Genomic DNA, 52,349 nt, shown 5'->3' with positions numbered 1-52,349 from the left:
CCCCCGGGCGGGGCGAGCATGGTCGGCGCGTGCTCCACCGGCGCACCGGGCGCGGCAGCCGGGGCGCCGGGCAGACCGGCGAGGCCGGGCACTCCCCCGGGCGGGGCGAGCATGGTCGGCGCGTGCTCCACCGGCGCACCGGGCGCGGCGGCCGGGGCACCCGGCAGGCCCATCAGCCCGGGCACGGCGTCCGGCGGCGCGAGCAGCGTCGGCGCCGGCTCGACGGCCGGGGTGGGAGCGGGTGCCTGGGCCGACGGGGCGGCCGGGGGCTGGACGGCGGACGGCGGGACCGGGGGCACGCCGTAGCCGCCGCTCGCCGGCGGCATCAGCATGGTCGCGGCCTCGGCGCCGGCCGGCGCGGGCGCGTCGGGCCGGTCCGACCCGGTGGTCCGCAGCCCGTCGGGCATCAGGACGGTCGCCGCCTCGGCGCCGGCCGACGGCCCTGCGAGCGGCCCGGCGGGCGGCCCGGCGGGCGGTGCGAACGGCGGTGCGAACGGCGCGACCGGCTCGACGGGCGGCGGCAGGGGGACGGCGGTGCCCGGCTGCGGCGGCGCGATGACCGGCGGCACGATGACCGGCGGCGCGACGTCGGGCGGCGGGGCCAGCATGGTCGGTGCGTCCCCGGCCGGACGGTCGGAGACCGGCGGCTCGGTCAGCACGGCGGGCGCGGGCGGCACCGGCAGGGCGAACGGGTCCTCGGCGGGCCCGGGAACCGGCGCGGGCGCCGACGCGGCAGCAGGCACGGGCGCAGCGGGCGTCGGCGCGGCAGGCGTCGGCGCGGCAGCAGGCAAGGGCGCAGGCGCACCGGCGCCCAGTCGCTCCGCCTCCGCCGCGATCGCCGCGGCCCCCGCCTCCTGCAGCCACTGCGGCGGGCTGAGCAGGAAGGACGTCGCCTCCACCGGCCCGGGCGCGGGCTTCGCCGCCCCGGCCGGGTTGGCCGCGACCGGCCGCCCGTAGACCTCCTCGAACTGCCGGACGACCTCGTTGACGGGCAGCGCGGGCCAGAGCGTGCTGGCGCCCGAGTCCCGCGCGATCACCAGCCGCGCCTCACCCGAGCCGGACCCGCCCGAACCCGGGCCACCGCCCGGGCCGTCCGGGCCCGCGGCCCCGTCCCCGGCGCCGTCCCCGGGCGGCATCGCCCAGCAGACGAAGCCCAGGTCGAACTCCCGGACCCGCACCTCGCGCTGCTGCGAGCGCGGCACCCCGCCGTTGATCCACTCCTCGGCGAGCTCCTGCGCCTGCGCGTACGTCACCACGCCCGGTTCACCCCTGTCCGCATCCTCGTCGTCCCCCGTTCCACCAGCACCACCGCCATCGCCGCGTCCCCGTGCATCAGCCCACCGGGACGGCCCGGGCGAACCCGCCGTCCACCATCAGTTCCGCGACCGTCTCCAGCTCCGGCGGGCTGCCGGCCAGCCGCAGCAGGAAGTCGTCGAAGTTCTCGCCACAGGGCAGCAGCAGCCGGGCGCAGCGGTCCTCCGGGGCCTCCGGGGCACCGGAGTCGCGGGCATCGTCGTACAGGTGGAACCAGACCGAACCGGTCCGCTCGCCGCGCACCTTGAGCGCGACCAGGCCGCCCTGCGCGTAGGCGACGGCCAGGAAGTCCTTGGTGAGGTGGTCGCGCAGGCACTTGTTGGCGTACACGACGTCCTCGGTGCCGTACTCCTCGGTGAGGGTCAGGAACGGCTGGTCGAGCAGCAGACCGAGGTCGGTGTCCAGCGCCACTCCGACGGGGCCGCGGCCGCCGCCGAGCTTGAGGAAGGTGCGGTAGGCACCGGGCAGCCGGTAGCCGAGGCGTTCCTCGGCGCGCTGGACCAGGTCCTCGGCGACGCCGATCGGGTCGCCGCCGTCCTTGGCCAGCGAGAAGTGGACGGGCCGGCGCTCCTGCAGCGGGCGGGTGCCGCGGCGGGTGTGGTCGGCGGCGGAGGTGGCCAGGCCGCCGTGGTGCCGCAGCAGTGCCTTGACCTCGACCGGGACGAGTTCCATCCGGCGCCAGCCGGGGGCCGCGCCGCCGACCGCGTGGTGCCAGGTCCAGCCGGGCGGGGTGGCCACGGCGGTGTCCAGGTCGGCCCAGAGCGGGTGGCCCTGGGTGTAGAGCGCGGCGTTGGCCGAGACGTAGTCGGTCAGTCGCAGCTCGTCCACGCCGAAGCCGTCCGGCGGGTCGGCGACCTCGGCCGCGGCGGCCGCGTACGGGCCGAAGTCCGGGTAGCCGTACTCGTCCACGCTGACCCCGGCGGGGTGCCGCTCGGCACGGACCGGATCCGGGAACTGCACCACCTGACCTGCGTACGCCGCGTTCGGTGCGGCGGCGACGCCGGGCCGACCTGTCGTCATCTGGGAGCCCCCACTGGCTGCTGCAAATACTCGGTGCTTGCTGGCACCAGCCTAGGGGGTCCCCTCGAGGCCCGGACCCCCGGCTTTGTGGAGAAGCCGCGCGGGAACGGACCGGCCCGCCACGGTCCGCCCGGCGCCCGCGCCACCCGCTCCCGCCGCGCCCCGACGAGGCGCGGGTGCGGGGCGGCCGAGTGGTTCGTGGACGGCCGGTCCGGCGGCCGGGAACGGCCCGGCACGGCGCCCCGGCTGACGGGACGCGGGCTGCGGGCGGGCCGCACGGGCGGCACCGGGAGGCCTCAACGTCCGCCGCGGGCACCGGAGTCGGCCCGGCCGACGACCCCGGGGTGGCGGCCGCGCCGCCCTCGCTCCCCCGGCCCGCCGCCGGAACGGTACCGGCCGCCGTCCGGGCCGGAGGGGGTTTCGGTACATCAGCGGACAAGTCAGGACGCGGCGGAGCGCGTTCCGCCAGCATCGGGCGGGTGCCCGTCCGATCCGCCCGGTATCCGTCGCCGCCGCACCCCGGTTGTACGGATGTCGGTGTCGTTTGACAGGCTTGGCCAGGACCGGCCGGGCCATTCCGGCCGACACCGGGCAACGAGGAGGAGGACGACGGATGACCAGCGGTGAGCCGGCGGACCCGCCCGTGCTGCGCCACCACCGCGACAGCCTGCTGCCCGCCGTCGCCGCCGCGCTGTCGCTCAAGGGCGGCGAGGTGCACACCCTGGCGGGCGGCAAGGACGAGCGGCGCCCGGTCCTGCACCACCTGGTCACCGGCTTCCTGGACACCGTGCCGCTGGAGGCCCGCGAGCGGTTCACCGGCCGCTGCCCGGAGGCCGTCCTGCTCTCCCAGTACCTGACCGCGGTCGACGGCCGACGCTCCAAGCGCGCCGCCCGCAAGCCGATGAGCCTGCACGAGGCGCGCAAGGCACTCAAGGGCGCCCGGATGACGACCGTCCGGATCCGCGAGGAGGGTGATCCGGCGCACGGCACCCACGCCCCGCCGTGCCGCTCCTGCGCCCCGATGCTGGAGCACTTCACCGTGCAGAGCGTGGCCATCGGGCCCCCCTCGCGCTGACCGGCCGAGTGCCGGCCCGGTCCGTCCCCCGTCCCCGAGCCCAGGAGTCCGCCCTGAACCCGCCCAGCCCGCCCCCACCCCCGCCGGCCACCCTGACCGCCGCCGGCGACCAGGCCACCGGCGCCGCCGGGCGGACCCGCCCGCGCTTCCCCGCCGACGTCGCCGCCGAACTCAAGTCGGCGGGCTGGCACCCCGGCCGCTGGGAGATGCAGCAGGCCGAGGAGTGGGCCGACACCCTGGTCGGGCACGGCGAGCCCACCGGCGCGCGGCACGCGGTGTTCCCGGCGGCGGTGGAGGCCTGGGCCGAGTTCGGCGGCCTCGCCTTCGACCTGTCCGGTCCTGGCCGCCAGCTGGCCCGCACCCCGTTCCTGATCGACCCGCTGTGCGGCCTGCACCAGCCCCGGACCCTGCTCGACCTCGGCCGGGCGCTGGGCGTCCAGGTCGCCCCGCTCGGCGAGGAGGCGTACGGGCAGGCGCTGCTGGCCGTCGACGAGGAGGGCCGGGTCTACAGCCTGGACCACACCGGCGAGTGGTTCCTCGGCCACGGCATCGACCAGGCGATCACCGCCCTGGTGCTGGGCACCGCTCCGGAACGGCTGCGCACGGCCGACGGCTACTGAGAGGCCGGCGGGCACCGGGGCTTCGGGCACCGGGCTTCGGGCACCGGGCACCGGAAGACCGGCCGGAGGAAGACCGACCGGAGAACACCGGCCGGGGGTGCCCCGCCAGAACGGCCGCCGGCCGCCGGGGCACCCGTCGGCACGAACGGCACCGGGAACGGCCGACGGCTACCGCAGCCGCTCGGCCCGTACCGCCAGCCGGGACGGCAGCACCGCCTCGACCCGGAACCCGCCGTCCGCCTCCGGCCCGGACGAGAAGGTGCCGCCCAGGGCGATCACCCGCTCGCGCATCCCGACCAGCCCGTTGCCCCCGCTGGGCAGTTGGGCCGCGCCCCGCTCCCCGCCGGGGCAGGCGTTCACCACGCTGACCCGTACCCCGTTCGGCGCGTACGCCAGCAGGACCGACACCTGTGCGCCGCCCGCGTGCTTGTGCGCGTTGGTCAGCCCTTCCTGGACGACCCGGTAGGCGGTCTGCTCGGCCTCGCCGGTGAACTCCTGCCGGCTGCCGCTGACCGTCAGCGTCACGGCCATCCCGGCCGCCCGGGACTGGTCCACCAGCCGCGGCAGCCCGGCCAGCGAGTCCGGCTCCGGCGGCCGCTCGTCGTCCATCCGCAGGACGCCGAGGATCTCGCGCAGCTCGTTCAGCGCCTGCCGGCCCACCTCGCCCATCAGTTTGGCGCTCTGTGCGGCCTTCTCCGGGTCCTTGCCGGCGATCCGCTCCAGCGCCCCGGCGTGCACCACCATCAGCGACACCCGGTGCGCCACCACGTCGTGCATCTCCCGGGCGATCCGGGTGCGTTCCTCCAGCCGGGCCCGGCGGGCCCGCTCCTGGGCCTGTTCGGCCAGCAGGTCCAGCTCGGTCTCCAGGCCGTGCGCGCGGTCCTTGAGCGACTCGATCAGCCGGCGCCGCGCGCCCACGTACAGACCGGTCACCACCGGCGGGACGGTCAGCCCGACCGCGACCAGCACGGCTATCAGCACCTGGCCCCAGAGCGGCGGCGGCTCCGCCCCGGAGTCGCCGGGGGTCAGCATCGACACCATCATCACGGCGACCGCCTCGGCGAAGGCCAGCGCGGACAGCGCCACCACCCGCCAGCGCCGCGAGGGCCACTCCCAGGTCTCCGCCAGCGTGTACAGCGCCACCACCAGCAGCAGCACGCCGAGCATCCCGGGCATCGCGACCAGGGTGACCAGCACCGGGACGGCCGGCCAGCGCCGGCGCAGCACCAGCGATCCGCCGGCCAGCGTGGCGAGCACCGCGATCCCGACCTTGCCCGCGGTGGTCAGGTCCACCCGGGCGGACAGGAAGGCGATCGTGCTGACCGCGCACTCCAGCGCGGCGAGCAGGGCCAGCCCGATGTCCAGGAAGGCGCTGCGCGGCCGCTTCCACCACCAGAACGACCGGTCCGGCGCGCGCTCCCCAGGCGACTTGCTCATGTCCGACAGACTATGCGGCAACCCCCACCCCTCCCCACCGGGATTGTCCGGCACACCTCCCGGGTCCGCCAAGTGGTCCAGACCACAGGCGCCCCTCGGCGGCGCTGTCCGCCATCCGGCCACCTCGCGGACAGGGCACGCCCCGACACCTATGCTGGTCGCGTCGGACAGCGCGGTCCGCACGCGTCACACCCGCCACACGCCTGTGGACCTGTGACGATGAGCCGTTGCCGAACCCCACCACCACAGGGAGCCAGCCGTGACCGCTCCGGTCCCCAACCCGGCGGACAGCCCCACGCCCGTCGTCGCTGACAACGCAGCCCTGCGGGCGGACATCCGCCGCCTCGGCGACCTGCTCGGCGAGACGCTGGTCCGCCAGGAAGGCCCCCAGTTGCTGGGCCTGGTCGAACAGGTCCGCCTGCTCAGCCGCACCGACGGCGAGGCCACCGCCGAACTGCTGTCCGGCATCGACCTGGACACCGCCGCCAAGCTGGTCCGGGCGTTCTCCACCTACTTCCACCTCGCCAACGTCACCGAGCAGGTGCACCGCGGCCGCGAGTTCGCCACCCGCCGCGCCCGGGAGGGCTCGCTCCTCGCGCAGACCGCCGACCAGCTCGCCGAGGCCGACCCCAAGCACCTCCAGGACACCCTCGCCCACCTCGCGGTCCGCCCCGTCTTCACCGCGCACCCCACCGAGGCCGCCCGCCGCAGCGTCCTCAACAAGCTGCGCCGGATCGGCGAACTCCTCGACCGCATCCACCGCGAGGAGCTCGCCTCCGGCCTCGTCGCCGCCGACCCGGCCCGCACGAGCAGCGCCAAGCGCTCCGCCGACCGCCGCCTCGCCGAGGTCATCGACCTGCTCTGGCAGACCGACGAGCTGCGCATCGCCCGCCCCGAGCCCACCGACGAGGCCCGCAACGCCGTCTACTACCTGGACGAGCTCTACCGCGAGGCCGTCCCCGAGGTCCTGGAGGAACTCCAGGAGGAACTCGCCCGGGTCGGCCTCACCCTGCCCGACGGCGTCCGCCCGCTCACCTTCGGCACCTGGATCGGCGGCGACCGCGACGGCAACCCCAACGTCACCCCGCAGGTCACCTGGGACGTCCTCAACCTCCAGCACGAGTACGGCATCAAGGACGCGCTGGACGCCATCGACGACCTGCGCAACACCCTCTCCACCTCCGAGCGGCTGGCCGGCGCCTCCGTCGAACTGCTCGCCTCGCTCAACACCGACCTGCACGTGCTCCCCGAACTCAGCCCGCGCTACAAGCGGATGAACGCCGAGGAGCCCTACCGCCTCAAGGCCACCTGCATCCGGCTCAAGCTGGAGAACACCCGCGAGCGCCTGGCCGGCGGCACCCCGCACGTCGAGGGCCGCGACTACCTCGGCACCCGCGAGCTCGTCGCCGACCTGCGGCTGATCCAGGAGTCGCTGCGCTCCCACCGCGGCGAGCTCATCGCCGACGGCCGCCTCGCCCGCGCCATCCGCACCATCGAGGCCTTCGGCCTCCAACTCGCCACCATGGACGTGCGCGAGCACGCCGAGGCCCACCACCACGCCCTCGGCCAGCTCTTCGACCGCCTCGGCGAGGAGGCCTGGCGCTACGCCGACATGCCGCGCGAGTACCGGCAGAAGCTGCTCGCCAAGGAGCTCCGCTCGCGCCGCCCGCTCGCCCCCACCCCGGCCCCGCTGGACGAGGCCGGCACCAAGACCCTCGGCGTCTTCAACACCATCCGCGAGGGCTTCGAGCGCTTCGGCGACGAGATCGTCGAGAGCTACATCATCTCGATGTGCCAGGGCGCCGACGACGTCTTCGCCGCCACCGTCCTGGCCCGCGAGGCCGGCCTGATCGACCTGCACGCCGGCATCGCCAAGATCGGCATCGTGCCGCTGCTGGAAACCACCGACGAACTCCAGCAGGCCGACCGCATCCTCGACGAGATGCTCTCCGACCCCTCCTACCGCCTGCTCGTCTCGCTGCGCGGGGACATCCAGGAGGTCATGCTCGGCTACTCGGACTCCTCCAAGTTCGGCGGCATCACCACCTCCCAGTGGGAGATCCACCGCGCCCAGCGCCGGCTGCGCGACGTCGCCCACCGCTACGGCATCCGGCTGCGCCTCTTCCACGGCCGCGGCGGCACCGTCGGCCGCGGCGGCGGCCCCTCGCACGAGGCCATCCTGGCCCAGCCCTGGGGCACCCTGGAGGGCGAGATCAAGGTCACCGAGCAGGGCGAGGTCATCTCCGACAAGTACCTGCTCCCCTCCCTCGCCCGGGAGAACCTGGAGCTGACCATCTCCGCCACCCTCTCGGCCTCGGCGCTGCACACCGCCCCGCGCCAGGCCCCCGAGTCGCTGGCCCGCTGGGACGCCGCGATGGACCAGGTCTCCGAGGCCGCCCACACCGCCTACCGCGGCCTGGTCGAGCAGGAGGACCTGCCGAAGTACTTCTTCGCCGCCACCCCGGTCGACCAGCTCGCCTCGCTGCACCTGGGCTCCCGCCCGTCCCGCCGCCCCGACTCCGGCGCGGGCCTGGACGGCCTGCGGGCCATCCCGTGGGTCTTCGGCTGGACCCAGTCCCGCCAGATCGTCCCCGGCTGGTACGGCGTCGGCTCCGGCCTCGCCGCCGCCCGCGCGGCGGGCCTGGGCGACGTGCTGGACGAGATGTACGGCGAGTGGCACTTCTTCCGCAACTTCCTGTCCAACGTCGCGATGACGCTGGCCAAGACCGACCTGCGGATCGCCAGCCACTACGTCGAGCAGCTGGTGCCCGGCGAACTGCGCCACGTCTTCGACCAGATCAAGGACGAGCACGCCCTCACCCTGCGCCAGGTGCTCCGGCTCACCGGCGAGAGCGAACTCCTGGAGCACAACCCGGTGCTGAAGCAGACCTTCGCCGTCCGCGACGCCTACCTCGACCCGATCTCCTACCTCCAGGTCGCGCTGCTGCGCCGCCAGCGCGAGGAGGTCGAGGCCGGCCGCCACGACGACCCGCTGCGCGCCCGCGCGCTGCTGCTGACCGTCAACGGCATCGCCGCCGGTCTGCGCAACACCGGCTGACCCGGGGCACGCCGACAGGGGCCGACGGCGCGTGCCGTCGGCCCCTGCACGTTCCGCGGGGTCCGCGGGGTCCGCTAGCGCACCTCGACCACCAGCGGGCCGTACCTCGCCTTGATCCGTGCCCCGGCCGACTCCCACTGGGGGGTGCCGACCACCACTCCGGCACCGTCGCCGCCGACCACCACGGACCCGATCTCCACGCCCTCGGACTGCCAGTACGCGCGGTCCCCGTCGATCCTGCCCACCAGGACCTCCTGCTCGTCGCGCGAGGCCGCGGCATCGGTGAACTGCAGCTTCACCGAGGGCCAGTCGGCCGCCGCGCCGGCCACCGCGGCGTCCAGAGCGCTGCCCGGAACGCGCATCACGTAGAGCGTGCCGGTCTCCGCGTCCCGGCAGCTGCCGAAGTAGTGGTCCCGGTAGCCCGTGTTCGCCACCCTGTCGACGGCCTCACCCGCCCGCGCCAGATCGAGCCGGATCAGCTGCGCGGACGACAACGGGGACGACGGGCCCGAGGACGTCGGCCGGGCCGCCGGGAACCCGGTCGACGGCGAGACGCCCGACGAGAACCCGGTCGAGGGGACACCACCCGACGGGAACCCCGTCGACGGACCACCGCTCGACGGCGAGCCGGTCGACGGGAAACCCGACGAGGACCGGCCCCCGGTCGGACCTCCCGACGACGACGGGCCCGACGACGACAGGCCCGACGACGACAGGCCCGACGACGGCGAGACGGAGCGATCGTGCCAGCCCGGGGTCCGCAGCGACGTCGGCCCCTCGCAGGCCACGACCGGGCCCACCTCGTTCCAGGCCGACACCCCGGGCGTCGGACTGGCCGCGCCCGCGGGCGGGCGGTGCTCCACGCCTCCCGGGCCCCCGCCGTCGCCCAGCCGGCTCAGCATCCCCACCCCGGCTGCCAGCACCACCACCGCGGCCGTCCCCCGCAGCACGGTCAGCCACCGCGCCCGCCGCCGCCCGGCGTCCCGCAGCGCCGCCAGCGGCGCACTGCCGGCCACCGACCCCGCCCGTGTGCCGAGCCGGACGGCGAGCTCCTCCTCGAACCCGTCCGGCTGTTCCGGCCGTTCAGCCGCCATGACCCACCATCTCCTTCGCCGGTGCCAGCTCCTGCCGGAGCGTCTTCATCGCCCGCGCCAGATGCGTCTTCGCCGTGGCCACCGAGCAGCCGAGCTCCTGCGCGACCTGCGCCACCGGCAGGTCGACGTAGTAGCGGAGCACGACCACCGCCCGCTGCCGGGGCGGCAGCGTCCGCATCGCCGCCGCCAGCTGCTCGTCGTGCTCGGCCACCGGCGCCCCCGGCGAGTCCGGCAGCACGGCCGTGAGGACCTCGCGCCGGGTCCGTCGCCACCGCGAGACGTGGGTGCGGACCATCGTCGTCCGCACGTACGCCTCGGCCGCCCGCGCGTCCCGGATCGCCGTCCGCTTCGGGTAGACCCGCGCCAACGCGTCGTGCAGCAGGTCCCGGGCGTCATGGACGTCCCCGGTGATCAGGTACGCCCCCCGTAGGAGGGCCTGGTACCGAGCCGCGACGAACTCGTCGAACGGATCGGACCCGGAGCCCCCCGGGCGCATCGATTCGCGCTTCATACCCTCACGACGCCCGGCACGCCGGAAACGGATGACACCCGGGCGGGCACGACGAAGGGCGGGCACGACGAAGGGCCGGCGCCCACCACCGTGGACACCGGCCCCTGAGGACTCGTCACTACTCCGCGGGCTCGCCCGCGCGCCTGCGCTTCAGCCACAGCGCCGCGCCGCCGGCCGCCACCACCAGGCCGCCGCCGACGGCCAGCAGGCCCGCGTCGGGGCCCATCGACTCACCGAGCACCGGCTGCGCCGCCGCCGGCTCCGGGGCGATCAGCGGATCCGGCTCCGCCACCGGGTCGGCGTGCGCCACCGCGGCACCGGACAGCAGCACCCCTGCCGCTCCCAGCGCACCAGCCGTACCGACCTTCCGTCCGAGCTGTTTCAGCCGGACCCCCCGGGTCCGCCGCAGTGGGCGGACCGGACCCAAACTCCGCATCGAGAACTCCCCAGGACTCGTTCGCGTACCGGGCCGACGCTATCCGATCCCGCACAGGCTTCTCACACGGATTCAGGTTTGGCCGGTCAAGCGTTGTACGACTGTTGCGTACCCGGCGCACCGTGTTGACGGACGTTCAGGAGTTGTACGTGCCCTGGGCGCGCTCCAGCCCCTCGGACAGCAGCGCCTCCACCGCGTCGGCCGAGCGGTCCACGAACCACTCCAGCTCCTTGCGCTCGGTCGAGGAGAAGTCCTTCAGCACGAAGTCCGCGACCTCCATCCGGCCCGGCGGGCGGCCGATCCCGCAGCGCACCCGGTGGTACTCGGGGCCGAGCGACTTGGTGATCGACTTCAGCCCGTTGTGGCCGTTGTCCCCGCCGCCCAGCTTCAGCCGCAGCGCCGCGTAGTCGACGTCCAGCTCGTCGTGGACCGCGACCAGCGCGGCGGCCGGCACCTTGTAGAAGTCGCGCAGCGCCGTCACCGGGCCGCCGGAGAGGTTCATGAAGGACATCGGCTTGGCCAGCACCACCCGCTTGCCCGCCAGCCGCCCCTCGGCCACCTGCGCCCGGCTCTTGTGCGCCTTGAACTTGGCGCCCATCCGCTGCGCCAGCAGGTCCACCACCATGAACCCGATGTTGTGCCGGTTCCGGGCGTACTGCTCGCCCGGGTTGCCCAGGCCCACCACCAGCCAGGGGCCCTCGTACTCGTCCGCCATAGCGCCCTCACTCCTCGCCTTCACGCTCGACGTCATCATCCCGGACACACCGCTGCCCCGGCCGCTCCAGCGGGAGCGACCGGGGCAGCGGTCTCAGCTCTTCAGGGGCGAGGCTCAGGCCTCGGCGCCCTCGGCCTCGGCGGCCTCGTCCTCGACCGGGGCGGCCTGGGCGCCGATGACCTGCAGCACGACGGCGTCGGCCTCGACGGCCAGGGTGACGCCGGCCGGCAGGGCGATGTCCTTGGCGTGGATGGAGGCACCGGCCTCCAGGCCCTCGACCGAGACGGTGACGGACTCGGGCAGGTGGGTGGCCTCGGCCTCGATCGGCAGGGCGTTCAGCACGTGCTCGAGCAGGTTGCCGCCGGGGGCCAGCTCGCCCTCGGTGAGGACCGGGATCTCGACGGTGACCTTCTCGCCGCGCTTGACCAGGAGCAGGTCGACGTGCTCGATGCTGCGCTTGATGGCCTCGCGCTGGACGGCCTTCGGCAGCACGTACTCGTCCTTGCCCTCGATCGGGACGACCAGCAGGGCGTTCGGGGTCTTCAGGGCCATCATCAGGTCGTGGCCGGGCAGGTTCAGGTGAACCGGGGCGTGGCCGTGGCCGTAGACGACACCCGGGACGAAGCCGGCGCGGCGGGCGCGACGGGCGGCACCCTTGCCGAACTCGGTGCGGGTCTCAGCGGCAATACGGATCTCGGACACGACTGCACTCCTCGTGAAAATGGCGCGGGGGTGCAGGCAACGCGAAAAACCGCCGGGACCACACCCTCAGTACGTTCGGGGGTCACTCGGCGGCAACGGCCTGCCGGCGGACGGGAATCCGGCACCGGCAGCGCGTCGATCACGGAGCGGGCGCCCGTCGAGCAGGCGCACGGCATCCCTCGCCGAGCAGTTTCACGAGTCTAACCGCTCCTGCCGCCCGGCGCGAAATCGGCGGCGGCCCCGGCCCTTCCGGGACCGGGGCCGCCTGCGCGGGCTTCGTCAGTGCACGCCCTCGAAGAGGCTCGTGACCGAGCCCTCCTCGAACACCTCGCGGATCGCGGCCGCGATCGACGGGGCGATGGACAGCGTGGTGATCTTGTCCAGCTGGAGCTGCGCCGGGGTGGGCAGCGTGTTGGTGAACACGAACTCGCTGACCCGCGAGTTCTTCAGCCGGTCCGCGGCCGGGCCGGAGAGCACGCCGTGGGTGGCGGCCACCAGGACGTCCGCGGCGCCGTTCTCGAACAGCGCGTCGGCCGCGGCGCAGATCGTGCCGGCGGTGTCGATCATGTCGTCGACCAGGACGCAGACCCGGCCCTCGACGTCACCGACCACGTCGGCCGACAGGATGGTGTTGGCCTGGGTGATGTCGCGGCGCTTGTGGATGATCGCCAGCGGGGCGTCCAGGCGGTCGCACCACTGGTCGGCCACCTTGACCCGGCCGGCGTCCGGCGAGACGACGGTCAGCTTGGACCGGTCCACCTTCTCGCCGATGTAGTCGGCCAGCAACGGCAGCGCGAACAGGTGGTCGACCGGGCCCTCGAAGAAGCCCTGGATCTGCGCGGTGTGCAGGTCCACGGCCATCAGGCGGTCGGCGCCGGCCTGGCGCAGCAGGTCGGCGACCAGCCGGGCCGAGATGGGCTCGCGGCCGAGGTGCTTCTTGTCCTGGCGGGCGTACCCGTAGAACGGCAGGATCGCGGTGATGCTCTTGGCGGAGGCCCGCTTCAGAGCATCGATCATGATCAGCTGTTCCATGATCCACTGGTTGATGGGAGCCGTGTGGCTCTGCATCACGAAGCAGTCCGCGCCGCGGGCCGACTCCAGGAAGCGGACGTAGATCTCCCCGTTGGCGAAGTCCAGGGCCTTGGTGGGGACCAGCTCGGTCCCGAGCGCCTCGGCCACCTCCCTCGCCAGTTCCGGGTGGGCACGGCCGGAGAAGAGCTTGAGCTTCTTCTCACCCGACGTCGTGATCCCGCTCACTGCACCGTCTCCTCGCGTTGCGGACGCTGAATCCTCGACCCGATGCGGGCAGGCGAGGCCCACGCGCAGTACGGGGTCGGGGAATTGTCGGTACGCCTGGACACGGGCGGTAAGCCCAGTGGCGCACGTATGTCCCCAAGGTTACGCGCCCGCGCAGAAAGCGTCCGCCCCGGGACCGGACCCCGGACTCCCGCCCGGTGCGTCAGGCCTCCGGGGCGCCGTCCGTCGCGGCCTTCGCGGCCTGCGCCGACGAGGTCCCCGGGCGCTTGCGCTCGACCCAGCCCTCGATGTTGCGCTGGTTCGCGCGGCTCACGCCGAGCGCGCCCGCCGGTACGTCGGCAGTGATCACCGAGCCGGCGCCGGTGTAGGCGCCGTCACCGATGGTCACCGGGGCGATGAACATGTTGTCCGAGCCGGTGCGGCAGTGCGCGCCGATGACGGTGCGGTGCTTGTTCACGCCGTCGTAGTTGACGGTGACCGAGGCCGCGCCGACGTTGGTGCCCTCGCCGATCGTCGCGTCGCCGATGTACGACAGGTGCGGCACCTTGGCGCCCTCGCCGAGCTCGGAGTTCTTGATCTCGACGTAGGTGCCGACCTTCGCCTTGCGGGCCAGCTTCGCGCCCGGACGCAGGTAGGCGTACGGGCCGGCGGTGGCCAGCTCGCCGACCTCGGCGCGGTCGGCCGTGGTGTTGCTCACACGGGCGCCGGCGCCGATCAGGGTGTCCTTCAGGGTCGAGTTCGGGCCGACCTCGCAGCCCTCGGCCAGGTGGGTGCCGCCCTGCAGCTGGGTGTTGGGCAGCACCACGGCGTCCGGCTCGTAGGTCACCTGCACGTCGATCCAGGTGGTCGCCGGGTCCACCACGGTGACGCCCGCGCGCATCGCCCGCTCCAGCAGGCGGTCGTTCAGCAGCCGGCGGGCCTGCGCCAGCTGGACCCGGTCGTTGATGCCCAGGATGTCCCGGTGGTCCTCGGCGACCACGGCGCCCACCCGGTGACCGGCCTTGCGCAGGATCTCCAGGGTGTCGGTCAGGTACTCCTCGCCCTGCGAGTTGTCCGTGGTGAGCTCGGCCAGCGCCTCGACCAGCAGCTCGGCGTCGAAGGCGAAGACGCCCGAGTTGATCTCGGCGATCGCGCGCTGGGTGGCGCTGGCGTCCCGCTCCTCGACGATCGAGGCGACCGTGCCGTCCTCGTCGCGCAGGATCCGGCCGTAGCCGTAGGGCTCCGGCACCACGGCGGTCAGCACGGTGACGCCGTTCTGCTGGGCCGTGTGGGCGTCGGCCAGCCGGCGCAGCGTCGACCCGGTCAGCAGCGGCGAGTCGCCGGCGGTGACGATGACGGTGCCGTTCAGCACCGCGCCGTCGGCGGCCAGGGCCTCCAGCGCCGTCCGCACCGCGTGACCGGTGCCGTTCTGCTGCTCCTGCACGGCGGTCCGCGCCGCGGGGTAGTGCTCCGTCAGGTGCTCCTGGACCTGCTCGCGCTGGTGCCCGACGACCACCACGAGCTGCTCCGGCGTCAGCTCCCCGGCCGCCGCGACCGCGTGACCCACCAGCGACCGCCCGCACACCTCGTGCAGGACCTTGGGCAGCTTGTTCGACTTCATCCGGGTCCCGCCACCGGCGGCGAGCACGACAACGGCGGCAAGCGAATTGGCACCCATGCGGGGAGGCTCCTCGGTAGGTTCACAGAGAGGGCAGAGCAGGCCCGGCCGGGACCCAGGCCGGTCGCCATACGCACAGTCCGCCGAGCAGCACCGACAATACCGGCGCGGTGGAAGACGCCCGAACCAGAGGCGTGCAAAGGCTCCGCCGCTAGGATTCGAACCCAGACAAAGGCCTCCAAAGGGCCCTGTGCTGCCATTACACCACGGCGGACAGTCGTGTCAGACCCTACCCGAGCGGACCCCGCCGTGGGTATCGACTTGCACCGATCCGCAGGGCCCGGATCCGTGCTCCCCGGGCGAACTCGCGGGGCCCCGGGTTCAGCCATCCAGTCGGGTGAATTCACTCAAGCGCCGCGCGGCGGTGTGTTCCCCAGGACGCGGCGCACAACCTACGATGCCGTAGGTTACGCCGACGTAGGCTCCGCTCCTCTCCCGTTCCGGGACGCCGCAAAGGGACGCCCATGACCATCCAGGCCGGCGAGGCGCGCGCGGGGACCGCCGCGCCCCGCACTCCGTCTCCCGATCCCGACACCGCCGCCACGCAGCTGTCCGCCACCCGTGGCGGGGAGAAGCAGGGCCTGGCCGAGCGGGCCGCGCTCGGGCTGTTCATCCTCGTGCCGTTCGCCGCCCTGCTGGCCGCCGTACCGGTGGCCTGGGGCTGGGGGCTGGGCTGGACGGACGTCGCGATCACCGTCTCCCTGTACTTCCTGACCTGCCACGGCATCACCGTCGGCTACCACCGCTACTTCACCCACAGCGCCTTCAAGGCCGGCCGCCCGATGCGCCTCGCCCTGGCGATCGCCGGCAGCCTCGCCGTCGAGGGCCCGCTGGTGCGCTGGGTCGCCGACCACCGCAAGCACCACCGCTTCAGCGACAAGGACGGCGACCCGCACTCGCCCTGGCGCTACGGGGAGAGCGTCCCGGCGCTGATGAAGGGCCTCTGGTGGGCGCACATGGGTTGGATGTTCGACGAGGAGCAGACCTCGCAGATCAAGTACGCCCCGGACCTCGTCCGCGACCCGGCCATAAGGCGGATCTCCCGGCTGTTCTGGCTCTGGACCACCATCTCGCTGCTGATCCCCCCGCTGGTCGGCGGCCTGGTGACGCTGTCCTGGCAGGGCGCGCTGTCCGCCTTCTTCTGGGGTTCGCTGGTCCGGGTGGCACTGCTGCACCACGTCACCTGGTCGATCAACTCGATCTGCCACGCCGTCGGCCGGCGCCCCTTCCGCTCCCGGGACCGCTCCGGCAACGTCTGGTGGCTCGCGGTCCTCTCCTGCGGCGAGTCCTGGCACAACCTGCACCACGCCGACCCGACCGCGGCCCGGCACGGGGTGCTGCGCGGGCAGATCGACTCCTCGGCCCGGCTGATCCGCTGGTTCGAGCTGGCCGGCTGGGTCCGGGACGTCCGCTGGCCGGACGCGCAGCGGATCGCCGCCCGCCGCGCCGCATGAGGCGGCGCTTCCAGCATGATGTAGGGGTGAACGGGAGCAGCGCAGACACCACAGGCGGTCACCACAGCACGCGGACGGACGCGGCGCCCGCTACGGCGCCGGCCCGTCCGCGGTCCGCTGCACCGAAGGGCGGCACCGCCGACGGGGCCGCGGACCGGAGCACCGGCGGCCCGGCCCCGCGCCGCCGGGGCGGCCGGGTCAGGATGACCGGCAAGCAGCGCCGCGAGCAGCTGCTGGAGATCGGCCGGACGGTCTTCGCGGAGCGCGGCTACGACGGCACCTCGGTGGAGGAGATCGCCGAGCGCGCCGGGGTGTCGAAGCCCGTCGTGTACGAGCACTTCGGCGGCAAGGAGGGCCTCTACGCGGTGGTGGTGGACCGCGAGATGCAGCTGCTGCTGGACATGGTGACGGGGGCACTGACCGGCGGACACTCGCGCGAGCTGCTGGAACAGGCCGCCTTCGCGCTGATGGACTACATCGACACCTCGACGGACGGCTTCCGGATCCTGGTCCGGGACTCGCCGGTGGCCCAGTCGACCGGCACCTTCGCCTCGCTGATCAGCGACATCGCCACACAGGTGGAGGACATCCTGGGCCTGGAGTTCAAGTCGCGCGGCTTCGACGCGCGGCTGGCCCCGATGTACTCGCAGATGCTGGTCGGCATGGTCGCGCTGACCGGGCAGTGGTGGCTGGAGGTCCGCAAGCCGGACAAGGCGACGGTGGCGGCCCACCTGGTGAACCTCGCCTGGCACGGGCTGGAGGGCCTGGAGCGGCACCCGAGGCTGGTCGGCGACCGCAGGGGCTGAGCCCCGCCGCGTACTCCCGCGGCCGTCCGGCCCCCACCGCTTGGTCCCCACCGCTTGATCCTCACCCCTTGACCCCCACCGCTTGATCCCTACCGCTTGATCCCTACCGCTTGGTCCCCACCGCGAAGATCCGCCGGAACGGGAAGACCGTCCCGGACGGCCCGGACGGGTAGGCCTCGCGCAGCAGCCGCCCGTACTCGGCGAGGAAGGCGGCCCGGTCGGCCGGATCGGCGAGCAGGGTCAGGACGGGGCGCAGCGCGGTGCCCTTGACCCACTCCAGGACCGGGTCCGGCCCGGGGAGCACGGTGAGGTAGGTGGTCTCCCAGACGTCCGGGTGGCAGCCGGCGCCCACGAGGGCGTCGAGGTAGTGCTCGGGCGGGTGGACGCCGGCGCGGACGGCGTCCTCGCCGAGCGTGCCCCGCCAGCGGGCGCTGCGGCGCAGGTCGGCGAGCAGGGTGTGACTGGGGGCGTCGAAGTTGCCGGGGACCTGGAGGGCGACGGCTCCGCCGGGGCGCACGGCGGCGGCCCAGCGCCGGACGATGCCGAGGTGGCCGCCGGCCTGCCCCTCCTCGCCCGCCGTGGGCGAGGGGTGCCCCCGTCGGGGCTCGGGCTCGGACGGGTTCATCCACTGCAGGGCCGCGTTGGAGACGACGAGGTCGGGGCGGACCGGGGCCGGGTCGTAGTCGCGGGCGTCGGCGAGCACGTAGTCGGCGGTGGGTTCGCCCTCGGTGCGAGCGGTGGCGAGCATCGGCGCGGAGTTGTCGACGCCGGTGAGGCGGGCGTGCGGCCAGCGTTCGCGCAGGACGGCGGTGGAGTTTCCGGGGCCGCAGCCGATGTCGAGGATCGTCTCCTCGCCGGGGTGCGGAAGGACGGGGACGCGGGCGAGCAGGTCGCGCAGCGGGCGGGTGCGTTCGTCGACGAAGCGCACGTACTGCGCCGGGTCCCAGACGGGGGTGGTCATGGTCAACCTCGCAAGTATCTCGATATCAAGATATCTCGGTGCAGCCTCGTCGGCATATTTCTCGATGTCAAGAGACTTCACATCGACACATCCACCGATACACTGATCGTCATGGAGGACGAGGTCGACAGGCTGGTCGCAGCATGGCGCCGAGAGCGCCCCGACCTCGACGTGGAGCCGCTGGAGGTGCTCAGCCGGGTCAGCCGGCTCGCCCGGCACCTGGACCGCGCCCGCCGCACCGCCTTCGCCGAGCACGGCCTGGAGCCCTGGGAGTTCGACGTCCTCACCGCCCTGCGGCGGGCCGGCTCCCCCTACCAGCTCTCCCCCGGCCAGCTGCTCACCCAGACCCTGGTCACCTCGGGCACCATGACCAACCGGATCGACCGGCTCACCGGCAAGGGCCTGGTCAAGCGGCTGCCCGACCCGGACGACCGGCGCGGCGTGCTGGTCCGGCTCACCGACGACGGCCGCGACCGCGCCGACCAGGCACTCGCCGGACTCCTCGCGCACGAACGCGAACTGCTCGCCCAGCTCAGCTCCGGCCAGCAGACCGAACTCGCCACACTGCTGCGGCTGCTGATCGCCCCGTTCGACAACATCCCGGGCTGACCCGCGGCCGACCGGCCGTCACCTTCGACCCGCTGCCGGCTCCCCGGCCGACGTCACCCTCGACCCGGCGTCACGAACGCTCGACGGTGGCCGCCACCGACGGCGGCGGCACGGCCTGATGATCGGCGGGGCTGACCCCGGCCCGGCGGGCGACCGCGACGGCGGCCAGTGTGGAGTGCACCCCGAGCTTGCCGAGCACGTTCTGCATGTGCGTCCGGACGGTGTGCGGTGACAGGTAGAGCCGCTCCGCGACGGCCTGCCGGCCCAGACCCGCGACCATGCAGCGCAGGATCTGCTTCTCCCGCGGGGTCAGGGTGTCCACCAGCCGCTCGCTCTCGGTGCGGTCCCGCCGGGCGGTGGTGAGCTCGCGGATCACCCCGGTGAGCAGTGCGGGCGGCAGGTGCGTCTCGTCCCGCAGTACGCCCCGGACCACGGCGAGCAGCCGGGCCAGTGAACTCTCCTTGGCCACCCACCCGGTGGCACCGGCGTGCAGGGCGCGGGCGGCGCGGTGCGGGTCGTCGGCGGTGGCCAGCACGACGGCGCGCAGCCCGGGGTGGGCGCGGCGGAGGCGGGCCAGCAGGGTGATGCCGTCGGGCGGCGGGGCGGCAGGTCTGAGGTGGTCGGGCCGGAGCGGATCCGCCCCCGGGCGGGTGCCGCCGGGCGGTGCGCCCGGCACCGCGGCCGACAGCGGGGAGGGCGCCCCGGGCGGTACTGCCGGCCGTCGCGGCGGCGGTACGGGCGGGGACGCCCGGCGCCTGGCGTCCTCGGCGGGCTCCGGTCCGGGCCGTCTGCGGGCCGTCGGCGGAGCCGCCCCCGGCGGTCCGACCGCTCCCGCCCCGCCCGCCCCGAGGTCGGCGTCGATCAGTGCCACGTCGTAGGGCCGGCCCTCGGCGGCGGCGCGTTCCAGCGCCCGCTCTGCGGCGGCCGCGCTGCCGGCCGCGCCCACCTCCACGTCGGGCTCGGCGGCGAGCGCCGCGGCGAGTGCTTCGGCGAAGATCCGGTGGTCGTCGACCACCAGGACGCGAATCCGCCCCATCGTCCCTCCCCCTGCTCAGACCGCCCGAGCCCGGGAGCGGGGAACGGCCCGGCGTCCGCGTTCCGGACCCACCGCTCCGCCCGCCCACCGGTGGCCGGTGGAAAGGGCGCCGGCCCCCACCGGTACCGAACTCAGCGTACGGGGTCGGGAATCGCCCTCGTGGCGATTTGGTGAAGTTTCGTCAGAAGGTGCGTGAGAGGACGGACTTGTGCGCCCGACCGTCGTCGGGCAGCCACCGGGCCGCGCTGGGCGGCCGGTGCGCCGGTGCGCCGGTGCGCCGGGCCGGACTACCGGCCGTTCTTCTCCAGGGTGAACTTCCAGGCGTCGGCGACGATGTCGTCCAGGTTCGGGCGGCGCGGGGTCCAGCCCAGCGCCTCGTGGGCGCGGGCGGCCGAGGCCACCAGCACCGCCGGGTCACCGGCACGACGCCCCGCGACCTGCACCGGGATCTCCCGGCCGGTGACGCGCTTGACCGACTCGATCACCTCGCGCACCGAGAAGCCGCTGCCGTTGCCCAGGTTGCAGATCAGGTGCTCGCCCGGCTTGGCGGCGCCCAGCGCCAGCAGGTGGGCGTCGGCCAGGTCCGCGACGTGGATGTAGTCGCGGATGCAGGTGCCGTCCGGGGTCGGGTAGTCGTCGCCGTACACCGCGATGTGCGGGCGCTGCCCGAGCGCGGCCTGGAAGACCAGCGGGATCAGGTGCGACTCGGGGTCGTGCCGCTCGCCGTACACGCCGTACGCGCCGGCCACGTTGAAGTAGCGCAGCGAGACGGCGGCCAGGCCGTGCGCGACGGCCTCGCTGGTGATCAGGTGGTCCACGGCGAGCTTGGTGGCGCCGTAGGTGTTGGTCGGCGCGGTACGGGCGGTCTCCGCGATCGGCACGGCCTCCGGCTCGCCGTAGGTGGCGGCGGTGGAGGAGAACACCAGCTTGCGCACGCCGGCCGCGCGCATCGCGCTGATCAGCTCCAGCGAACCGGCCACGTTGTTGCGCCAGTACTTCTCCGGGTCCACGACCGACTCGCCGACCTGCGAGGAGGCGGCGAAGTGCAGCACGCCGTCGAAGGAGCCGTCGAGCACCTCGCCGGCCTCCTGGATCCGGCCCTCGACGAACTCGGCACCGGCCGGGACGCCCTCGCGGAAGCCGGTCGAGAGGTCGTCCAGGACGGTCACCTGGTGCCCCGCCTCCAGCAGGTGGGCGGCCACCACGCTGCCGACGTAGCCGGCGCCACCCGTGACCAGGTACTTACTCATGTTGAGACCTCCAGCGGGCGATGGTCCGCCCGATCCGGGGGCCATCGACGGAATGCGTACGACTGCGGCCATTCTCCCAACCCGCCGGAGTGCTCAGGACCATGCGGGTGGCCGCTCGCACGCTCTTCACCAAGTCCTCAGCCGCCGGTCATCCCGCCCGCGTCCGGCCGCCGCCCCGACGCCCTCCGCGACGGGCGCGGCGACGGGCTCAGCGACGGGCTCGCCGGCCCCTCCGCGGCCGCCCTCCCCGACGCCCTCAGCCTCCGGACATCCGCTCCAGCAGGCCGGTGCGCGCCGCCACCGCGGCCGCCTCCAGGCGGGTCCGCGCGCCGAGCTTCATCAGCACCCGCTGGACGTGCGTCCGGGCGGTACTGGCGGCGATCCGCATCCCGGCGGCGATCGCCGCGGTGTCCTCGCCGTCCGCGATCCGGGCCAGCACCTGCACCTCACGCCGGGTCAGCAGCCGCAGCAGCCGGACGGCCTCGTCGTCCGGTTCGGCGGCCGGGCGCAGCAGTTGGTCGAAGGCTCCGCGCAGGATGTCCACCGCGACCGCGGCCTCGCCCGCCCGGGCCCGCCCGATGGCCCGCTCGACCACTTCGATCCGCTCGTCGCTGGGCACGTACCCCGCCGCGCCGGCCGCGAACGCCGCGGCCACACCGCGCAGTTCACCCACCGGTCCGAGCACGATCACGGCCACCTCGGGCCGCTCCCGGCGGATCCGGCGCAGCCCCTCGAAGGCGCCCGGCTCCCCCGGCGCGGCCACTCCCAGCAGGCACACCTCGGGCCGCCGCCCGGTCACCAGGTCGGCGGCGACACCGGCCGGGGACCCGACCGCGAGCACCCGGTGGCCACGGAGTTGGAGTGCGGTGGCCAGCGCCTCGGCCAACAGCCGGTGGTCGTCGACCACCACGAGTCGAACGCCCATGACACCCTCCCGGTCGGGGTCCGGCTCGCGTCCGCACCCCTCGGGCGGACGGCCGATGACGCACCATCACAGCGCATTCCGTACCCGACCCGCCAGCCCGTCGCGGCAGGCCATCGCGGCAGGCCGTCAGCGGAAACGCGAAAGACCCCCGCCGTGAGGCAGGGGTCCTTCAGTTGAGCCCCCATGCGGAATCGAACCGCAGACCTTCTCCTTACCATGGAGACGCTCTACCGACTGAGCTATAGGGGCTTGCCGGGTTTTCACCGGGCCGGTCGAACAAGGAAGACATTACACGGCCGTGCGCCCGGAAGGGAAATCGATCCCGCCCGGGCAGCCGCACGCCCGCCCGGGAGACCTCACCCCCGGGCGTGCGCCGCGTCGAACTCCTCGCGGGCCGCCATCATCCGGCCGGCCCGGTGCTCCGTCCACCGGCCGAGCGGGGCGACCAGCTCGGCCAGCTCCCGGCCGAGCGGCAGCAGGTCGTAGACCACGCGCGGCGGCGTCTCCGGGAAGACCGTGCGGAGCACCAGGCCGCTGCGCTCCAGGTTGCGCAGCGACTGGGTGAGCATCTTGCGGCTGACCCCGCCGACCCCGCGCTGGAGTTCGGAGAAGCGCTGCGGCCCGCAGAGGGCGAGGCTCATCAGGATCAGCAACGACCACTTGTCGGCCAGCTCGGCGAACACTTCACGACTGGGGCAGAGCTGGGCGAACACGTCGTAGCCCTGCTCCGCCGCCCCCTCCCCCGTCCGCTCCGCCGACTCCTCGCGCGCCTGCGGCTCCTCGCACTGCCCCGCCCGGGCCCGGGTCGCTTCCTCCGTCGTCATGCCCTCCAGGGTAGCCCCGCGGTCTCCGATCCACCCTTGGTAACTAATAGAGACCTGGTCTATATTGGAGACCTAGACGGATCGGGGCCGCCTCACCGCGTCCTGCCCCCGGTCCGTCCCCACGCCACCGTTCCGGCCCCGCCGGCCCGCGCCCGCCCCTCCCAGGAGAGCCCGCATGAGCGTCATCCGTCCGACCGTCGCCCTCGCCTACCACTCCGGCTACGGCCACACCGCCGTGATCGCCGAAGCCGTCGCCCGCGGCGCCGCCGCAGCGGGCGCCGAGGTCGTCACCATCGCCGTCGACACCATCACCGACGAGCAGTGGGCCCAGCTGGACGCCGCCGACGCCATCGTCTTCGGCTCCCCCACCTACATGGGCACCGCCTCCGGCGCCTTCCACGTCTTCGCCGAGGCCACCAGCAAGCGCTGGTTCACCGACGCCTGGAAGGACAAGGTCGCCGCCGGCTTCACCAACTCCGCCTCCAAGAGCGGCGACAAGGGCAGCACCCTCGGTTACTTCCAGACCCTCGCCGCCCAGCACGGCATGAACTGGGTCAACCTCGGCCTCAAGCCCGGCTGGAACGCCACCACCGCCTCCGAGAACGACCTCAACCGCCTCGGCTTCTTCGGCGGCGCCGCCGCCTCCTCCCCGTCCGACGCCGGCCCGGAAGCCGTCCACAAGGCCGACATCGCGACCGCCGAGCACCTCGGCGAGCGCGTCGCCCGGCACACCGCCGTGGTGCTGGCCGGCCGCGCCGCCCTGGCCGGCTGAACCGGCCCTCCCCGGGCAGCCCCGGGTGGACCCGGAACCCCGGGGCCCCGGACACCCGCCCCCGCCGTTCGCGCGCCTACGCCGCCGGATCCGTCCCCAGCAGGGGCGCCCGGCGGCGTCCGCCGTCCACCGGCCCGTCCACCGACCCGAGCTCGGCACCCACCGTCTCCGGCAGCAGTCGCAGACACCCCAGGGCCAGCACGCCCAGCCCCGCCAGGTACCAGCCCGCCGGCTGCGCCGTCCCGTACGCCTCGGTCAACCGCGTCGCCACCAACGGCGTCGTCGCACCACCGATCACACCGCCCAGGTTGTACGTCAACGCGGCACCCGTGTAGCGCACCCGGGTCGGGAACAACTCCGGCAGGAACGCCGCCACCGGCCCGAACATGCAGCCCAACCCCACCATCGCGCCCGCCAGCGCCACGAACATCAGCGGCCGGCTCACCGTCTCCACCAGCGGGAACAGCACCAGCGACCAGCCCGCGGCGAAACCCGTCGCCCACCGCAGCGTCCGCAGCCGCCCCCACCGGTCGCTGTGCGACGCGCTCAGCCACACCATCACCGCCATGCCCACCGCGCCGACCAGCAGCATCGTCAGCACCAGCGTGCTCGCCACTCCCAGCCCCGAGGTCGCGTACGCCAGCACGTACGTCGTCGTCAGGTAGAACAACGCGTACCCCACCGTGATCGCCCCGCCGCCCGCCAGCACCGGACGCCAGTGCTCCCGCAACACCTCCAGCACCGGGGCCCGCTCCCCGCGACCGGCCGACCGGAACAACGGCGACTCCTCGATCCCCAGCCGCACGAACAACCCCACCGCGACCAGCACGAACGAGGCCAGGAACGGCACCCGCCAACCCCACTCGCGGAACGCCCGCTCGTCCAAACCGAGTTGGAGCGCCAGGAACACCCCGTTCGCCAGCACGAAACCGCTCGTCGGCCCCAACTGCAGAAACCCGCCGTACCGCCCCCGCCGCCCGGCCGGCGCGTTCTCCGCGATCAACAACGCCGCCCCGCCCCACTCCCCGCCCAACCCGACGCCCTGGCACACCCGCAACGCCACCAGCACCACCGGCGCCCACCACCCCCAGGCCCCGAACCCCGGCAGCAGCCCCACCGCCGCTGTCGCCAACCCCATCAGCAGCAGCGACACCACCAACGTCGCCTTCCGCCCCACCCGGTCCCCGAAGTGCCCGAACACCACCGCCCCCAACGGCCGGGCCAGGAACGCCACCGCGTACACCGAGAACGCCGCCAACAACGCCCCCACCGAACCCAGCCCGGGAAAGAACACCGGCCCGAACACCAACGCGGCCGCCGTCCCGTAAATGAAGAAGTCGTAGAACTCGATCGCCGTACCGATCAGCGCCGCAGCCGCCGCCCGCCGCAACTGCCCTGCCCGCCAAGCACCCTCCGCATCCATACCACCACCCTCACCACCACGCCCCCACCCCCACCAGCCGCCACCCGAGTGACCCCCGCGCGCAGCCACACCCCCACGCCCGCCCCGCACTCCGCGCGAGCCCCGGGGCCCGGGACACACCGCCCGCCGCCCCGCCGACCGCGGCTCCGGGCTCCGGGCTCCGGGCTCCGGCAGTGCCGCCCGGACACCGCCGCCGTCACGGCCCACCGGCTCCCACCCGAACGGCTACTCCTCCGGCCGCGCCGGAGGCCGGTACACCTGCAAGGACTCGGGCGTCGCCCAGGGCGGGAGCGGCAGCATCGGCACGTGAACCGGCGGCTCAACGACCGCCGGCCGCCGCCGCCTCAACACGGCGAACACCACCCCGGCCACCAGCACCAGCCCCGCCACCACACCACCGACGACCGGCAACACGCCGACCGACCCCGACGACGCGCCGGCCTTCGGCTGCACCGGCGGTGCACCGACGGCACCGGCGGTCGGACTCGCAGCGGGACCCGACGCCGACGACGCGGAGGACGGCAGACCCGCGGCGGGGGACAGCACCGAAGACGGCAGGACCACGTCGGACGCGAGCGGCGACCGGTCCGCCGGACCCGGGTCGCCGGGAGACGTCAAGGCGATCCGCGGCCGGACCACGCCGTATCCGATGTCATCCCTGCGGTTGGATCCGTCGTTCGGCTTCCCGGCCGTATCGATCAGCACCCGCAGGACCTGATTCGCCGTCCAGTCCTTGTGCACCGCCCAGACGAGCGCTGCCGAGGCCGACACCAGAGCGGCAGCAGCGGACGTTCCATGACGCTTGCAATAGCCGGTGGAGCTGGTGCAGGCGTCGATCACCTCCGCACCGGGGGCCGTGAGCGTGACGTGCGGCCCCGTCTGGGACTCATCCGTCACCGTGCCGTTTCGGTCAAGGGCTCCGATGCCGACGACATTGGGCAGCGCGGCCGGATACATGAGGAGATTGCCGTCCTTCGCGGAGTTCCCGACGCTCGCGACCACGAGCACCCCCTTCGCCCTGGCCGCCGCAAGAATGCGGTTCAACTTGGCGACGTTCTCCGGCGTGGCCGTGACCGCCGCGCTCTCCTCCGAAACGTTGATGACCTTCGCACCCTGCTCGACCGCGTAGTTCACGGCCTGACCGACCTCATCGAGGAAGTCGGACGAGATGGAAGCCCCCAGCGACCGGTCCGATCCGTCATTCATCTTCAGCGGAAGAATCTTGGCCCCCGGCGCCAATCCATAGGCGCCCGTCCCGCCACCGCTCCTGCCGGTTCCGGCGATCAGACTGGCCATCTCGGTGCCGTGGCCGTCCACGAAGGACCCCACACCGCCGGGGCTACCACTGAAGTCCCTCCCCGGAAGGAACTGCCCGACCAGATCCGGATGGTCGAGCTTGAAGCCCCCGTCGATCACCGCAACGGTGATCCCCTCCCCGGTGGAGGTCTTCCACATCTCCGGGGCATGCATGGCATCCAGATGCCACTGATCAGCCCGGATCGACCCGGCCCCAAATGCAGGCGAAGCCGCCCCCACCACGCACGCACTCGCGAGCCCCACGACCACGAGTCGCCGAGCCCACGACCAACGGATCCCCATCCGACTCCCCCACCACACCGGACACCTTCAACTACTTGGCGTACGGATTCTCCCCCGGAGCCACTGGCGGCTCGTACGACGGCGGAGGCGGCGACGCCGCACCGATCGACTGCTGGGCCGGCACCGGCGGCACCTGAGCCGACGGCTGTACGACCGCCCCCTTCCGCCGCCTCACCACCACGAACACCAACCCGGCCAGCAGCACCAACCCGGCCACCACGCCACCCACGATCGGCAACGCGCCACCCGACCCGGACGACACGCCGGCCTTCGGCTGCGCCGTCGGCGCACCTACCGCTTTGCCGCCCGGGCTCCCAGTGGAACTCGGCGCCAACGACGGGTGAGCCGGAGAACTGACAGTCGGGGACGGGGCTGTCGACGGAGGGGCCGCATCAGCCGGCAGCGGCGACTGGTCCGCAGGACCCGGGTCGCCGGGAGACGTCAGAGCGATCCGCGGCCGGACCGCGCCGTACCCACCGTCATCAGTGTGATTGGATCCGTCCTTCGGCTTACTCGCCGTATTGATGAGCACCCGCAGAATCTGATTTGCCGTCCAATCCTTGTGCACCGCCCAAACCAGCGCGGCCGAAGCAGAAGCCAGAGCTGTCGCATCGGACGTCCCATGGCCCTTGCAGTATCCGGAGGGAGCCGTGCAGGCCGAGATCGTGTCGGCACCAGGGGCAACAAGGGCAACCTGCGGTCCCACCTCGGACTCATCCGTCACGGTTCCGTTCCGGTCGACGGCCCCGATCCCGACGACGTTAGGAAGGGCGCCTGGATAGTCCACCGGATTTCCCGACTTCGCCTCATTCCCCGCAGCTGCGAAAACCAATACCCCCTTCGCTCTCGCGGCCGCCAGAATTTGGTTCAGCTTGACCACGTCCTCTGGGAATGTGGTAACCGAATTTATCCCCTGGGAAATATTGACCACCTTGGCCCCCTGGTCGACAGCATATGCGACAGCCTGTCCGACCTGGTCGAGAAAATCCCTCGAGACCAGTGTTCCCACAGAGCCATTGTTGATCTTCAGCGGCAGGACCTTGACTCCCGGCGCCAACCCATAAGCCCCGTTACCCCCATTGGCCTTCCCTGTCCCTGCGATGAGTCCGGCCATCTGCGTCCCATGTGGATCGCCATAGGAGCCGACCCCACCCGGGCTTTCGCTGAAGTCTTTTCCGGGCAGAAACTGCCCCTCCAAGTCAGGATGATCCAGCTTGAAACCGCCGTCGATCACTGCAACCGTGATGCCCTCCCCCCGCGAGGTCTTCCACATCTCCGGGGCGTGCATGGCATCCAGATGCCACTGATCGGCGCGAATCGAGCCAGCGGCAGCTGCCGGCACCGTGACCGGGCCAACCACGATTCCCGTAGCAAGGAGCACTGCAGCAATCCCCCGCCCACGCGCTCGTGTGTACGTCCGCCCCATCTCAGCTCCTCGTCAGTGTCCCCATAAGGAAGACCGGCACCCAGAACAGCGCTGCCCGGCCTCTGGGAAGGCCCAGCGGCCGGGCAGTCATGTCGTCCTACTCAACCACGTCCGGGTTGCTGTGCGGCGTATCGCTGGTCCAGGTCTCCTCGTCCTCGTGGAGATAGTCGGCCCGCTTACGCTTGTCGCGCCCGTTCCGGCCGCCGTGGCCCGCCACTCCGGGTGCCATCATGCCGTTCTGGCCCGACCTGGTCCCGCCCTCAGCGGGGCCCGCCGCACCGGCCCGGTTGCGCAGGCCCGTACCGCCCGGGGTGAATTCCCCACCAGCGGCCGGTCCTTTGCGACCTCCTACTGTGCCACCCGGAGTCGACGTCAGGCCCCGGCCCCCGCGTACGCCACCGCCTCCCGAGCCGCCGACACCATGGCCCCCCATGCCGGGATTCATACCGCCCACACCGCCAGGCATTCCAGCCCGGCCGGGCTCGGCCTCACGGGCGCCGAAGACCGTTCCGGTGGGCAGGCCCGAGGCGCCGGACCTGCCCGGCGATGTGCCGCCGCCGAACGGAACCGTACGGGGCGGAATCGAGCCGCCGCCCTTGCTGGACAGGTAGCCGTTGCCGTTGCTCTTGGCCGGGATCGAGCCGGCGCCCCCGACCGGAAAGCCGATGGGTCCGCCCCCAGGGAGGCCAGGGAGCCCCGGAGTCCCGCCCGGTCCACCGGGCAAGCCGGGGATAACCGGGTTCCCACCGGGGCCGCTCGCTGGGAGGTCTCCACCGGGACCAGCAGGTCCGGTCTGGCCCGGTAGGGTCGGCACGGTCGGCAGGCTGGTGAGGTCGGTGCCGGGACGGTTGGTCGGGCCGGTCGGCGGGATCACGGAGCCCGGGTCCTGCGGTGCGGGTGGCAGCTGACCGCCACCATAAGGAGGAGTTGGGCTGGCGTGCGTCGGGGTCGAGGGGCCCTGACCACTTCCCGGATCACGCGGCGGGCTCGGGCCTTCGCCGTAACTGCCGCCGACGGGGCTGTAGCTGGCTTCAGTGCTACCGCCGTTCGTGCGAGGGCTGCGGAGAGAGCCTCCATACCCTCCGCCCGGGACACCGCCCCCTGTGTACTCCGAGGCACCGCCCCTGTTGCTATCGTCCCCAGGCGTCCCCGGCAGCACGACGTTGTCGCCGAGCCCGTTCAGTGTCGTCGTCGCCGCCGTGTACGCCTGCCCCAGCTTCTCCATCTGGTGGATGGCTTCCTGGTGCGCCATGTAGAGCTCGCGCGTGCCAGCCATCGCCTCCGTTTCGGAGACCCACGTGTCGGGGTTGGCACGCTTCATGGCCGTGTCGATCTCGGCGCTGGTGGGCCCGCTGCCATCCGGCTTGATGGAGACGAGCTGCAGCCGCTGGACCACCTGAGGGTCGGGCTTCTGGGTCTTGCGATCGTTCACCCACCTGAGCGCGTCCGGCGGCACGGGCGGCATGCCGGACTTGACGCTGCTGAGCACCTCACCGGCTTGATGCATGGCGTCGCCGGCGCCCGAGGAGTACTTTCCCAGCAACTCGGCCGACTGCTGCAGGTTTCCGGCCCACGTCTTGAAGCTCTCGGCCGCCGGTCCTTCCCAGACAATGTTGCCGAGGTGCGACTTGAGTGCCGCACTCAGCTCGTTCAGGACCCGACCGGCCTGCCCGAGCTGGTTGCCACGGCTCAGCACCAATGTGGGATTGGTGTCCTTGACCATGTCGTAGAGCTTCTGATGTTCGATAGCGTCGAACTTCGTTTCGCCTGCCACTGCCTACTCCCCGTCTCCCCGTACGTCTCTCCCCCGCGCCACCATCAGAGATCGAAGTTGGTGGGCTTCGGTGCGGGCCTGCTCGACGCTCCCGCTGGCGGGGTGGCGCCGACACCCTTCGCAACGGCGTTCTGCGCGGCCGTCGTGTTGTCCTCGTTGGTCTGGTAGTTGCTCGCCGTCTTCGAGACCGCGTCCTTCATCGCCGTGATCTGGGCCAGGAAATCCTTGTGGAGCTGGACTAGCTGGCTGTGCACCTTGCCGTAGGCGGTCGTGAGGTCCGTGGCCTCGACGAACGTCGCGCTCGCGAAGTCCTTGCCCTGGAGCTTCTGCTCCTGCAGGTTGTACGGCGCAGCCGCCGATCCGTCCATCGCCAGGAGCAGCGCCTCGACCTTCTTCGCGAAGACGGTGAGCGTGTCGATCTCGACCTGGACGTTCTGGTTGCCGAAGGCGGCGACCAGGGCGTTGGCGTCGCCGTACGTCTGCGACTCACTGATCGTGGGGCCGTACATCTTCGGGTTGGAGGGCAATGTGTACGTCTCGCCGGCAGCCGGTGGGCTGGCTCCAGCGGGGCTCGTCCCTCCTGGGTTCGTCCCCGAGCCCGGTACATCCTTGTCGGACACAGCAGTTCACCTCTCCCCCGTACGGCCGGTTGCCGCCCAGGGTCCCCCGGGGTGGTTCGGTGTCGCAACACACCGTCAACTTCTCGGCCGTACCGCCCTGGTCGGCGAACCGTCCGGCCTGTGGGCGGTTTTCGCCTCCGTCGGGCGGGCAGGGCCCTTGGCCCGCCCGTACGCGATCGGCACGAACTCGGCACGTACGGCCGGCCGCGCGGGGCCGCTGGGTAGACTGACCCGGTACGCCCCATCTGCCGCGCAATGTCGCACAGCAGCGACCCCAGGCCGCAGAACGGACGTGTCCGCATGAGTTTCCCGAAGGCCACTCCTTGGTGGGCCCGTGCCGTGCGGCCCGAGCGGCCGCCGGTGCCGTGGGCATTGATGGTTCGGGCGGCGGTGGGCATGGCGGTGCCGTTGGCGGCGGGTCTGTGGGTGGGCCGGTTGGACCTGGGGGTGTTCGCCGGGCTGGGGGCGATGCACGCGACGATGAACGACCGGGTCGAGCCGGCGCGGTTGCGGGTGGTGCGGATCGGGAGCGCGGTGTCGGCTTCCGCGGTCGGCATGTCGGTGGGCGCCGTTCTGCAGTTCGTCGGTGTCGGCGGTGTCGTTCTGGGTGCTGTGTTGACGGTGGCGGCGTTCGTTTCGGGTGCGTTGAGTGCAACGGGTCCGCGTGGTTCGGCGGCCGGGATGCTGTTGCTGGTGTCGGCGGCGTTGGGGAGTGGGATGCCGTTGCCGGGGCCGTGGTGGGCGGGGGCGCCGATGATGGTGGCCGGTGCCGGGTTGGTGGTGGTGTTGGGGCTGCCGGCGGGGGTGCCGGACCGTCCTGCGGCGGATCCGCGGTACCGGGCGTTGGCGGCCGCGTACGACGCGCTGGGCCGGACGTTGGCCGATCTGGGGACGGCGCGGGCGGCTGCTTCGCGCCGGGTGTTGACGGCCCGTCTGAATCTGGTCCAGGACGTCCTGCCCGGGAGTGGGCCGACGAGGCGGGTGTACGAGGCCGCGCTTGCCGCGACCGAGGCGGCGACCGGTCTGTTGTGGGCCCGGCGGCCGGTGCCGCCGGAGGTCGCGGAGGTGCCGCGCTTGCTGGCGGAGGCGGTGCGGCGGGGTGGTGGTGAGGTCGCCGTGCCGGGGTGGCGGCCGGACACGCCGTCCCGGCAGGCCTTGGACGTGGCCCTGCGGGCCGCCGCCGAGACGGTGGCGGGTCGTGAGGTGCGGCTCGGCACCGCCGTGGCGCCTCCGCCCGATCCGTGGCGGCTGCGGGTGCGGCTGTTGTCCCGGTTGTCGGTGCGGTACGGGTTGCGGGTGGCGCTGTGTGTGGCGGTCGGTTCGGCGGTGACGGCCAACTTCCCGCTCAGCAAGAGCTACTGGGTGCCGATGACGATCGCGTTCGTGCTGAAGCCGGATCTCGGCTCGGTGTTCCTGCGTGCGGTGAGCCGTTCGGTGGGCACGGTGCTGGGGGTGGCGGTGACGGCGGCGCTGGTGGTGCTGACCACCGAGGAGTGGGCGCTGACGGCGATGGCGGCGCTCTGTGTGGCGCTGTTGCCGTACGCGTCGGCGGCGCACTACGGGCTGAACACCATGGTGATGACGCCGATGGCGCTGGTCCTGCTCCAACTGGGCGGCCAGAGCAGTGCGGCGGAGTTCTGGCCGCGGGTGCTGGACACCGTTCTGGCCAGTTCGGTGGTCCTGCTGTTCGGTTACCTGTTGTGGCCGGAGCGTCCGCGTCACCGGATCGAGCCGCGGCTGGTCGACGCGGCGACGGCGTTGCGGGCCTATCTCGACGCGGTGACCGCGGGACGGGCCGACCGGGCCGAGGTGTGGTTGCGCCGTTCGGCGTACCGGTCGTTGGCGGATGCCCGCCAGGAGGTGCGGCAGGGGTTGTCCGAGCCGCCGCCCACCGGGCGGCTGGCCGAGCGCTGGCTGCCGGCGACGGCGGCGCTGGAGCGGTTGGGCGGCGCGGTGGCGGCGTTCGCGGCGCAGATCCGGTTCGGCGGCCGGGTGCCGGACCCGGACGAGGTGGACCGGGTCCGGCGGGCGTTGGACGAACTGACGGCGGCCGCCCGTGCGCACCGCCTGCCGACGACTGCGGCGGTCCGTCCGACCGCGCCGCACGATCCGACACGCAGTGCGTTGGGTCGTGCGGCGGACGAGCTCGAAACACTCCTGGCGAGCGGCTGAGCAGCCGGTCGACCGGCCGGACGACCGGCCGACCGGCCAAGCAACCGACCGACCAAACGGCCGAGCGGCCGGGGACCCACCGACCGCCGGTCCGCAGGGTCAGACCTGCTCGGCCAGCTCCAGCCAGCTCATCTCCAGCTCCTCCTTCTCGTCCCGGACCGCGCGCAGCTGCCCGTCCAGCTCCGCGACCTTGGAGAAGTCGGCGGCGTGCTCGGCGAGTTGGGCGTGCAGCTTGGACTCCTTCTGGTCCAGCTTGGCGATCTGCCGCTCCAGCTTCTGCATCTCCTTCTTGGCGGCCCGCAGGTCCCCGCCGGAGAGGCCGGGGGCGGCGGTGTCCGCGGCTGCCGCGGGAGCCGCCGAGGCGGTGGCGGTCTGGGCAGCCTGGGCGGCCGCGGCGGCCATCCGTGCGCGCCGCTCCAGGTACTCGTCGATGCCGTTCGGCAGCATCCGCATCTTCTTGTCGCCGAGCAGGGCGTGGACGACGTCGGTCGTCCGCTCGATGAAGAAGCGGTCGTGGCTGATGACGACCATCGAGCCGGGCCAGCCGTCGAGGAGGTCCTCCAGCTGGTTGAGCGTCTCGATGTCCAGGTCGTTGGTCGGCTCGTCGAGGAACAGCACGTTGGGCTCGTCCATCAGCAGCCGCAGCAGCTGGAGGCGGCGGCGTTCGCCGCCGGAGAGGTCGCCGACCGGCGTCCACTGCTTGTCCTTGCCGAAGCCGAACTGCTCGCACAGCTGGCCGGCGCTCATCTCCCGGCCCTTGCCGAGGTCGACGCGGGAGCGGACCTGCTCGACGGCCTGCAGCACCCGGGTGGTCGGTTCGAGCTCGGCGACCTCCTGCGACAGGTAGGCGAGCCGGACGGTCTTGCCGACCTTGATGACGCCCGACTCGGGCTGCACGTCGCCCTCGCTCGCGTAGGCGTCGCGCAGGGCGCGCAGCAGCGAGGTCTTGCCGGCGCCGTTGACGCCGAGCAGGCCGATCCGGTCGCCGGGGCCGAGCTGCCAGGTGAGGTTCTCCAGCAGCAGCTTCGGGCCGGCCTTGACGGTCACGCCTTCCAGCTCGAAGACGGTCCTGCCGAGCCGCGCGTTGGCGAACTTCATCAGCTCGGACTTGTCGCGCGGGTCGGGCACGTCGGCGATCAGGGCGTTGGCCGCCTCGATGCGGTAGCGCGGCTTGGAGGTGCGGGCGGGGGCGCCGCGGCGCAGCCAGGCGAGTTCCTTGCGGGCGAGGTTCTGGCGCTTCTGCTCCTCGACGGCTTCGATCCGGGAGCGTTCGGCGCGGGCGAAGACGTAGTCGGAGTAGCCGCCCTCGTACTCGTGCACCTCGCCGTGCTGGACGTCCCACATCCGGGTGCAGACCTGGTCGAGGAACCAGCGGTCGTGGGTGACGCAGACCAGGGCGGAGCGTCGCTTCTGCAGGTGTTCGGCGAGCCAGTTGATGCCCTCGACGTCGAGGTGGTTGGTGGGCTCGTCGAGGACGATCAGGTCGGGCGAGCCGAGCAGCAGCTTGGCGAGGGCGATGCGGCGGCGCTCGCCGCCGGAGAGCGGGCCGATGACGGTGTCGAGGCCGTCGGCGAAGCCGGGCAGGTCGAGGCCGCCGAAGAGGCCTTCGATGATGTCGCGAATCCGGGCGTCGCCGAGCCATTCGTGGTCGGCCCGGTCGGCGATCACTTCGTGCCGGATGGTGGCTTCGGGGTCGAGCGAGTCGTGCTGGGTGAGGACTGCCAGCTGGAGGCCGCCGGAGTGGGTGATCCGCCCGCTGTCGGGTTCCTCCAGTTTGGCGAGCATCCGGATCAGGGTGGTCTTGCCGTCCCCGTTGCGGCCGACGACGCCGATCCGGTCGCCCTCGCTGACGCCGAGGCTGACCGCGTCCAGCAGGGCGCGGGTGCCGTAGACCTTCGTGACGGACTCGATGGTGGCGAGGTTGACGGCCACGTGTGCTGCGCTCCTGGGTTCGGCGGTCGCGGGGCGGACCACCGCCCCTGGCTCGGGTGACCCCGATCTCCCCAGCCTAATGGGCCCGCAGCGGCGCCCTCGCCGCACTGCTACCGCAGCGGCACCCCCGCCGCACTGCTACCCCGGCGGCACCCCCGCCGCACTGCCGTCCCGGCGACGCGCCGCGCGGGGCGCGTCCTGCTACTGCGGCAGCAGGGCTGCCCCCGGCACCGGCCCGTACGTCGCGTGGGCCGTCCGGCAGGTACCGGAGGCGCGCAGGGCTTCGGCGACGGCGGCGGCCGCGTCGGCGTCCTTGGTGAGGAAGGCGCAGGTGGGTCCGGAGCCGGAGACGAGTGCCCCGAGCGCGCCCGCTTCGGTGCCGGCCCGCAGGGTGTCCGCGAGCGAGGGGCGCAGCGAGAGCGCGGCGGGCTGGAGGTCGTTGGCGAGCGCGTCGGCGAGGGCGACGGCGTCGCCTTCGGCGAGGGCGGCGAGCAGCGCCTGGTCGGCGTCGGGGGTGGGGACGTCGGTGTCGCCGGAGCCGGTGCCGGCCTGCTCGCGCAGCCTGTCGCACTCGCGGAAGACGGCGGGGGTGGACAGGCCGCCGTCGGCGACGGCGAAGACCCAGTGGAAGGTGCCCTCGACGGCCAGCGGTTCCAGGATCTCGCCCCGGCCGCGACCGAGCGCGACTCCGCCGAGGAGGGCGAACGGCACGTCCGAGCCCAGTTCCGCGGCGAGTTCGAGCATGGTGTCGAGCGGGGTGTCCAGCTGCCACAGCGCGTCGCAGGCGACGAGGGCGGCCGCACCGTCGGCGCTGCCGCCGGCCATGCCGCCGGCCACCGGAATGGCCTTGGCGATGTGCAGGTGCACGCCGGGGGCGGCGATGCCGTGGTGGGCGGCGAGGAGCCGGGCGGCGCGGGCGGCGAGATTGCTGTCGTCCAGCGGGACGGCGGCGGCGTCCGGTCCGGAGCAGGTCAGGGTGACGCCTTCCGCGAGGGTGGCGGTGACCTCGTCCCCGAGGGCGACGGCGAAGAACACGTTGGCCAGGTCGTGGAAGCCGTCGGCGCGCAGTCCGCCGACCCCCAGCTGGACGTTGACCTTCGCGGGCACCCGTACGGTGATCACTCGCTGTCCTTCGCGGTCTCGTCCTCCGCCGACCGGTCCGTCGCGGTCTCGTCCTCCGCCGACCGGTCCGTCACGGTCTCGTCCTTCGCCGCCCGGTACCTCGCCGACTGCTCCTTCGCCGACCCGTCCTTCGCAGTCCCGTCCTTCGCCGGCTTGTGCTCGGCGATCGCCGCGAACTGCTCGACCGTCAGCATCTCGCCGCGCAGCTTGTGGTCGATCCCGGCGGCGGCGAGCGCCTGCTCGGCCGCGGCGGGGGAGCCGGCCCAGCCGGCCAGTGCGGCGCGCAGGGTCTTGCGCCGCTGGGCGAACGCGGCGTCGACCACCGCGAACACCTCCTCGCGGCTGGCGCTGGTCTTCGGCGGCTCGCGGCGGATCAGCGAGACCAGCCCGGAGTCGACGTTGGGGGCGGGCCAGAACACGTTCCGGCCGATGGCGCCGGCCCGCTTCACGTCGGCGTACCAGTTGGCCTTGACCGAGGGGACGCCGTAGACCTTGTTGCCCGGCTTGGCGGCGAGCCGGTCGGCGACCTCGCTCTGCACCATGACGAGGGTCCGCTCGATGGTGGGGAAGGTCGCCAGCATGTGCAGCAGGACGGGCACGGCCACGTTGTACGGGAGGTTGGCGACGAGCGCGGTGGGGGCGGGCCCGGGCAGCTCGGTGACCTCCATGGCGTCGCTGAACACCAGGTCGAAGGCGTCCGCCTTGGCCGGCATCCGGCCCGCGACGGTGTCCGGCAGGTGCTGTGCCAGCACCGGGTCGATCTCGACCGCCGTGACGTGCCGCGCCACCTCCAGCAGCGCGAGGGTGAGCGAGCCGAGCCCCGGCCCGACCTCCACCACCGCGTCCTGCTCCGTCACGTCGGCGGCCCGGACGATCCGCCGCACGGTGTTGCCGTCGATGACGAAGTTCTGCCCGCGCTGCTTGGTCGGCTTCACGCCGAACGCGGCCGCCAGTTCCCGGATGTCGGCGGCGCCCAGCAGGTGGCTGTCAGGGGTGGGGTCGGTGGTGCTCACGCGCCAAGGATACGGGCGCGGGGGTCGCCGTCCGGACGCGTCGACCCGGACGGCGGCTCCCGGCACCGCCCCGGACGACGCACCGGCCGCCCCTCGCTCCCCGACCGGACCTGAGCGAACCCGACCCGACCCGACCGGACTTAACCGAACCCGACCCGACCGGACCCGACCGACCCCGGTCAGTACCCGAAGGCCCGCGCCGTGTTCTCCGCGACGGCCGCCGACAGCTCGTCCTCGTGCAGCCCCAGCGTGGCGGCCATCGAGCGCACCGTGACCGGGATCAGGTACGGGGCGTTGGGCCGGCCGCGGTAGGGGTGCGGGGTGAGGAAGGGGGCGTCGGTCTCGACCAGGATCCGGTCGAGCGGGGTGGCGAGCAGCGCGTCCCGCAGCGGCTGGTTGGCCTTGAAGGTGACCGGGCCGGCGAAGGAGAGGTACCAGCCGTGCTCGGCGCAGGTCTTGGCCATCTCGGCGTCGCCGGAGTAGCAGTGGAAGACGGTCCGTTCCGGGGCGCCTTCCGCGAGCAGGACGTCGATGACGTCCTGGTGGGCGTCCCGGTCGTGGATGACGAGGGCTTTGCCGTGCCGCTTGGCCATGTCGATGTGGCGGCGGAACGATTCCTTCTGGATCTCCACGCCCTCGGGCCCGGTGCGGAAGTAGTCGAGGCCGGTCTCGCCGACCGCCCGGACCTGGGGCAGGGCGGCGAGCCGGTCGATCTCGGCGAGCGCCTCGTCGAGGGCGGCGGCGCCGCCGGCGGTGCGCTGCTGCCCGGACCAGCCGTCCGCGTCGCCGAGGAAGATCCGCGGCGCCTCGTTGGGGTGCAGGGCGACGGCCGCGTGCACCTGTTCGTACTGGGCCGCCAGTTCGGCGGCCCAGCGCGAGCCGGGCACGTCGCAGCCCACCTGGACCACCGTGGTGACCCCGACCGAGGCGGCGCGGGCCAGGCCTTCGGCCGGGGTGCCGGACTGCATGTCGAGGTGGGTGTGCGAGTCGGCCACCGCCACGGCCAGGGGTTCCGGCAGCGGCGGCGGGGTCGACCGGTCGTCGTCCTTGGCGGCCACGTCAGGCGGCCGGCTTCTCTTCGAGGCGCGGGAAGAGGATCTCGCCCTTGGTGACGGTGGCGCCGGCGGGGAGCCGGCCCCAGTCGGCGGCGGTGGCGACGGTCTGCGCGGGGAGCGCGCCCAGTCCGGCGGCGTCGGCGCCCAGCGAGTCCCACAGCTTCTCGGCGGTGGACGGCATCACCGGGTTGAGCAGGACGGCGGTGGCGCGCAGCGACTCGGCGGCGGTGTAGAGGATGGTCGCGAGGCGCGCCCGGCCCTCCTCCGAGTCGTCCTTGGCGACCTTCCAGGGCTCCTGCTCGGTGATGTAGCCGTTGACCTGCTTGACGAACTCGAAGATCGCCGCGAGGCCGCCGGCGAAGTCCAGCTCCTCGCCGATCTTCCGGTCGGCGGTCGCGACGGCCTTGGTCAGCCCGTCGGCGACGGCCTGTTCGGCGTCGCCGGGGGCGGCGGAGGCCGGCAGCACCCCGTCGAAGTACTTGCCGACCATCGCGGCGACCCGGGAGGCCAGGTTGCCGAAGTCGTTGGCGAGTTCGGAGGTGTAGCGGGCGGTGAAGTCCTCCCAGGAGAACGAGCCGTCCGTGCCGAACGGGATCGCCCGCAGGAAGTAGTAGCGGTAGGCGTCCACGCCGAAGTGCGAGGTCAGGTCGGTGGGCGCGATGCCGGTCAGGTTGGACTTGGACATCTTCTCGCCGCCGACCATCAGCCAGCCGTTGGCCACGACGCGCTTGGGCAGCGGCAGTCCGGCGGCCATCAGCATGGCGGGCCAGATGACGGCGTGGAAGCGGAGGATGTCCTTGCCGACCAGGTGGACGGACGCGGGCCACAGTTCGGCGAAGCGCTCCGGGTCGCTGCCGTAGCCGGCCGCGGTGATGTAGTTCTGCAGCGCGTCGACCCACACGTAGAGGACGTGCTTCTCGTCCCAGGGCAGCGGTACGCCCCAGTTGAAGGTGGAGCGGGAGATCGAGAGGTCCTGCAGGCCCTGCTCGACGAAGCGCAGCACCTCGTTGCGGGCGGACTCGGGGGCGATGAAGCCGGGGTTCTCGGCGTAGAACTCCAGCAGCTTCTCGCCGTAGGCCGACAGGCGGAAGAAGTAGTTCTCCTCCTCCAGCCACTCCACCGGCTTCTTGTGGATCGGGCAGAGCTTCTCGTCCTCGGCCGCGCCGTCGAGCAGCTCGTTGGGGAGCTTGTACTCCTCGCAGCCGACGCAGTAGGGGCCGGAGTAGCCGCCCTTGTAGATCTCGCCCTTGTCGTACAGGTCCTGGACGAACTCCTGCACGCGGTCGGTGTGGCGCTGCTGGGTGGTGCGGATGAAGTCGTCGTTGGCGATCTCCAGGTGCTCCCAGAGCGGCTTCCAGGCTTCCTCGACCAGCTTGTCGCACCACTCCTGCGGGCTGACGCCGTTCGCCTCGGCGGTCCGCATGATCTTCTGACCGTGCTCGTCGGTGCCGGTCAGGTACCACACCTTCTCGCCGCGCTGGCGGTGCCAGCGGGTGAGGACGTCGCCCGCCACGGTGGTGTACGCGTGGCCCAGGTGGGGGCGATCGTTGACGTAGTAGATCGGGGTGGAAACGTAGTACGCCGGGGCGCTCGCCCCGGTGGTGCTGTGGTCTGCAGTGGCCGCCATGGTCGGAAAGCTTAGTCGGGCACGCGCACCGCCCTCGACCGAGTTGTTCCCCGGCCGGGGGCGGTCCTTCCCGCGTCCTCGGTGTCAGCCCAGCAGCCGCGACCAGAACCGGGCCCAGCGTCCGCGCGGCTTGTCGGGCTCGGGCGCCGGGAGCGGCCCGGCCGGCTCGGCGTGCGCCGAGAAGCCGGGGGCGTGGTGCCAGGGCTGTTCGGCGGAGGACACCCGGCCCTCGCGCATGATCCGGACGGTGTGGCCACCGCACCCGGGGCAGGTCGGCTTGAGCAGCGGGGACGGCACCCGGACGCCGTTGGCGTGGTACTCGAAGACGACGTGCCCGTCCTTGGCCACGTGGTGCTCGATGTCGTACGCCTGCTCCCAGCCGTACCCGCAGCGCAGGCACGCGAAGGAGTAGGCCTCCCGTACGGTCTCGACGGGAGTGTGCCCGCGGCCGGCCAGGCCTGCGGTGCTCAGTGCGTTGCCACTGCGGGGGCTACCGACGATCTCGCTCATAGCCGTCTCCCAGCGCCCGCCGGGCGCTCGCCCGGCTGGGTCTTTCCCTTTCAGGAAATGCCCGGACCGCCTCGGCCGATGCCCCGCTTGTGAAGAATTGGATGCGGGTTGGGAAGCCCTATACGAAGGGCCTCCCAGGGACCGAAAACCGCGACCGAAACTTCAGCTCAGCGGGTGTTTACCGGGGCCTTCCCTCCAAGGTACGACTACCCGTGCGCAACGCAACCCCCGGAATTCACCCCTTTTTCGGAGCCGCGTCCAGGCCTTCCTTCTTGGCCGCCACGACGGCGTCGAAGACCTCCCGCTTGGGCAGCGAGAGCTCGGTCGCGACGGCCGCGATGGCTTCCTTGCGCCGCTCCCCCGCCTCCTCGCGCACGGCCACGAGCCGGGCCAGCTCGGCCGGGGTCAGCTCCTGCGGCGCGGCCGGCGGGGCTCCGGCGACGACGACGGTGATCTCGCCCCTGACGCCGTCGGCGGCCCAGGCCGCCAGTTCGCCGATCGGACCGCGCTTGACCTCCTCGTAGGTCTTGGTGAGCTCGCGGCAGACGGCGGCGGGACGTTCCGGTCCGAACGCCTCGGCCATCGCGGCCAGCGCCTCGGCGATGCGGTGCGGCGCCTCGAAGAAGACCATGGTGCGCGGTTCGGCGGCGACCGAGGCGAGCTGCCGGGCCCGGTCGCCGGTCTTGCGCGGCAGGAAGCCCTCGAAGGTGAAGCGGTCGACGGGCAGGCCGGACAGTGCGAGCGCGGTGAGCACCGCAGACGGCCCGGGCACCGCGGTGACCTTGACGCCGGCCTCGACGGCCGCGGCGACCAGCCGGTAGCCGGGGTCGGAGACCGAGGGCATGCCGGCGTCGGTGACCAGCAGCACCCGGGCGCCGCCGAGCAGCGCGTCGACCAGTTCGGGGGTGCGGCCGACTTCGTTGCCCTCGAAGTACGAGACGACCCGGCCGGCCGGGGTCACCCCGAGTGCCTGGGTGAGCCGGCGCAGCCGCCGGGTGTCCTCCGCCGCGATGACGTCCGCCGTGGCCAGTTCGTTGACCAGTCGGGGCGGGGCGTCCGAGACGTCGCCGATGGGGGTGCCTGCGAGAACGAGTACTCCTGTCACGGGCCCCATCCTTCCAGCTGCCGCCGCGCGGGGCTTTTGGTGACGATTCGGGCAGCTTCCGAGGGAGCGGACACGCGTACGAAGAGCGCCCCTACGATGTGGCGGATGAACGGCGACACGGCGGCGCAGACGCCCACGGGTACGGACCACTCCGCGCGGGGCGGCGTCGGTGTGCCGTCACCCCGCCCGGCGGGGTCCGCCGCCCCCGCCGTCCCCGCGGCCCCCACGTGGCGGGAGCGCCTGGCCGGCCACGGCTACCGCGCCCGCCCGACGGTGCCGCTGGCCGAGCGCCTGGTGCCGCCGATGCCGGACGGCCCCCGGGTGACCCCGCGCGACGTGCCGCAGTCGCCGCTGCTGCTGCGCCTGGGCTTCTCCCTGCCGCAGGGCCTGTGGGTCTTCCTGTGCCGCTGGGCGGGCTGGCTGGGCCCGGTCGCGGTGGCGGTGTTCGCCGGGATCCTGCGCTTCACGAACCTCGGCCAGCCGCACGCGATCATCTTCGACGAGACGTACTACGCGAAGGACGCCTACGCGCTCTGGCACGGCGGCTACGAGATCAGCTGGCCGGAGGACGCCAACACGACGATCATGACGCCCGGCGCGGCCGTCCCGTACCGGGCGGCGCCCTCGTACGTGGTCCATCCGCCGGTGGGCAAGTGGATCATCGGCGCGGGTGAGCAGCTGTTCGGCATGAACCCCTTCGGCTGGCGCTTCGCGGTGGCCCTGCTCGGCACCCTGTCGGTGCTGATGCTGGCCCGGATCGCCCGCCGGATGTTCCGCTCGACCCTGCTGGGCTGCGTGGCCGGCCTGCTGCTCTCGGTGGACGGCCTGCACCTGGTGCTCAGCCGGGCCGCGCTGCTGGACCTGGTGGTGATGTTCTGGATCGTCGCCGCCTTCGGCTTCCTGCTGCTGGACCGCGACCGCACCCGGGGGCTGCTCGCCGAACGGCTGGGCGGGGTGGCGGACCCGGAGCTCGCCCAGCGGCTGGGCCTGGGCTGGCGCCCGTACCGGATCGCGGCCGGCGTCTGCATCGGCCTGACCTGCGCCACCAAGTGGAGCGGCCTGTACGTGATGGCGGCGTTCGGCCTGATGTCCGTGCTCTGGGACGTCGGCGCCCGCCGCCTGGCCGGCGCCCCGCGCCCGTACCGTGCGGTGCTCGCCCGGGACGTGGCACCGGGCTTCGTCTCGCTCGTCGTGCTCCCGATCGCGGTCTACGTCGCGTCCTGGTGGGGCTGGTTCGCCAGCAGCAACGCCCCGGGGAAGGGCGGCTGGGGCCGGGACTGGGCGGTCGGCCGCTCCACCGACTTCCCGTGGATACCCGAGGGCCTGCGCGCCCTGTGGCACTACCACACGACGGTCTACGAGTTCCACACCCACCTGAGCGACCCGCACACCTACCAGTCCAACCCGTGGTCCTGGCTGGTGCTGGGCCGGCCGGTGTCCTTCTACTACGAGTCCCCCAAGCAGGGCCAGGCCGGCTGCACCGTCGCCGACTGCGCCCGCGAGGTGCTGGGCATCGGCACCCCGCTGCTCTGGTGGACGGCCGTGGTGGCCCTGGTCTACTGCCTGTGGCGCTGGGCGTTCCGGCGGGACTGGCGGGCCGGCGCGCTGCTGTGCGGCCTGGCCGCCGGCTACCTGCCCTGGTTCGCCTACCAGCAGCGGACGATCTTCCTGTTCTACGCGGTGGTCTTCGTCCCGTTCCTGGTGCTCGCGGTGACGATGCTGATCGGCGCCCTGATCGGCCCCGCCGACGCCTCCCGGGACCGCCGGATCATCGGCTCCGCGGCGGCCGGCCTGCTGGTGCTGCTGATCGTCTGGAACTTCCTGTTCTTCTTCCCGCTCTTCACCGGCCAGACCATCCCGCTGGACGACTGGCGCCGCCGGATGTGGTTCAACACCTGGATCTGACGGCCGGGTCCGCCGCCGGGTGCCCCGCCCGCGCTCCGGCGCACACCGCGTCCCCGCGTTTCGTCCGTATGCGGTGCACGACACGTACCAGATCCGTCACAAGTCCCGGGCGTTTCGTCGGCGCACCGATTCCGGCTGCCTAGGGTGGGGGCGTACCGCGTTTCCGGCCCCGGCCGGTTGCGCCCGGCCGCGAGACCCCTGGGGGAACTGCACCATGCGCAGTGGCGCGAAGATCGGCATCATCACCGGCGTGTCCATCGTCGTCCTCGCGGGCGGCGGCTACGCCGCGTACAGCCTGATGGGCGGCTCGGACTCCGGGTCCGGGGGCGCGAAGGCCCGCACGGTGGTCGCCGAGCCGCCCTCGGCCGACCAGGCGGCGGCCGGCGCGAAGGACTTCCTGGCGGCCTGGGCGGCCGGCGACATCGCCAAGGCGGCCTCGCTGACCGACGACCCGGCCGCCGCCACCACCGCGCTGACCGCGTTCAAGGACCAGGTGAAGCCGAGCGCGCTGACCCTCACCCCGACCGGTCCGACCACCCAGCAGGTCTTCTCCGCCGCCACCGGCACCCCGGCCCCGGCCAAGCCCACCGCCGGCGCCTCCGCGACGCCGTCGGCCGGCGCCCCGGGCGCCACCGACTCGCCGTCCGCCACCGCCGCGCCCGGGCCCACCGGCACGCTGATGAGCTTCAAGGCCCGTGCCGAGTTCGAGGGCACCAGCCGCGCCTGGGACTACCAGGGCTTCCTCGGCGTCGTGAAGATGAGCGACAACACCCCGGCCGTGCACTGGGCGCCGTCGGTGATCCACCCGCACCTGTCCGGCAACGAGACCATCGCCACCCAGCCGGTCTTCGCCCCGCCGTCCACCGTGGTCGACCGCAACGGCAAGCAGCTGCAGGCCGCCTCGCTCACTGCGGCGCTGATGAACAGCGTCCAGGAGAACTCCCAGAAGCTGCTCCCGCCGGACCCGACCAGGGACCAGGACGCGGGCAAGGCCGTGGTGATCAACGACCCGGCCGGCAAGGGCCCCTCGGACAAGCTGTTCACCATCGTCGAGCCCAAGCCCGGCAAGCCGTTCAAGGTGACCATCGACAACACCGTCCAGGCCGCCGCCGAGAAGGCGATGACCGACCTGGGCGGCAAGCCCGGCTCGGTCGTGGCGATCGAGCCGAGCACCGGCCAGGTGCTGGCCTTCGCCAACTCGCCCTCCATCGGTCAGAACCGGGCCTTCACCGGGCTGCTCGCGCCGGGCTCGACGATGAAGATCGTCACCTCGGCGGCGCTGCTGGAGGCCGGGATCAACCCGGACACCGTGGTGGCCTGCCCGGAGAAGAGCAGCAACGCGGTCGCGATCCCGAACGACTTCCCGGGCGCCTTCCCGAACAACACGCTCCAGCAGGACTTCATGGTGTCCTGCAACACGGCCTTCATCAACCAGGGCCTGACCAGCCTCAAGCCGGAGACGCTGTCCGGCACGGCCAAGGACGTGTTCGGCATCGGCCTGGAGTGGAAGACCGGCCTGCCGAACGCCGACGGCAAGATCCCGGCGACGCCGGGCAGCAAGGACGAGCAGGCCATGAACTACATCGGCCAGGGCAAGGTCCAGATGAACCCGCTGGCCATCGCCTCGATCACCGCCACCGTCCAGAGCGGGGCGTTCAAGCAGCCGATCCTGGTCGCCGGGCTGCCGCAGCAGGCCGCGGCCCGCCAGATCTCGCCGGACGTCGCCGGCAAGCTGCGCGCGATGATGAACGCCACCGCCGTCGGCGGCACGGCCAGCCAGGTGATGGCCGGGATCACCGACAACGCGGGCGCCAAGACCGGCTCCGCCGAGGTCCAGGGCGCGTCCACCACCAACAGCTGGTTCACCGCGTTCCGCGGCAACATCGCGGTGGCCGCCGAGGTCCAGGGCGGCGGCCACGGCGTCGACGCGGCCGGCCCGGCGGTGGCCGGCATCCTGAAGGCCGCCGCCGGCCGCTGAGGCCGTCCCCGGACGCCTCCCCGGCACCGGCCCGCCCGCTCACGGAGCCCGCTCAGCCTCGCGGCAGGGCGGGCTCCGGCACGTCCGGCACCAGGCCGGGCGGGGCCGGGCGCCGGCTGCTCCAGCGCCGGGCCGCCAGCCGGGGCCAGATCACCAGGACCACGGGCAGCGCCAGGTACCCGAACCGCCCGGCCGGGGCGAGCATGAAGGCGATCGCGAGCCCGGCAGCCAGCAGGTCGGCGGCGGCGATCGCGGAGACCGGCGGCCGGGCCAGCAGCCAGATCGCCACACCGATCAGGGCCACGGTCATCAGGGCGAGCGAGATGGTGTGCCCGGTCGGCCCGAACCCGGCCAGCACCTTGCCGGGCAGCGGGCTGCCCGCCGGGGTGCGGATCGCGGTCATCCCGAGCGGGAAGCGCACCACCTGCTCGCGCAGCGCGTCCGCCTGGGTCAGGACGGAGGGCAGGATCACCGCCACGCTCACCCCGGTCCCGATCAGCGCGGTGCGGGCGGCGGGCCGGCGGCCGTAGAGCCGCCAGAGCAGCAGGACGGCGACGGGCAGCGCGGGCCAGGCCGTCCACTTCAGGGTGCAGGCGAGGGCGAGCACCAGTCCGGCGCCGACGGTGCGGTCCCGCTCGGCGAGCGCCATGGCGAGGCAGCAGACGCCGATCAGCGGCAGGTCCACCCCGCCGACCACCAAGGCGAGCGCTATCAGCGGCGAGGCGGTGAGGACGGCCAGCGGAAGCAGCGGCGCGCGCGGGTCGCCGCCGGGGCGGGAGGGGCGCAGCAGCCGCCAGGCGGCCAGCAGGCAGACGAAGAAGGTCAGGGCGAACCAGATCCGGGCGTCCCCGGCGACCCTGGCGAAGGCGGTGGAGTCGCCGAGCAGCTGGCGCGGCAGCCCGAACAGGGCCATCGCCGGCAGGTACGGGTTGTAGTCGGTGACCACCACCGGGTGCGGCAGGTAGACGTCACCGGTGGTGAGCAGCAGGTGGGCCGAGCGTTCGACCACCATGACCTCGGACTGGTGGCGGCCGTGCAGGGCGAGCAGTCCGAGCGGCAGGAGCACGGCGCCGACGAGGGCCACCGCGGCGGCGGCACGGGCCGCGAAGCGGCGCGGCAGGGTCAGGCAGAGCAGTCCGGCCAGGGCGTAGGCGGGGGCCGCGATCAGGCCCCACTGCCGCTGGTTGGCCAGGTCGGAGACGAGCGGGAAGGCGGCGGCCCAGCCGGCCGCGATCAGGCAGCCGAGCAGTTGGACGGTCCGCATCGAGGCGAGACCGGCGAGCGTGGCGGGATTCAGCCGATCGGGCGTGGGCGGAAACGTGCTCTCGCCACGCTGGCGGGGGAACGGCCGGGTCGAGAAGCCTCTCGGGGGTCGTCCTGATCCGGACGACGTCTCGGTCGCGAAGGTCTGGGCCGGCGTTCTGCGGCGGCCGGTGAAGCGGCCGCGCGGGCGGGAGAAGCCGGGCGTGCGGGTGCTCACCATGGTGGAAGGTTATGGGTGCGGGCCCGGCCCTGTCGCCATGGCGTCGGGCACTGGGCGGGTGACGGCACGAAAAGGGCCGCCGGGTGTCCTGTCGGTCGGCGGCCCTTCACGTCGGATTCGCCTGGGGGTCAGTCGGCGGTGCGGTCGGCCGGAACGGCCTCCGGCTGCTCGGCCTGCTCCAGCCGCGAGTGCTTGACGCTGTAGCCGAAGTAGACGACCACGGCGACGGCGAGGGCGATCCCGCCGGCCCGGAAGGTGTCGGCGTGCAGGCCGGTGATCAGGTAGATGCAGAAGGCCACGCTGAGCAGCGGGACGACCGGGTAGCCGGGCACCCGGAAGCCGCGCGGCAGGTCGGGCTGGGTGCGGCGCAGCACGATCACGCCGATCGAGACCACCGAGAAGGCGATGAGGGTGCCGAGGCTGGTGATGTCGGCCAGGACGTTCAGCGGGACGAACGCGGCCAGCGCGCCCACGCCGACGCCGACCACGATGGTGTTCCAGATCGGGGTGCCGGTGCGCGGGGAGAGCTCGGCGAAGCGCTTGGGCAGCATGCCGTCGCGGCCCATCGAGTACAGGATGCGGGTCTGGCCGTAGATCACCACGAGGGTGATGCTGAAGATCGAGATGATCGCGCCGATCGCGAAGACCATCGCGGGCCAGGTCTGGCCGGTGATGTCCTGCAGGATCTGGGCGAGGCCGGCCTCCTGGCCGTCGAACTTGTTCCAGGGCTGGGCGCCGATGCCGGCGAGCGCGACCAGGATGTAGAGCAGGGTGACGACGACCAGCGAGATCATGATCGCCATCGGCAGGGTGCGGCGCGGGTTCTTGACCTCCTCACCGGCGGTGGACACGGCGTCCAGGCCGATGAAGGAGAAGAAGATGCTGGAGGCGGCGACCTGCACGCCGCCGATGCCGAGCGGCATGAACGGGGTCAGGTTGCCGGAGTGGAAGCCGGTCAGCGCGACGCCGACGAAGAGGATCAGGATGAGGATCTTGATCCCGACCATCACCGCGTTGACCTTGACCGACTCGCTCACGCCGCGGATCAGCAGGACGCAGACCATGGCGACCAGCAGCAGCGCCGGCAGGTTGAACCAGTGGGTGCCGTCGGGCGCGCCGGACAGTGCCTCGGGGATCTTGACCCCGAAGGCCAGGTCGAGGAACTTGTTCAGGTACTCCGCCCAGCTGACCGCGATCGCGGAGGCGGAGACGCCGTACTCCATCAGCAGGCAGATGCCGACGCCGAAGGCCACGCCCTCGCCGAGGGTGGCGTAGGCGTAGGAGTACGAGGAGCCGGAGACCGGGATCGCGGACGCCATCTCGGCGTAGCAGAGCGCGGTGAGTCCGGCGGTGATCGCGGCGATCACGAAGGACAGGATGACGGCCGGGCCGGCCGAGGGCACCGCGGTGTTCAGCACGAAGAAGATGCCGGTGCCGATGGTGGCGCCGATGCCGATCGAGGACAGCTGCCAGAGGCCGATCGAGCGGCGCAGGTGGATGCCGGAGCGGCCGCCCTCCTCGGGCGCGCCGGCCGGAAGGGCGTCACGCCCCTCGCTCTCCGCGATCAGGGTCGAGACGGGCTTGCGTCGCAGCAGACGCGCACCGAGGGTGTTGCTGGCCAAAACGGCGGTCCTTCTGGGCGGGGGAGGGTGTCCTGACGGCTGGTCGCCCGATCCCCCCGAGGGGGTGTCATTGTGGACCAACCGAACAAAGATGGGACAGTACCCGGCGAAAGCACCAGTGTCGCAAACGAACAGTCCGGGTACGCGCATTGTCCAAATCGGCACATATTGATGTACAAACCGGACACTTCGCAAACGGCGCATCGACCGCTGACCCGATAAAGCAGCAGCTCAGAGCGGTCACGGGGGTCATCGGCCGAGCGCCGCCCGCACCACCGAGCGGGCGAGCGGCGCAGCCGGGCCGCCACCCGGGCCGTCCGAGGCGTCACCGTCCGCCACCGCCACCGCCGCCACCAGCGCCGACCCCGCCCGGTCCGGTCCGCTCACTCCGGCCGCCGCCCCGCCAGCGCCGCGACGCCCGCGCAGCAGGCGGCCAGCAGCGCGACGGCGAGCAGCAGCTGCACCCACGGCACCGCGACCCGGCCCGTCCGGGCCGCCTCCACCAGGCCGCGCACCGCCGCGTTGGCCGGCGAGACCGGCACCACCAGCAGCAGCGTGGCCAGCGTCAGCGCCACCGGGATGCCGTACGGCCCGCGGATCAGCACCGGCCGGTCGGCCAGCGCCCCGGCCGACACCCCGAGCAGCGCGCAGACCACCGAAGCCAGCAGCCCGGCCAGCAGTGCCGAGCCGACCTCCGGCTGCGCCGTCGCGCCCCGGTTCGCCACCGGCCCGGCGGTCCACCACACCGCCAGCACCTGCCCGACCGCCAGCACCAGCGAGACCGTCAGCGCCGCCAGCAACGCGCCGAGGTGCACCCGGGCCGGCCCCGCCGCCGCGACCAGGCAGGCCCGCGAGGACGGCGGCTCCGCGGCCAGTGCGCCGCGGACGCACCAGGCGCTCACCGGCAGCAGCAGCCCCGCGCCGAGGCCGAGGCTGCCCAGCAGCGGGTCCCCCGCCTGCACCCCGATCACCAGCAGCAGCACGTACGTCAGGAAGGGCGGCAGCCACGCGTGCGAACGCAGCAGCAGCTCCAGGTGGTACCGCGCCAGCGGGCCGACCTGCCCCGTCACCGTTCCCCCTCGCTCGTCCCCGGCCCCGTCTCCCCGCACGCCCGCACCGCCAGCACCCGGACCGCCGGGCGGCCCAGCAGCAGCCGGCGCAGCAGCGCGTCCGAGTGCGCGGCCGGCACCGCCAGCCGCACCGCCGTCCCGGCCAGCGCGGTGCGCTCCGGCGCTCCCGGCAGCCGGTCCGGCAGCGGGGCGCCGTCCGGGACGTCCACCTCGACCTCCATCACCGGACCGCCCCGCGCCGGCACCGCCGTCGCGTCCTCGGCGGGCCGCAGCGCGCCGTCCGCGCCAACCAGGTACGCCGCGCTGGTGAGTCCCTCCAGCCGGGCCGGGTCGTGGTCGACGAACAGCACCGTGCCGCCCGCCGCCGCCCGTTCGGCGGCCGCTTCGTCCAGCACCGCCCGGGCCTGCGGGTCCAGGCCGGTCCAGGCCTCGTCCAGCAGCAGCACCCGGGCCTCGGCCAGCAGCGCCTGGGCGACCGCGACCTTCTGGCAGGTGCCCTTGGACAGCCGGCTCAGCGGGGTGCCCGCCCGGTCCGCGATGCCGAACCGGTCCAGCCACTCCCCCGCCCGCCGCCGTGCCCGATCCGCCGACAGGCCGTGCACCCGGCCGACCCGCACCAGGTACGAGACGACGTCGAACGGCAACGCCGGCGGGAAGCGTTCGGGTACGTACGCCGTCGGGCCGGGCCGTGCCACCCGGCCCGCGCTCGGCCGCTCGATCCCGGCGGCCAGCCGCAGCAGCGTCGACTTGCCGCTCCCGTTCGCCCCCGCGATCCGCACCAACTCCCCGGGGCCGGCGGACAGATCGACCCCGCGCAGGATCCACCGCCCGCCGCGCCCGTACCGCTTCCCGACCGCCGTCAGCTCCATGCGACCCCCGATCCGTCCACCGACCCAGAAGGCTATCCACGACGTGTAAGGCCGCTGTGAGCCCGGACTGCGCTGCCGCGCGCCGGAGTTCACGCCCGAGGTCGCGCCGGAGGTCGCACCGGAGTCGGTGGGTGCACGATCCGGTCCCGTTTCGCCATGGCGAACTGATGATCCCTAGGATCGGCCGGGTGACTACCGGACGACGACCACAGACCAGGCTCGGCAGCCTGCTGGGCGCCCTGGCGATAACGGGCGCCTCGCTGCTCCTCGGCCTGCCCGCCCACGCCGACGAACCATCAGCCGGCGCCCCCGCCCCCAAGGAGGCCCCCCGGGTCGACCTGATCCTGGACGTCAGCGGCTCCATGACCGCCACCGACATCCAGGGCAAGAGCCGCATCTCGGTGGCCCAGCAGTCGCTGAACGAGGTGATCGACGCGCTGCCCGCGGAGACCGAGTTCGGCATCCGCACCCTGGGCGCGACCTACCCCGGCAACGACAAGGTCCAGGGCTGCCAGGACACCAAGCAGCTGTTCCCGGTCGGCAAGACCAACAAGGTCGAGGCGAAGACCGCCGTCGCCACCCTGCGGCCCACCGGCTGGACCCCGATCGGCCTGGCCCTGCGCGGCGCCGCCCAGGACCTCGGCAAGGGCGAGACCACCCGCCGGGTGGTGCTGATCACCGACGGCGAGGACACCTGCACCCCGCCCGACCCCTGTGACGTCGCCCGCGAACTCGCCTCCCAGGGCATCCACCTGGTGGTCGACACCCTCGGCCTGGCCCACGACGACAAGACCCGCCAGCAGCTGCTCTGCATCGCCAACGCGACCGGCGGCACCTACACCGACGTGCGCACCCAGGAGCAGCTCACCGACAAGGTGAAGCAGCTGGTCGACCGCTCCAACGACACCTACACGGTGACGCCGGTCAAGACCTCCGGCACCGACAAGTGCGAGAGCGCCCCGGTGCTCGCCCCGGGCGTCTACACCGACCGCGAGAAGTTCTCCGAGCACCGCGTCTACAAGGTCCCGGTCAAGGCCGGCCAGGAGCTGCGCGCCTCGGTCAGCGTCGCGCTGGACCGCCCGGTGGCCCGGGACTACGGCGTCCTGCTGCAGGCCACCAGCGCCGCCGGCCAGGAGCTGGTCCGCGGCACCGACGCCGGCAGCAGCCGCACCGACGTGATCTCCACCGGCCTGCGCTGGTCCACCGCCGACTCCAAGGGCTACGTCACCGCGAGCCCGGGTTCCGCCTCGAAGGACCCGAAGGAGAAGCCGGAGACCGCCGTCTGCCTGGTCGTCAGCAACTCGCTGGCCCCGCAGGCCGGCGTGCAGGCCGACCCCGGCCTGCCGCTGGAGCTGACCGTGGACCTGGCCTCCTCCTCGCCCGCCCCCGAGGGCGCCGCGATGGGCCTCGGCCGCGGCTGGATCCTGCTGCTCACCCTCACCCTCGCGGGCCTGGTCTGCGGTCTGCTGTTCGGCTGGATCGCACGGTGGCGGATCGCCGTCTGGCGGGAGAACTGACCATGCGTACGATGATCCGCGGCGCCTTCGGCGCCCTCGCCCTGCTGCCCGCCCTCGCCCTGGGCGCGCCGGCCGCCTCGGCCGCGCCGTCCCCCTCGGCCAGCGCGAGCGGCACCCCGGCCCCGGCCACCAAGGCCGGCACCTCGTTCCTGACCGCGGTCAACCTCTCCCCCAACCAGGACGCCAACGTCGCCGTCTCCACCGGTGACTACCTGTACTGGGCGTTCGGCGCCTCCGAGGGGCAGACCCCGACGGTCAGCCTGAGCGTCAACCTGGCTCCCGCGAACGACCGGCACGGCCCGCAGACCTGGTCCGTCGAGGTCTTCGACGGGCTGCGCCGCCGCCAGGCCTGCACCGCGGGCACCCAGAACGCCACCGCCGACCAGGGCACCGCCACGCTGGCGCTCGACTGCACCCTGCGCGAGGTCCGCACCTGGGCCGAGCCGTGGTCCGGAGACCCGCTGCCCGGCACCTACTACGTGCGGCTGTCGGTCACCGACGTCCCGCAGCCGGACCTCGGCCTGGCCTCCTCCGTCCGGCTGCACGTCGCCGCCAAGGGCGACTCGGACAACGCCCAGCCGGAGGGCGGGGAGCTGAAGGCCCCGCTGGTCCCGCCGGCCGGCGGCGGCGCGAGCACCGCCAAGGCGGCCGCCCCGGTCGCGGAGGAGGAGCACTGGTACACCGGCTGGTTCTCCGGCTGGAACAGCCGCTGGTACTGGACGATCGGCGGCGGCTTCCTGGCCGCGCTGGCGGGCGTTCTCGGCTACCACCTGACCCGTCACCCGCACGGGCGGCGGCCCGGCCACCACGGCACCGTCCCGCCCCAGGGCTCGCACCACAGCGGCTCGTACGCCGACCGCCCCTGACGGGTCCCCGCACGGCGAGAGGGGCGGGGGGGGCGCGGGGGGACGGCCGCCCCGGGGCGCCGGGGGGGGGGGGGGTGGCGCGCCGGCGCGGCGCGGGGGGCGCGCGGCCGGGCGGCGCCGGCAGGCAC

Annotated in this window: 43 protein-coding genes, 2 tRNA genes and 1 pseudogene; 12 read left to right on the top strand and 34 right to left on the bottom strand. The window is 73.2% G+C overall.

Annotation, left to right across the window (positions count from 1 at the left end; translation table 11 throughout):
* Window positions 1-1,256, bottom strand: a pseudogene (locus tag ACFV0O_RS19990) (hypothetical protein); the annotation flags it as partial.
* A gap of 76 nt (window positions 1,257-1,332) precedes the next feature.
* Window positions 1,333-2,334: an SMI1/KNR4 family protein gene (locus ACFV0O_RS19985; RefSeq protein WP_360259340.1), complete on the bottom strand. Its 1,002-nt coding sequence runs from the start codon at window positions 2,332-2,334 to the stop codon at window positions 1,333-1,335.
* Between the two features lie 613 nt (window positions 2,335-2,947).
* On the opposite strand from ACFV0O_RS19985, the gene ACFV0O_RS19980 reads away from it, so the two are divergent.
* Both ACFV0O_RS19980 and ACFV0O_RS19975 read left to right on the top strand, forming a co-directional pair.
* Entirely contained in the window at window positions 2,948-3,409 is a 462-nt protein-coding gene (locus ACFV0O_RS19980; RefSeq protein ID WP_380343349.1) for a YwqJ-related putative deaminase, read from the top strand.
* Between the two features lie 92 nt (window positions 3,410-3,501).
* Window positions 3,502-4,029 (top strand): SUKH-3 domain-containing protein, encoded by a 528-nt coding sequence (locus ACFV0O_RS19975; protein WP_380343358.1) that lies wholly within the window; start codon window positions 3,502-3,504, stop codon window positions 4,027-4,029.
* A gap of 168 nt (window positions 4,030-4,197) precedes the next feature.
* On the opposite strand, the gene ACFV0O_RS19970 is transcribed toward ACFV0O_RS19975, so the two are convergent.
* Complete coding sequence (locus tag ACFV0O_RS19970; RefSeq protein ID WP_380343346.1) at window positions 4,198-5,466, bottom strand: sensor histidine kinase; 1,269 nt, start codon at window positions 5,464-5,466, stop codon at window positions 4,198-4,200.
* Window positions 5,467-5,725: 259 nt separating this feature from the next.
* Between ACFV0O_RS19970 and ppc the strand changes: the two genes are divergently transcribed.
* A complete protein-coding gene (ppc, locus tag ACFV0O_RS19965) occupies window positions 5,726-8,524 on the top strand; it encodes a phosphoenolpyruvate carboxylase (RefSeq protein WP_380343343.1) in 2,799 nt (932 codons plus the stop codon).
* Window positions 8,525-8,598: 74 nt separating this feature from the next.
* Here ppc and ACFV0O_RS19960 read toward each other — a convergent pair whose 3' ends face one another.
* The 8 genes from ACFV0O_RS19960 to ACFV0O_RS19925 all read right to left on the bottom strand — a co-directional run bounded on the left by ACFV0O_RS19960 (window position 8,599) and on the right by ACFV0O_RS19925 (window position 15,110).
* Entirely contained in the window at window positions 8,599-9,618 is a 1,020-nt protein-coding gene (locus tag ACFV0O_RS19960; RefSeq protein WP_380343341.1) for a hypothetical protein, read from the bottom strand.
* Window positions 9,608-10,129: a SigE family RNA polymerase sigma factor gene (locus tag ACFV0O_RS19955; RefSeq protein WP_380343338.1), complete on the bottom strand. Its 522-nt coding sequence runs from the start codon at window positions 10,127-10,129 to the stop codon at window positions 9,608-9,610. Before ACFV0O_RS19955 ends, ACFV0O_RS19960 begins: the two co-directional genes overlap by 11 nt.
* Before the next feature lie 118 nt (window positions 10,130-10,247).
* Window positions 10,248-10,460 carry a hypothetical protein gene (locus ACFV0O_RS19950; RefSeq protein ID WP_360259325.1) on the bottom strand — a complete coding sequence of 71 codons (213 nt, stop codon included), beginning with the start codon at window positions 10,458-10,460 and terminating at the stop codon, window positions 10,248-10,250.
* A 241-nt stretch (window positions 10,461-10,701) separates the two neighbouring features.
* The gene (gene pth, locus ACFV0O_RS19945) at window positions 10,702-11,280 is read right to left on the bottom strand and encodes an aminoacyl-tRNA hydrolase (RefSeq protein ID WP_360259323.1); all 579 of its coding nucleotides are present in this window, start codon (window positions 11,278-11,280) and stop codon (window positions 10,702-10,704) included.
* A 114-nt stretch (window positions 11,281-11,394) separates the two neighbouring features.
* Window positions 11,395-11,982: a 50S ribosomal protein L25/general stress protein Ctc gene (locus tag ACFV0O_RS19940; RefSeq protein WP_380343335.1), complete on the bottom strand. Its 588-nt coding sequence runs from the start codon at window positions 11,980-11,982 to the stop codon at window positions 11,395-11,397.
* Between the two features lie 279 nt (window positions 11,983-12,261).
* Window positions 12,262-13,239, bottom strand: coding sequence for a ribose-phosphate diphosphokinase (locus tag ACFV0O_RS19935; RefSeq protein WP_380343332.1), 978 nt, complete (start codon window positions 13,237-13,239; stop codon window positions 12,262-12,264).
* A gap of 202 nt (window positions 13,240-13,441) precedes the next feature.
* Window positions 13,442-14,896, bottom strand: coding sequence for a bifunctional UDP-N-acetylglucosamine diphosphorylase/glucosamine-1-phosphate N-acetyltransferase GlmU (gene glmU, locus ACFV0O_RS19930; protein WP_380343329.1), 1,455 nt, complete (start codon window positions 14,894-14,896; stop codon window positions 13,442-13,444).
* Window positions 14,897-15,039: 143 nt separating this feature from the next.
* Window positions 15,040-15,110, bottom strand: a tRNA-Gln gene (locus ACFV0O_RS19925).
* A 250-nt stretch (window positions 15,111-15,360) separates the two neighbouring features.
* Here ACFV0O_RS19925 and ACFV0O_RS19920 point away from each other — a divergent pair.
* A complete protein-coding gene (locus ACFV0O_RS19920) occupies window positions 15,361-16,350 on the top strand; it encodes an acyl-CoA desaturase (protein ID WP_380343327.1) in 990 nt (329 codons plus the stop codon).
* A gap of 203 nt (window positions 16,351-16,553) precedes the next feature.
* Entirely contained in the window at window positions 16,554-17,156 is a 603-nt protein-coding gene (locus ACFV0O_RS19915; protein ID WP_360259311.1) for a TetR/AcrR family transcriptional regulator, read from the top strand.
* A gap of 103 nt (window positions 17,157-17,259) precedes the next feature.
* Here ACFV0O_RS19915 and ACFV0O_RS19910 read toward each other — a convergent pair whose 3' ends face one another.
* On the bottom strand, window positions 17,260-18,117 hold the full coding sequence (locus ACFV0O_RS19910; RefSeq protein ID WP_380343355.1) for a methyltransferase domain-containing protein: 858 nt from the start codon (window positions 18,115-18,117) through the stop codon (window positions 17,260-17,262).
* Window positions 18,118-18,228: 111 nt separating this feature from the next.
* Between ACFV0O_RS19910 and ACFV0O_RS19905 the strand changes: the two genes are divergently transcribed.
* Window positions 18,229-18,726: a MarR family winged helix-turn-helix transcriptional regulator gene (locus tag ACFV0O_RS19905; protein WP_380343324.1), complete on the top strand. Its 498-nt coding sequence runs from the start codon at window positions 18,229-18,231 to the stop codon at window positions 18,724-18,726.
* A 70-nt stretch (window positions 18,727-18,796) separates the two neighbouring features.
* Here ACFV0O_RS19905 and ACFV0O_RS19900 read toward each other — a convergent pair whose 3' ends face one another.
* The 5 genes from ACFV0O_RS19900 to ACFV0O_RS19880 form a co-directional block, all read right to left on the bottom strand.
* Window positions 18,797-19,762, bottom strand: coding sequence for a LuxR C-terminal-related transcriptional regulator (locus tag ACFV0O_RS19900; protein ID WP_380343322.1), 966 nt, complete (start codon window positions 19,760-19,762; stop codon window positions 18,797-18,799).
* A 287-nt stretch (window positions 19,763-20,049) separates the two neighbouring features.
* Window positions 20,050-21,012 carry a UDP-glucose 4-epimerase GalE gene (gene galE, locus ACFV0O_RS19895; protein WP_360259304.1) on the bottom strand — a complete coding sequence of 321 codons (963 nt, stop codon included), beginning with the start codon at window positions 21,010-21,012 and terminating at the stop codon, window positions 20,050-20,052.
* 256 nt (window positions 21,013-21,268) lie between these two features.
* Window positions 21,269-21,937 carry a LuxR C-terminal-related transcriptional regulator gene (locus ACFV0O_RS19890; RefSeq protein WP_380343319.1) on the bottom strand — a complete coding sequence of 223 codons (669 nt, stop codon included), beginning with the start codon at window positions 21,935-21,937 and terminating at the stop codon, window positions 21,269-21,271.
* Between the two features lie 176 nt (window positions 21,938-22,113).
* Window positions 22,114-22,186: transfer RNA gene (locus ACFV0O_RS19885), tRNA-Thr, on the bottom strand.
* Window positions 22,187-22,293: 107 nt separating this feature from the next.
* On the bottom strand, window positions 22,294-22,761 hold the full coding sequence (locus ACFV0O_RS19880; protein WP_380343316.1) for a winged helix-turn-helix transcriptional regulator: 468 nt from the start codon (window positions 22,759-22,761) through the stop codon (window positions 22,294-22,296).
* 175 nt (window positions 22,762-22,936) lie between these two features.
* Here ACFV0O_RS19880 and ACFV0O_RS19875 point away from each other — a divergent pair, with 175 nt between their 5' ends.
* Entirely contained in the window at window positions 22,937-23,533 is a 597-nt protein-coding gene (locus ACFV0O_RS19875; RefSeq protein WP_380343313.1) for a flavodoxin family protein, read from the top strand.
* 76 nt (window positions 23,534-23,609) lie between these two features.
* Here ACFV0O_RS19875 and ACFV0O_RS19870 read toward each other — a convergent pair whose 3' ends face one another.
* The 5 genes from ACFV0O_RS19870 to ACFV0O_RS19850 all read right to left on the bottom strand — a co-directional run bounded on the left by ACFV0O_RS19870 (window position 23,610) and on the right by ACFV0O_RS19850 (window position 30,282).
* Window positions 23,610-24,956: an MFS transporter gene (locus ACFV0O_RS19870; protein ID WP_380343310.1), complete on the bottom strand. Its 1,347-nt coding sequence runs from the start codon at window positions 24,954-24,956 to the stop codon at window positions 23,610-23,612.
* A gap of 225 nt (window positions 24,957-25,181) precedes the next feature.
* Complete coding sequence (mycP, locus tag ACFV0O_RS19865) at window positions 25,182-26,555, bottom strand: type VII secretion-associated serine protease mycosin (protein ID WP_380343308.1); 1,374 nt, start codon at window positions 26,553-26,555, stop codon at window positions 25,182-25,184.
* Between the two features lie 31 nt (window positions 26,556-26,586).
* On the bottom strand, window positions 26,587-27,936 hold the full coding sequence (locus ACFV0O_RS19860) for a S8 family serine peptidase (RefSeq protein ID WP_380343305.1): 1,350 nt from the start codon (window positions 27,934-27,936) through the stop codon (window positions 26,587-26,589).
* A 142-nt stretch (window positions 27,937-28,078) separates the two neighbouring features.
* Complete coding sequence (locus tag ACFV0O_RS19855; RefSeq protein WP_380343303.1) at window positions 28,079-29,755, bottom strand: hypothetical protein; 1,677 nt, start codon at window positions 29,753-29,755, stop codon at window positions 28,079-28,081.
* Between the two features lie 44 nt (window positions 29,756-29,799).
* Window positions 29,800-30,282: a hypothetical protein gene (locus ACFV0O_RS19850; RefSeq protein WP_380343302.1), complete on the bottom strand. Its 483-nt coding sequence runs from the start codon at window positions 30,280-30,282 to the stop codon at window positions 29,800-29,802.
* Between the two features lie 393 nt (window positions 30,283-30,675).
* On the opposite strand from ACFV0O_RS19850, the gene ACFV0O_RS19845 reads away from it, so the two are divergent.
* Window positions 30,676-32,547: an FUSC family protein gene (locus ACFV0O_RS19845; protein ID WP_380343299.1), complete on the top strand. Its 1,872-nt coding sequence runs from the start codon at window positions 30,676-30,678 to the stop codon at window positions 32,545-32,547.
* 99 nt (window positions 32,548-32,646) lie between these two features.
* On the opposite strand, the gene ACFV0O_RS19840 is transcribed toward ACFV0O_RS19845, so the two are convergent.
* From ACFV0O_RS19840 to rsmI, 7 genes are all read right to left on the bottom strand, one after another.
* The gene (locus ACFV0O_RS19840; protein ID WP_380343296.1) at window positions 32,647-34,479 is read right to left on the bottom strand and encodes an ABC-F family ATP-binding cassette domain-containing protein; all 1,833 of its coding nucleotides are present in this window, start codon (window positions 34,477-34,479) and stop codon (window positions 32,647-32,649) included.
* A 201-nt stretch (window positions 34,480-34,680) separates the two neighbouring features.
* On the bottom strand, window positions 34,681-35,601 hold the full coding sequence (locus ACFV0O_RS19835) for a 4-(cytidine 5'-diphospho)-2-C-methyl-D-erythritol kinase (RefSeq protein ID WP_380343293.1): 921 nt from the start codon (window positions 35,599-35,601) through the stop codon (window positions 34,681-34,683).
* Window positions 35,598-36,614, bottom strand: coding sequence for a 16S rRNA (adenine(1518)-N(6)/adenine(1519)-N(6))-dimethyltransferase RsmA (gene rsmA / locus ACFV0O_RS19830; RefSeq protein ID WP_380343290.1), 1,017 nt, complete (start codon window positions 36,612-36,614; stop codon window positions 35,598-35,600). Before rsmA ends, ACFV0O_RS19835 begins: the two co-directional genes overlap by 4 nt.
* A gap of 179 nt (window positions 36,615-36,793) precedes the next feature.
* Window positions 36,794-37,672, bottom strand: coding sequence for a TatD family hydrolase (locus tag ACFV0O_RS19825; RefSeq protein ID WP_360259278.1), 879 nt, complete (start codon window positions 37,670-37,672; stop codon window positions 36,794-36,796).
* Window position 37,673: 1 nt separating this feature from the next.
* Window positions 37,674-39,296: a methionine--tRNA ligase gene (metG, locus tag ACFV0O_RS19820; protein ID WP_380343286.1), complete on the bottom strand. Its 1,623-nt coding sequence runs from the start codon at window positions 39,294-39,296 to the stop codon at window positions 37,674-37,676.
* Window positions 39,297-39,380: 84 nt separating this feature from the next.
* The gene (locus tag ACFV0O_RS19815) at window positions 39,381-39,806 is read right to left on the bottom strand and encodes a hypothetical protein (RefSeq protein ID WP_380343285.1); all 426 of its coding nucleotides are present in this window, start codon (window positions 39,804-39,806) and stop codon (window positions 39,381-39,383) included.
* 235 nt (window positions 39,807-40,041) lie between these two features.
* Window positions 40,042-40,911, bottom strand: a complete 870-nt coding sequence (gene rsmI, locus ACFV0O_RS19810) for a 16S rRNA (cytidine(1402)-2'-O)-methyltransferase (protein WP_380343282.1) — start codon at window positions 40,909-40,911, stop codon at window positions 40,042-40,044.
* 96 nt (window positions 40,912-41,007) lie between these two features.
* Between rsmI and ACFV0O_RS19805 the strand changes: the two genes are divergently transcribed.
* Together ACFV0O_RS19805 and ACFV0O_RS19800 are read left to right on the top strand one after the other, a co-directional pair.
* Window positions 41,008-42,816 (top strand): dolichyl-phosphate-mannose--protein mannosyltransferase, encoded by a 1,809-nt coding sequence (locus ACFV0O_RS19805; RefSeq protein ID WP_380343280.1) that lies wholly within the window; start codon window positions 41,008-41,010, stop codon window positions 42,814-42,816.
* Between the two features lie 214 nt (window positions 42,817-43,030).
* The gene (locus ACFV0O_RS19800; RefSeq protein WP_360259269.1) at window positions 43,031-44,794 is read left to right on the top strand and encodes a penicillin-binding transpeptidase domain-containing protein; all 1,764 of its coding nucleotides are present in this window, start codon (window positions 43,031-43,033) and stop codon (window positions 44,792-44,794) included.
* Window positions 44,795-44,846: 52 nt separating this feature from the next.
* Here the strand turns inward: ACFV0O_RS19800 and ACFV0O_RS19795 are convergent, their stop codons facing one another.
* From ACFV0O_RS19795 to ACFV0O_RS19775, 5 genes are all read right to left on the bottom strand, one after another.
* Window positions 44,847-46,277 (bottom strand): glycosyltransferase family 87 protein, encoded by a 1,431-nt coding sequence (locus tag ACFV0O_RS19795; RefSeq protein WP_380343278.1) that lies wholly within the window; start codon window positions 46,275-46,277, stop codon window positions 44,847-44,849.
* A 128-nt stretch (window positions 46,278-46,405) separates the two neighbouring features.
* Window positions 46,406-47,899, bottom strand: coding sequence for an amino acid permease (locus ACFV0O_RS19790; protein WP_380343276.1), 1,494 nt, complete (start codon window positions 47,897-47,899; stop codon window positions 46,406-46,408).
* Window positions 47,900-48,148: 249 nt separating this feature from the next.
* Entirely contained in the window at window positions 48,149-48,286 is a 138-nt protein-coding gene (locus tag ACFV0O_RS19785; RefSeq protein ID WP_380343273.1) for a hypothetical protein, read from the bottom strand.
* Window positions 48,283-48,969 (bottom strand): ABC transporter, encoded by a 687-nt coding sequence (locus ACFV0O_RS19780; protein WP_380343270.1) that lies wholly within the window; start codon window positions 48,967-48,969, stop codon window positions 48,283-48,285. Before ACFV0O_RS19780 ends, ACFV0O_RS19785 begins: the two co-directional genes overlap by 4 nt.
* Window positions 48,966-49,838 (bottom strand): ATP-binding cassette domain-containing protein, encoded by an 873-nt coding sequence (locus tag ACFV0O_RS19775; protein WP_380343267.1) that lies wholly within the window; start codon window positions 49,836-49,838, stop codon window positions 48,966-48,968. Before ACFV0O_RS19775 ends, ACFV0O_RS19780 begins: the two co-directional genes overlap by 4 nt.
* Window positions 49,839-50,026: 188 nt before the next feature.
* Here ACFV0O_RS19775 and ACFV0O_RS19770 point away from each other — a divergent pair, with 188 nt between their 5' ends.
* Window positions 50,027-51,355: a VWA domain-containing protein gene (locus ACFV0O_RS19770; protein WP_380343264.1), complete on the top strand. Its 1,329-nt coding sequence runs from the start codon at window positions 50,027-50,029 to the stop codon at window positions 51,353-51,355.
* Window positions 51,356-51,357: 2 nt separating this feature from the next.
* A complete protein-coding gene (locus ACFV0O_RS19765) occupies window positions 51,358-52,221 on the top strand; it encodes a peptidase (protein ID WP_380343261.1) in 864 nt (287 codons plus the stop codon).
* Window positions 52,222-52,349 lie beyond the last annotated feature (128 nt).

It is taken from the genome of Kitasatospora sp. NPDC059577 (assembly GCF_042735475.1).
Lineage (GTDB): Bacteria > Actinomycetota > Actinomycetes > Streptomycetales > Streptomycetaceae > Kitasatospora.
The sequence above is the reverse complement of the archived record's forward strand: the minus strand, read 5'-3'. Positions and strand labels throughout refer to the sequence as shown.

Coding starts and splice junctions, on each gene's coding strand:
- ACFV0O_RS19985 (WP_360259340.1), bottom strand. CDS start 2,334: ATGACGACAGGTCGGCCCGGCGTCGCCGCCGCACCGAACGCGGCGTAC.
- ACFV0O_RS19980 (WP_380343349.1), top strand. CDS start 2,948: ATGACCAGCGGTGAGCCGGCGGACCCGCCCGTGCTGCGCCACCACCGC.
- ACFV0O_RS19970 (WP_380343346.1), bottom strand. CDS start 5,466: ATGAGCAAGTCGCCTGGGGAGCGCGCGCCGGACCGGTCGTTCTGGTGG.
- ACFV0O_RS19960 (WP_380343341.1), bottom strand. CDS start 9,618: ATGGCGGCTGAACGGCCGGAACAGCCGGACGGGTTCGAGGAGGAGCTC.
- ACFV0O_RS19955 (WP_380343338.1), bottom strand. CDS start 10,129: ATGAAGCGCGAATCGATGCGCCCGGGGGGCTCCGGGTCCGATCCGTTC.
- pth (WP_360259323.1), bottom strand. CDS start 11,280: ATGGCGGACGAGTACGAGGGCCCCTGGCTGGTGGTGGGCCTGGGCAAC.
- glmU (WP_380343329.1), bottom strand. CDS start 14,896: ATGGGTGCCAATTCGCTTGCCGCCGTTGTCGTGCTCGCCGCCGGTGGC.
- ACFV0O_RS19920 (WP_380343327.1), top strand. CDS start 15,361: ATGACCATCCAGGCCGGCGAGGCGCGCGCGGGGACCGCCGCGCCCCGC.
- ACFV0O_RS19915 (WP_360259311.1), top strand. CDS start 16,554: ATGACCGGCAAGCAGCGCCGCGAGCAGCTGCTGGAGATCGGCCGGACG.
- ACFV0O_RS19910 (WP_380343355.1), bottom strand. CDS start 18,117: ATGACCACCCCCGTCTGGGACCCGGCGCAGTACGTGCGCTTCGTCGAC.
- ACFV0O_RS19905 (WP_380343324.1), top strand. CDS start 18,229: ATGGAGGACGAGGTCGACAGGCTGGTCGCAGCATGGCGCCGAGAGCGC.
- ACFV0O_RS19900 (WP_380343322.1), bottom strand. CDS start 19,762: ATGGGGCGGATTCGCGTCCTGGTGGTCGACGACCACCGGATCTTCGCC.
- galE (WP_360259304.1), bottom strand. CDS start 21,012: ATGAGTAAGTACCTGGTCACGGGTGGCGCCGGCTACGTCGGCAGCGTG.
- ACFV0O_RS19890 (WP_380343319.1), bottom strand. CDS start 21,937: ATGGGCGTTCGACTCGTGGTGGTCGACGACCACCGGCTGTTGGCCGAG.
- ACFV0O_RS19880 (WP_380343316.1), bottom strand. CDS start 22,761: ATGACGACGGAGGAAGCGACCCGGGCCCGGGCGGGGCAGTGCGAGGAG.
- ACFV0O_RS19875 (WP_380343313.1), top strand. CDS start 22,937: ATGAGCGTCATCCGTCCGACCGTCGCCCTCGCCTACCACTCCGGCTAC.
- ACFV0O_RS19870 (WP_380343310.1), bottom strand. CDS start 24,956: ATGGATGCGGAGGGTGCTTGGCGGGCAGGGCAGTTGCGGCGGGCGGCG.
- mycP (WP_380343308.1), bottom strand. CDS start 26,555: ATGGGGATCCGTTGGTCGTGGGCTCGGCGACTCGTGGTCGTGGGGCTC.
- ACFV0O_RS19845 (WP_380343299.1), top strand. CDS start 30,676: ATGAGTTTCCCGAAGGCCACTCCTTGGTGGGCCCGTGCCGTGCGGCCC.
- metG (WP_380343286.1), bottom strand. CDS start 39,296: ATGGCGGCCACTGCAGACCACAGCACCACCGGGGCGAGCGCCCCGGCG.
- ACFV0O_RS19815 (WP_380343285.1), bottom strand. CDS start 39,806: ATGAGCGAGATCGTCGGTAGCCCCCGCAGTGGCAACGCACTGAGCACC.
- ACFV0O_RS19805 (WP_380343280.1), top strand. CDS start 41,008: ATGTGGCGGATGAACGGCGACACGGCGGCGCAGACGCCCACGGGTACG.
- ACFV0O_RS19800 (WP_360259269.1), top strand. CDS start 43,031: ATGCGCAGTGGCGCGAAGATCGGCATCATCACCGGCGTGTCCATCGTC.
- ACFV0O_RS19795 (WP_380343278.1), bottom strand. CDS start 46,277: ATGGTGAGCACCCGCACGCCCGGCTTCTCCCGCCCGCGCGGCCGCTTC.
- ACFV0O_RS19775 (WP_380343267.1), bottom strand. CDS start 49,838: ATGGAGCTGACGGCGGTCGGGAAGCGGTACGGGCGCGGCGGGCGGTGG.
- ACFV0O_RS19765 (WP_380343261.1), top strand. CDS start 51,358: ATGCGTACGATGATCCGCGGCGCCTTCGGCGCCCTCGCCCTGCTGCCC.